Raw genomic sequence first — 56827 nt, 5'->3', positions numbered from 1 at the left:
CGGCTCGATCCTCGGTGACAAGACGCGGATGGCGCGCCTGTCGGCCGCGGATGACGCGTTCATCCGTCCCTCGCCGTCCTCGGGCACGCTCGGCGGCGTCGCCGCGAAAACGCGCGAGGCGATGCTGCTGTGCGAGGCGGCCGGCTTCGGCGTCGTGCTGGTGGAGACCGTCGGCATTGGCCAGTCCGAGACCGCGGTGTGCGACATGACCGATTTCTTCCTCGCGCTGATGCTGCCGGGCGGCGGCGACGAATTGCAGGGCATCAAGAAGGGCCTGGTCGAGCTCGCCGACATGATCGCGATCAACAAGGCCGACGGCGACAATCTCAAGCGCGCCAACATCACCGCGGCCGACTATCGCGGCGCGCTGCATATCTTGGCGCCGCGATCCGAGCATTGGCATCCGCCGGTCGAGACCTATTCGGCGCTGACCGGCGACGGCATCGCAAAGATCTGGCAGAAGGTTTTGGATCACCGCAAGGCGATGAACGCCTCCGGCGACTTCGCCGCACGGCGGCGCGAGCAGCAGGTAAAGTGGATGTGGTCAATGCTGGAGCAGCGGATGCTGGCGCGGCTGCGCAGCGAGGCATCGGTGCGGACCAAGGTCAGGAAGATCGAGGCCGAAGTCGCAGACGGCCATCTCACGCCGGCACTCGCCGCCGAGCAGATTCTGGAGTTGCTGCAATGAGCCAAAAGCTCCGCGTTCTCCTCACCGGCTTCGGACCGTTCCCCGGCGCGCCCTATAACCCGACGCAGCCACTGGTCGCGCGGCTGGCACGGCTGCGCCGACCGGCACTCGACGACGTCGAACTTGCGACCCACATTTTCCCCGTGACCTATGCCGCGGTCGACCGGCAATTGCCTGAGGTGCTCGCTGCGCAAAAGCCCGACGCGGTTCTGATGTTCGGCCTCGCCGCGCGCACGCCTTACCTGCGCGTCGAGACCCGCGCGCGCAACGCGGTCACCATGCTCTGGCCCGATGCCGCCAACACCCGCTCGAGCAAGCGCGGCATCGCCGGCCATGCGGATGCGATGCTGTTCGGCCCGCACACCGCAAGGCTGCTGCGCGCCGCACGCCTCACCGGCATCGACGCCCGCTCCTCGCGCGATGCCGGCGCCTATCTCTGCAATTACCTAAGCTGGCGCGCGATCGAGAACGTGAGGAACGGCGGGCCGCAGCTGGCGGCGTTCATCCATATTCCGCTGCTCGCGCGCAGCGGCGCCGTGCGACGGAAAGGCGCGCCGCGGATCACGCTGGAGGAGCTGGTGGATGCGGGGGAAGCGATGCTGATGGAGATGGTGCAGCTGGCAAGGAAAACACGCGTTTCGTAGGGTGGATTAGCGAAGCGTAATCCACCTCTTCTGCTTCAACGGGTTCCACACGCGCGGTGACATGGTGGGTTACGCCTGGCGGACTGCGCTTCGCGCAGCCGCAAGGCTAACCCACCCTGCGGCACCGTCTTTGCGGTAAACATTTAACCCTACCGCGAACAATCCTCACGCCCCAGTCCGCCCTGCGCTACCTAACCGCTGCGGACCCCCGCGTCCGCCGGAGGACGCATCCATGGACCTCAATCGCCGTCATCTCATCGGAGCTTCCACTGCGGGCATCGCCGGCGCGCTGGCCATGCCGGCCGATGCCGCGCGCGCGGCGCCGCTGACGTCGCTGCTTGGCCGCGATGCGACCCAATATGGCGTGCGCCCCGGCAGCAACGAGGACCAGACCCGCGCGCTCCAGCGCGCCATCGACGAGGCTGCACGGGCGCAGATGCCGCTCGCCTTGCCGCCCGGCATCTACCGCAGCGGGCTATTGCGGCTGCCGAACGGCGCACAACTGATCGGCGTGCGCGGCGCCACGAAATTCGTCTTCACCGGCGGACCGTCGGCGATCCAGAGCGACGGCTCCGATGCGATCGGCCTTTCCGGCATCACCTTCGACGGCTGCGGCATCCCGCTGCCGACGCGGCGCGGACTGATCCACGTCCTCGGCGGGCGCGACGTCCGCATCACCGATTGCGAGATCACCGGCTCCGGCGGCAGCGGCATCTGGCTCGAACAGGTCTCCGGCGACATCTCCGGCAACATCTTCACCAAGACCGCGGTGACGGCGGTGGTCTCGTTCGACGCCCGGGGGCTCAGCGTCGCCCGCAACACCATCATCGGCACCAACGACAACGGCATCGAGATCCTGCGCAGCGCGATCGGCGACGACGGTACGCTGGTTGCCGACAACCGCATCGAGGACATCAAGGCGGGCCCCGGCGGCTCCGGCCAGTACGGCAATGCCATCAACGCCTTCCGCGCCGGCAACGTGATCGTGCGCGGCAACCGCATCAGGAATTGCGACTACTCCGCGGTGCGCGGCAACTCCGCCTCCAACATCCACATATCAGGCAACAGCGTCAGCGACGTGCGCGAGGTCGCGCTCTATTCGGAGTTTGCGTTCGAGGCCGCCGTGATCGCCAACAATACGGTGGACGGCGCCGCCGTCGGCGTCTCCGTCTGCAATTTCAACGAAGGCGGCCGCATCGCGGTGGTCCAGGGCAACATCATTCGCAATCTGATCCCGAAGCGGCCGATCGGCACCGCGCCTGACGACGATGCCGGCGTCGGCATCTACATCGAGGCGGACACATCAGTGACCGGCAACGTGATCGAGAACGCGCCGTCCTATGGCATCGTCGCGGGCTGGGGCAAATACCTGCGCGACGTCGCGATCACGGGCAATGTGATCCGCAAGGCGCTGGCCGGCATCGGCGTCTCCGTGGTGCCGGGTGCCGGCACCGCGCTCGTCAACAACAACATGATCTCGGAGACCCCACGCGGCGCGGTGGTCGGGCTCGATCACGCACGCGCGGTGACGGCGGACCTGTCAGCCGACGGCGCACAGCGCTTTGCGCAGGTGGTGATCGGCGGGAATGCGGTGCGGCGCTAGGCCTACGGTTGGAAGGGCCATGCATCCTTCGAGGCTCGCCGCGTGGCGCGTTGCGCCGCGTGTCTCGCACCTCAGGATGACGGGGCTGGAGAAGACGCGGCTGCTCTCGAGCGATCCGCTAGAATGCGTTCCGCAGCAGCGGGTATTTCGCCTCGAGGCCGTCCAGGCTGAGGGTGAATTCGACGACGCGCTCGGGGGCTGCGACGATTTCGGCGGCCGGCGGGGCGAACTGCGGCAGCAGCGTTGCCATCGCGGCGGGCGTGGTCACTGGTGGCCTCACAGCAGGCGCGGTGGACGGGGCCATTGCAGAGGGCGCGGCGACCGGAGGCCTGACGGCAGGTGCGCCGAGCGGCGCCCGCGCAGCGGGTGCCTTGAGCGGTGCGACGGCAGCAGGCGCCGTGAACAATGCCACCGCAGCAGGCGTCGCAAGCGGTGCGGTCGGGGCCGCCGGCGCGAGCGGGACTTCGGTCACTTCGGCGAGCACGTTCGGCGTGGGGTCGAGCGCGACCGGCACGGCGGTTTCGGGCGCGATGTGCACGGCCTTTGGCTGCATCATCTTGGGCTGCACGGTCTGCGCCTGCTCGCGCGGAAACACCCGAGGCATCGTCGCCGGCGACCAGCCGAATGCGGAGGCGACGCTCGCGGCCGCCTCGGCGACGTCGCCACCGGTGGCGATGGCGCGCCAGGTCTGGACCGCGCGCTTGGCTTCCTGGATGTTTTCGAGGAATGCGAGTTCGGAGTGATAGCGGCGCCAGCGTCCCGTCTCGAACATTTCGGAGAGATGTTCCAGCCGTTGTTCGGCGAGAGCGCACCAACGTGCTGCAAGCTCGCGGCTACCAGCCGCGCTTTGGCGATGTGTCATGAACCAGCCCGTGAGGAGAAAAATACGGACGCGGGGACGCAACGCACACGAATCAATCTAGACGCGACATGAATATTTTGTGGAAAAGTTTTGACTTGTCCAGCAACGACACGGCGCGCGTCGTGAAACACCGTAGTCGTGCGGAGTTTTCAGGCATTTCCGAGTCAAGCTTCGCACAAGCATGACGGACTTGCGGTGCCCCCGAAGGACGCTCGCGATGAGCGCCGCCGCGCTAGCTCAACCGCAAGCTGATCTCAAGCATTGCTTCAAGGAATCGGATGCCCAAAAAGAAAAGACCCGTCCGGGGGGACAACCGGACGGGTCGAGCCATATGGGCGCTTGGGGTGGATGGGCGCTCGCGCCTGATATGACTGATGGGGAGGGATGACCGCTCCCACATAATTTGGTCGTGGCAGCCGGCTGAACGTTCAATGCGGCGTTCGATTATTTAACTTTCCGCTCGCGCGCAAAGTTGCCGCAGCGACTATCGCGTCGCCGGCCTATCCGCCTGAGAAATCGTGGATTTATCATCCGCGCTCGACAGCGAGGGCTGCTCGATCGCCCGGATGCCGGGCTGGTCGCGACGTGGCTGCCCATCTTCACGTTTTGTTGTACCGGACGCAGCCGCCACCGGCGTCGCGCTGTCGGCGGGAACGGCCATCACCGCGGCAAATGCATCGGCCTCGCCGTCGCCGAACAGATCATCACGGCCGGGTGAGCCGAGATCGCGCGCGGTCTTCGCAAGCGTCATGCGCAGCGCCTCCGGCTTCAGCGCGTAGTTGCGCTCGAGCAGCAACGCCGCGACGCCGGAGACATAGGCCGCCGAGAACGAGGTTCCCGACGTCATCTGATATTTGCCCTCGGGCGCCGGCAGGAAGATGTCGACGCCGGGCGCTGCCAGCGCGATGTGATTGCCGCGGTTGGAGGCGGTGAACAACTTGTCCTGCTGGTCGGTCGCGCTGACCGCAATCACATTGGGATTGGCGGCGGGATAGAGCGGCGGCGATTTCGCCCCCGCATTGCCGGCCGCCGCGATCAGCACGAGGCCGCGCGCGGCGGTGGCCGCGATGGCGCGCTCGATCACCGCATCCTTCGGTCCGGCAAAGCTCATATTGACGATCTGAGCGCCATGCTCGGCGGCGTAGTTGAGCGAGCGCAGGATGACGTAGGACGAGCTCTCGGCGCCGCCCGTGGTGCCACCAAAGGCGCGGATCGCGATGATGCGCGCCTCGGGCGCGCTGCCCATCAGCCGGTCATGCGCCACGATGGCGCCGGCGATGCCGGTGCCGTGAACATGCGGGCCCTCGGCGCTGCCGAGCGCGTCGAAATTGTCGGCGATGGAATTGGCAAGCTCGGGATGCTTGACGTCGATGCCGGAGTCGATCACGGCGACCGTCACATTGGCACCGTGCGCCAGCGTGTGCGCCTGCGGCAGGCGGAGCTTTGCCAGCACGTATTGCGCGGGGTCGCCCTCGGTCGGCACGGAGGATTTCTGGTCCTGGAGCACGTAGCGGAAGTTCGGCTGGACCGAGCGCACGCTGCCGTCGGCGGCGAACTCACGCCGCACCGTCTCCGCGGGACGGCCATCGGTGATACGGAACAGGCCGAACGTCGCCCCGATCAGCGGGAAATTCTCGGATGCGACGCGCGTCAGCCCATGGCGACGCGCGAGCGCGTCGGCGTCGGCAACCGACAGCGCGCCGTCGATCTCGGCGACGAATTCGCCTGCGAAGATGCGCTGGTTCAGCGCGACGGGAGCGTTGCTGCCGCGCCCCTTGCCCGCGCTCTTCTTGCCGGACTTGCCGGCGCCGTCACCGCCCGCATCTGGCTGCGCCAGGCATTCGCCGGCGGCGTCGCGGTAGGGTGCGGTGCAGGACGGGTAGAGGTTCGGCGAGTAGCGCGCATAAGGCAGCACCGGCGCCGGCCCCATCCGGGCCGAAGGGATCCGCGCGGTCGTCATCGTACGCGGGCCGCGGTCAATGTTCACCGCCCGCGCAGCGACGTTCGGAGAGATGGTCGGCGTGCGCGAGGGGACGCTGATCGTGGGCGTGCGCATGATCGCCTGCGCCTGGGCAACCTCGACGCCGAGACAGGCGGCGAGCAGCAGCGCAGCACCGACCGACGAAGCATAGGCTCCGGCTCGCAGCTTGCTCTCGGACTTGCGCGTCATGGGTTGAGCGGCGCCTTACGGCGCCGCAACGGCGAGGTTGACGAACTTCTCGCGCTGCATCCGGCCGAGCAGCGAGGCGAGTTCGTCCTGGCTCATCGCCTTGTCGAACTGGAGGCGGAACATGCCGCCCTTGGCATCGCCGATGATCGACGCCTGGTAGCTGTCGAGCAGCGCAGTGATGTCGGCGACGCGCGCCTCGGGCATGAAGCGGACCAGCGCGCGCGCCGGGGCAGCCGCAGCTCCGAGTTCCCGTGTGATCGGCGCGCCGGTGGAAAGCGAGGCGGTCTGGAAGGTCGCGGTCTGGGTCTTCATCAGCACCGCGCCGATGATGCCGGCCTGGAGCAGGAGAGCGACGGCGCCGAGGCTCGCCGACCAGGCCAGCGTGCGCGGCGACAGGCTCGCGAAGAAGGTCGAGATGCGCGCCGACAGCGGCAGCGCACCGGTTGCACGCACGGGCTCGCTGTCGATCGCGGCGAACAGCTTCTGCATCGCGCGCGCCGACGGAGCCCCCAGGCTCTCGTTCAGGTGAATGGTCTCTTCGTACTCGCCGCGGATCGCGGCATATTGCTTCGCGAGCTCGGGATCACGCGCCAGCGCCTCCTCGACGCGGCGGGCGTCGCGCGCGTTCAGCGTGCCGGCGGCGTGCCAGGGCAGCAGCAGTTCAATCTCACTGGGCTCTTGCTCCAGCATCTTCTTGCTCAAAGCCATCATGGCCAGCCTCGCTCAACGCCGGCTGCCTTCAGCAGTTCGGCCAGTTTCTTGCGCGCATAGAAGAGGCGCGTCTTCACGGTGTTCTCCGGAATGCCTACGATTTCGGCCACCTCTTCCACGGACTTCTCGTGGTAGTAGACGAGATCGACGATTTCCCGGTGTTCCGGCGAGAGGCCCGTCAGACACTCCCGCAACGCTTCACTGGTATCCTTCTTCTGCACCACCGTTTCCGGATCGTCGGACGTATCCTCGATCGCGTTCGCGGCGTCTTCGTCCAACTCAAAGTCCTTCCTGCGCCGGAGCGCAGAGAGGGCCTTGAATCGGGTGATTGCCAGCAGCCAGGTGGAGACTGCGGATCGGCCCTCGAACTTGCCGGCCTGACGCCAGACGTCCAGAAACACCTCGCTGATGAGGTCTTCCGCCGCCTGCTCGTCCCGCACGAGCCTGAGCCCGAACCTGTAAACCCTGACATGGTGCCGCCCGTACAGCACCTGCATGGCAAGCCGGTCACCCTGAGCGATCCTGGCGATGAGGACCTCGTCCGAAGCCGCCTGTGTCACGCTCAAAGGCCGTCTCGCAAGGTTGGTCGGGTCGATGCAGGGGACGGTTCGACGGGAGGTGCAAAATTGTTCAACTTACCGCAGTCATACGGGGGCCTGTGTGATCTACCACACATACGCGGATTTTTCCTGCCCCGCCCGTGCGGGTTGGCCGTTTCGATCCAAATCGGTAACATAATACTGCAATTTTCCCTGCGGGACGCCTGCCCGGGCACGGCGGGCCGACCAAGTTCGGTTCCATAGCAGTCCTGCACGACATATGTCTCACGAAGCCCTGCTTTGGCTCGATCGCATCGTGAACGATGCCTAATCACGGGCAAATTTCCGGCCGTCAGCCGACATCCCCTGTTCTGCACTGCACGGTTCGGATTCGATTTCAAAGGATACCAAACCTAAAGGCTTGCCACGTAGATTTTTGGCCTGACATCCACCAATTGGCGGGACCATGAACACGGCCGCGACGTCCTTTCCGGAGAGGAATGCCGCTGAGGTCGCGGATCTCGTCCTCACGCCGGAGGCAGCGGCGCCCCAAGTCCTGGCGCCCCAAGTCCTGGCGCCCCAAGTCCTGGCGCCCCAAGTCCTGGCGTCCCAAGTCCTGGAGCGCCGGGTCCGGCAGCGCCGCCAGATGTATATCGGCCAGGTGGTGAGCTACTCGCTCGGCGCCTCGGTCCTGCTGCTCTACGCCTATGACGGTGCGATCTCGATCGACGTTGCCTCGCTGTTCTGGTTCGGCGGCCTCCTGATCATCGGCACGTTCACCGTGCTGTCGGAAGCCGGCGTCGGTGACAGGTTCACCGACCACTATCTCACCGTCTTCCAGATCTCGGCGCACATGGCGCTGCAATTCGTATTCCTGCTGTCGGTCCCGACCGTCGGCGTCGCCTTCATCAGCGTGCTCTTCCTGATCTTCGCCTTTGGCACGCTGCGCATGACCTCGGCCCAGGCGATGCTGACCTGGACGCTCGCGACGAGCGGTCTCGCCGCCGTCTTCCTCGCCTCCGACCTGCCGATCGGAATGCCCGTTGCCACGCGGCTGCAGCGGACCGCCTCGATGCTGTGCTTCGTGCTGGTGATCGGCCAGTGCGCCTTTCTCGGCCTGTTCGGCGCCACGCTGCGCAAGATCCTGTACCGGCGCAGCATCGAGCTGAAGGCGGCCTATCAGCGCATCGAGGAACTGGCCGAGCTCGACGAGCTGACCGGCTCCTACAACCGCCGCTGCATCATGCGGCTGCTCGACGTCGAGATGGAAAAGTCGCGGCGGGCATCGACCCCCTGCGCGATCGCGCTGATCGATCTCGACTGGTTCAAGCGCATCAACGACGCCCACGGTCATCCCGTCGGCGACGAGGTGCTGCGCACCTTCGCGATCACCATTTTCGCCAATATCCGCCCGACCGACTGCTTCGGCCGCTACGGCGGCGAGGAATTCCTGCTGTTGCTGCCGGACACCGACGGCGAGGCGGCCACGCGCATGCTCGATCGCTTGCGCAGCATCGTCGCCGATCTCGACTGGAGCGCATTCTCCCCCGGCATGCGCGTGACGATTTCAGCCGGCGTCGTGACATTGCGCGACGTTGATACTGCCGACACGATTCTCGCGCGCGCCGACAGCGCGCTCTATTCCGCCAAGGCGCAAGGGCGCAACCGCATTGTGACGAGCTGACCAACCCATTTTCTCCGGCGCGCGAGAAGCCGCCGCCGGACCGAACGCTCCAGGACAGGGCAATGAGATCCAGATCCGCCAAACCATCCGAGAATCTGCTCGATGAATTGCAGGCTGCGCTCTCGCACGGCACCGTTGCGCGCCGGGTCGAGACGCTGCGCCGCGTCACCGATCTCTTCGTCGGCAATGCAGTGGATTACTCCGACGACCACATCCGCGTCTTCGACGACGTGTTCCAGTGCCTGGTCGAGCAGATCGAGACCTCGGCCAAGGCGCTGCTCGCCGACCGTCTCGCACCGATCGCGGCGGCGCCGCCGAAGATCATCCGCACGCTCGCGCTCGACGAGGTCATCGAGGTCGCAGGACCGGTGCTGTCGAAATCGGAGCGGCTGGACGAGGCGACCCTGATCGAGATCGCACGCACACGGGGCCAGGCGCATCTGAAGGCGATTTCGCTGCGGCGGGTGCTGTCGGAAGCACTGACCGACGTGCTGGTGACGCGCGGCAACGAGGAGGTCGTGCAATCGACCGTCAGCAATCCCGGCGCGCAGCTCTCCGAGGGAAGTCTCGCCGACCTCGTCACCCGCGCCGAGCGCGACGACGACCTCGCCGCCTGCATCGGCCTGCGGCCCGACCTGCCGCGCCATCACTATCTGAAGCTGGTTGCGAAGGCGTCCCTGAGCGTGCGCAGGAAGCTCGAGGCCGCGCATCCGGAGCTGGCGGACGAGGTGTCGAGCGCGGTTCAGGATGCGGCCCAGCGGGTCCGCGCCGCGGCCATGACCAGGCAGACCGAGATGGCGCGCGCGCTGGTGAGGTCACTCTACGACGACGGCCGTCTCACCGAGCTCCAGGTCACCGCCTTCGCAGAACAGGGCAAGTTCGACGAGACCAATGCGGGGCTCGCGGCGCTCGCGGGCGTCGCGGTCGAAACCGCCGAGAACATGATGATCGAGAGCCGCACCGAGGGCGTGATGATCCTCGCCAAGGTCGCGGGCATGTCGTGGCCGAGCGTACGCGCAATCATCGCCATGCGCGAAAAGCTCTCGGGCGGCGCGCGGACCGACATGCTGGCGCTGCGCGATACCTACGAGGCCCTGCGCTCGTCGACCGCGCAGCAGGTGCTGCGCTTCCACCGCATGCAGCAGGGCGCGACGCCGGCGGCCTGAGCAGACGCGCTGCCGCCGCCGTCAGGCGTCGGGCATGCGGTGCAACAGCTTGTCGAGCGTGATCGGGTAGTCGCGCACCCGTATGCCGGTCGCGTTGTAGATGGCGTTGGCGAGCGCCGCGGCGACGCCGCATAGACCGAGCTCGCCGATCCCCTTGGCCTTCATCGGCGACGACATCGGGTCCGTCTCGTCCAGGAAGATCGTATCCTGGTGCGGAATGTCGGCATGAACCGGAACCTCGTAGCCGGCAAGATCATGGTTGACGAAGAAGCCGGTGCGCTTGTCCACCGCCAGCTCCTCCATCAGCGCCGCACCGACGCCCATCGTCATGGCGCCGATCACCTGGCTGCGCGCGGTCGTCGGGTTGAGGACCCGGCCTGCGGCACAGACGGCGAGCATGCGGCGGACACGGATCTCGGCCGTCGCCACGTCGACGCCGAGCTCGACGAAATGGGCGCCGAACGTCGATTGCTGATGCGTCTTGGCGAGATCGCCATACTCGATCGAATCCTCCGCCGTGAGCTCGCGGTCCGATGCCGCCTGTCCCAGCGGGACGCTGCGGTTGCCCGAGGACACCTGTCCGTCCGAAAACGCGACCTCTGCGGAGTTGAAGCCGAGCTTCTGCGCCACCGCCTCGCGCAGCTTGACGCAGGCAGCATAGACGCCTGAGGTCGAATTGTTCGCGCCGAACTGCCCACCGGAGCCGGCGGATACGGGGAAGCTGGAATCGCCGAGACGGACCACGACCCTTTCGAGCGGCAGTCCCATCATCTCCGCCGCGGTCTGGGCGATGATGGTGTAGCTGCCCGTTCCGATGTCGGTCATGTCGGTCTCGACGGTCACGGTCCCGCTTCGATCGAGACGAACGCGCGCGCCCGACTTCATCAGGAGGTTGTTGCGGAACGCCGCCGCCATGCCCATGCCCACCAGCCAGCGGCCTTCCCGCCGCTTGCCGGGCTCGGCATGTCGCGCACTCCATCCGAAGCGTTCCGCGCCGGTCTTCATGCACGCGATGAGCTGCCGCTGCGAGAAAGGACGGGTCGGATGTTCGGGATCGACCTGGGTGTCGTTGCGCGCGCGGAATTCGATGGGATCGAGATTCAGCCGCTCCGCCATCTCGTCCATGGCGATTTCCAGCGCCATCATGCCGGGCGCCTCACCGGGCGCGCGCATGGCGTTGCCCTCGGGAAGGTCCAGCATGGCCAGACGCAACGCCGTCATCCGGTTCTCTCCGGCATAGAGCAGGCGGGTCTGCTGGACCGCCGTCTCCGGCCTGCCTTCCGGCAGATTGCCCGACCAGCTTTCGTGTCCGATCGCGGTGATCTTGCCGTCCCTGTTGGCGCCGATGCGAATCCGCTGGATCGTCGCCGGGCGATGCGTCGTGTTGTTGAACATCAGGGGCCGCTGCATGGCGACCTTGACCGGACGGTTGGCGGCGCGCGCGCCCAATGCCGCAAGCACCGCGTCCGAACGGAGAAACAGCTTTCCGCCAAAGCCCCCTCCGATGAAGGGTGAAATCAGGCGAACGTTTTCCTTGGGCAGACCGAGCGTCTTGGCGACGTCGCCGGTCGTCCAGGCAATCATCTGGTTGGAGGTCCAGAGCGTGAGCTTGTCGCCATCCCACGCCGCCATCGACGCATGCGGCTCCATCATGGCATGGGCCTGGTCCGGCGTAGTGTAGGTCGCATCGAGCTGCACCGGTGCGGCCGCGAAGGCACCGGCAAAATCGCCGACATTCGTGTCCGGCTGGTTGTCACCGCGACCGGGAGGCTTTGCGGCGCCGTCCCGTCCGGCTGCCAGGTCGAACGAGCCCTTCGCCGCGCTGTATTCGACCTGGACCAGCTGGGCCGCAGCGCGGGCCTGTTCGAAGGTTTCGGCAACGACGACCGCGACCGCCTGGTGGTAGTGGTCGATCTCGGGGCCGCCGAGCAGCTTCGCCGTATTGTAATTGCCCTTGCCGAGCTTGCCGGCCGTCTCGGCTGTGACGATCGAGATCACGCCCGGCGCGGCCTTGGCGCGCGACAGATCGATCGATGCGATCCGGCCCTTGGCGATGGCAGAACCGACGATGTAGCCATAGGCAGGGCGCGTGGCGAGGTCGTGCCATTCATAGGCGTAGGTCGCCCTCCCCGTCGTCTTGAGAGGGCCGTCGATCCGGCTGGTCGCGTGGCCGATGATCTTGAGCTGGTCGATCGGATTGGTCGTTGCGGGCGTATCGAACTTCATGGCTCAACCCTTCGCTTCGGTGAGCACGGCAGCGAGCGTGCGCTCGACCAACGCCAGCTTGAATGCGTTGTCCCGGGTCGGCTTCGCGCCGTCGAGCAGGCGTGCGGCAACGGCCTTGGCGCCGCGCGGCATCTCGGCTTCGGCCGCCTCGACCCGCCAAGGCATGTGCGCGATGCCTCCAACGGCGACCCTTCCCGTTCCGTCGCGCTGGACGATTGCCCCGACCGAGACCAATGCGAACGCATAGGAGGCGCGGTCACGCACTTTACGGTAGACATGGGTTCCGCCAACGGGCTTCGGAAGCGTCACGGAGGTGATCAATTCGCCGGCCGCGAGCGTCGTCTCGAGATGCGGGGTGTCTCCGGGCAGACGGTGCAGATCGGCGATCGGGACGTTTCGGGTCGTGCCATCGGGACGAACCGTCTGCACGGTCGCATCGAGCGCACGCATCGCGATCGCCATGTCGCTCGGGTGAGTTGCGATACAGGCCTCGCTGGAGCCGATCACCGCATGCTGGCGGCTTATGCCGCCGATGGCCGCGCAGCCGCTGCCGGGCTTGCGCTTGTTGCAGGGCTGGTTGGTGTCGTAGAAATACGGGCAGCGCGTCCGTTGCAGCAAATTACCGGCGGTGGTCGCCTTGTTGCGCAATTGCCCGGAGGCGCCGGCGAGCAGCGCGCGCGACAGCAGGCCGTAATCACGCCGCACCCGCTCGTCCGCAGCCAAGGCCGTGTTGCGCACGAGCGCGCCGATGCGCAAGCCGCCCTCGGGCGTTGCTTCGATCTTGTCGAAGCCGAGGCCATTGACGTCGATCAGATGGGACGGCGTCTCGATTTCAAGCTTCATCAGGTCGAGCAGATTGGTGCCGCCGGCGATGAATTTCGCGTTGCTGCTCTTGACGGCCGCTGAAGCCGCTGTCGCGGGCGAAGCCGCCTTCTCGTAGGTAAAGGACTTCATGCGGGCCTCCCGGCCACCTCGGTGATGGCCTCGGCGATGTTGGAATAGGCGCCGCAGCGACAGATGTTGCCGCTCATGCGCTCGCGCAGTTCGGCGTTGGTCAATTCGGGCGCGACATTCAGATCGCCCGTGACGTGACTCGGAATGCCGGCCTTGATCTCGTCGAGCACGGCCACCGCCGAGCAGATCTGTCCCGGCGTGCAATAGCCGCACTGGAATCCATCATGCTTGACGAAGGCGGTCTGCATCGGATGCATGCGCTCCGGCGTACCGAGCCCCTCGATCGTGGTGACGCTGTCGCCCTCATGCATGATCGCGAGCGTCAGGCAGGAATTGATGCGCTGCCCGCCGACGATCACGGTGCAGGCGCCGCACTGACCGTGATCGCAGCCCTTCTTGGTGCCGGTGAGATGGAGATGTTCGCGCAGCGCGTCCAGCAACGTCGTGCGGGTGTCCAGCTTCAAGGCACGGACCTCGCCATTGACGTTGAAGGACACCGTCGCCATCGCGGGCGCTTCCGCCGCAGTTGCAGCCGTCAGAGGCTGCGCGGCAGGATTCTGAGCCTCAGCGGCGCGTGACGCGGCGCCGACCGCGACCGACGTGGCGGTTCCGATCAGAAGGTTCCGCCGCGACATCTCGAATGCGCTGGGTTTTCGCATGGTTGGGCATATCCCTCGCTACAGCAGCGTCCATCGACGCTCCGGATAGAAGTCGTCCAACCGAAGTTAGTTTCTAGCCGCGAACGGGATTAGCCCTTCACAATGGCATGAACTTATCTCTGACATTCATGAATGCCGATGCGATCGGACAGATCGAAAGCGGAGCGTCGCGACCATATGACGCGACGTCAATTTGCGCGGAACGCCTCCAGTCGCACAGGACGTCAGTAGCGCAAGACTTTCGAGCCCACGAGCGCCCCGATCGCAGCCACCAACGCGGTCGCGAGCGTGTACCAGGTCGCGACGAACAGCGGCGAGTCGTCGGTACAGTGCGAGGCGTAGAGCGTCGCGGCAAGCCCGGCGGACACCAGGCCGGCGAGCGCGCCGGCGAGCGCGGGGTGCGATGGCGCGCCATGACGCAGGCCGAACAGCGCCCCCGCCAGCAGCGGCAGCGACATCGCGGGGATCGCCAGCAGGCAAACCCTGGAGTTCTTGCCCATCAGCCGCATCGTCACCGGCATGGCCGGCGCCATCATCGTCTCGCCGCCGATCGCGACCGCAAGAAGACCGACGGGTAGCAGCAGCAGCCAGCCCCAGCCGCGCAGCAGGGCTTCGGGCCGCGACAGGTGCAGGCTGACGATGATCGCGGGGATCGCGAGCGACAGCGTCACCGCGAACTTCATGTCGAAGAACGGGTTGTGCATCGCGCTCATCACGTCGGACCGCACGCCGAGGAACGTCGCGAAGATCAGGATCGACAGCGGCGCGGCCACCAGCAGCGCCATGGTCAGCGTGGCGCCGACGCGCGGGGCGCGATGGGAGTTGTCGGCGGCGAGCGAGCGAATGAGTTGGTCGGTGTCCATGACTAGTGGTCCCGCAGTTTGGCAGTCAAAGCCGCAAGTCCGCGATGCAGTGCGACCCGCACTGCGCCCTCGCTCATCGAAAATCTCGTCGCCGTGTCCTTGATCGACGCGCTCTCGACCGCGATCGACTGCAACACATCGCGCTGACGCTGCGGCAGGGTATTGAGCTGCGTTGCGACCTCGCCCGCCGAAGCCGTCTCCTCCTGCACTTCGCCCGGCAACGTTTCGGCGAAATCGTCGATGTTGACGAAGATCCGCCGGCCGCGCCGCCGCAGCGCATCGATCAGCTTGTTGCGGGCGATCGCAAACAGCCAGGGTGCGAAGGGAGCTTCGCTGTCCCAGGTATGCCGCTTCAGATGCACCGCCAACAGAATTTCCTGCACGATATCCTCGGCCTGATCAGGAGGCTGCCCGGCCCGCGCCAGACCCCGCCTCGCGGCAGCGCGCAGCACCGGCGTGACCGCCTTCAACAGGCGATGATACGCCGCATCATCGCCTGCCATGGCCGACCGCATCAGGCCGGTCCATTCGTCCTCACGTCCGCGCACGCGCGCCCTCACCATGCAATTCGGCCGCACTTTCAATTTGTTACGCCGGCGCCCCGCGATCACGAATTCGTGATCTTTGGTCCACCGGCTGTCCACGCGGCCGTGGAAATCCGCGACGGCTCATAACACCGATCGGTCCCGTCCGCATCCGGCGGGGGCTGCGAAGGGGTGGCTTGCCCCGTTTTTGCCCCGTGTAGCCCGAAGATTCCCATATTCTGCCCCGCTGTCGTCACGCCGCGGCGTCTCTGTTCGATCCCGGGATGGGTGGATTGGGGAGATCGTCAACATGATGAAAGCCAGCGGGCGCGCTGCCCTGATTGTTCTGGCCGGGCTTTTCGTGCTGTTCGGAGGTGCTGCACAGGCGGCGCCGAGTTCGGCTGCGAGCAGCAAGTCGGACAGCGCAAGCAAACAGGCCGATGCGGTCCAGCCGAGCAAGCACCGGCGCCACTCGGCTCGCCGCACCAGCAGCAAGACGGCGCAGAAGCCCTCCGACGACAAGGCCGGCAAGACGGACGCGGCGGCAAAGACCGACGAGGCCAAAGCCGACAACAAGACCGATGGCAACGTGCCGGCCTCGAACCAGATACCGCCGGAGGTCGCCAACGCCCATGCGCAGCTCGCCGCCGCAGACACGCCGCCCGCGGCTGCGGCCTCCGCGATGACGGACCGCGCCAACGACAACGTCCAGGCAGCGGCCGACAATACCGCCGCCCCGAACGCCGAGAGCCAGGTGGTGGCGCCCGACCAGCTCAACGATCTCGACCGCGCCCTGCAACAGGACACGCCGCCGGCGCAGAAAGCGGTGATTGCCGCGACCGACGCGCAGCCGCGGCCCGCGCCGGTGATGGCCAGCAGCCAGCAGAGCTCGGCCTGGGACCAGAGCTCCCTGATCGGCAAGATCTTCATCGCCGTCGGCACCTTGCTGACGCTGGCCTCCGCCGCGCGGATGTTCATGGCCTGATTTCCTGGCCTGATTTCACGGCCAGTTTCTTGGCCAGTTCTTTGGCCCGACGGAGTTCGCCCGAAACGCGCGGAATGCCGCGCGTTCCGGTGGCTCTTGGCCCCTTGAAGCCCACCGCGCCAGCAGGCACATTGCCTGCTCAATCAAAAGCGTGGGTGGAGCATGAGCACGTTCGAACACATCATCGTCGAAAGCATCGGTGCGGTCGGCATCATCAAGCTGAACCGGCCGAAGATGCTCAATGCGCTCTCCTTCGGCGTCTTCCGCGAGATCGCGGCCGCCGTCGATGATCTCGAGGGCGATGACACCATCGGCTGCATCGTCGTGACCGGCAGCGAGAAGGCCTTTGCCGCCGGCGCCGACATCAAGGAGATGCAGCCGAAGGGCTTCATCGACATGTTCTCCGAGGATTTCGCCGCGATCGGCGGCGACCGCATCGCGCGCTGCCGCAAGCCGACCATCGCCGCGGTCGCGGGCTACGCGCTCGGCGGCGGCTGCGAGCTCGCCATGATGTGCGATTTCATCATCGCCGCCGACACCGCCAAGTTCGGCCAGCCCGAGATCACGCTCGGCACCATTCCCGGCATCGGCGGCACCCAGCGCCTGACCCGCGCGATCGGCAAGTCCAAGGCGATGGACCTCTGCCTCACCGGCCGCATGATGGACGCGGCGGAAGCCGAGCGCTCCGGTCTCGTCAGCCGCCTTGTACCCGCCGACAAGCTCATGGACGAGGTGATGGCGGCGGCGGAGAAGATCGCGTCGATGTCGCGGCCCGCCGTCGCCATGGCCAAGGAGGCGGTGAACCGCGCCTTCGAGACCACGCTCGCCGAGGGCATGAGCGTCGAGCGCAACCTGTTCCACTCCACCTTCGCGCTCGAAGACCGCTCCGAGGGCATGGCGGCGTTCATCGAGAAGCGCAAGCCGGTGAACAAGAACCGGTAGCGCCGGCGAACGGTAAGGCTGGTGTAAGGCTCCGCCGCTTCCCGGCAGAACCCCTGTGACGCGCCTGCAACAAGCACGGAATACATGGGGGTTTTGCCCGCGGCAGTTTGCCTGCGGGACCCCGGCTGGTTAAACAGCTAAGAGGCCACCGTCGGCGGGGGCGGACAGCCGGGGTTTAGCGGGATTACATGATTGGGCGTGCCGCCAGAGCTGGTCGCGTGATGACGCGACATCGATCGGGCGTGGGTCCTGTGCTTGCGACATGGACCACGCTGGCGCTGTGTTGCGCCCTACCCTCCGCTGCATGGGCCGAAGCCATGCCGGAGGCGCTCGCCAAGGCTTACCAGACCAATCCGCAGCTCAATGCCGAGCGCGCACGGCAGCGCGCGACCGACGAGAACGTGCCGCAGGCGCTGGCCGGCTACCGGCCGCAGATCGTGGCGAGCCTCAGCGCCGGCCTGCAATCGGTGCGCAACCTTTTGCCTGATAACACCATCCAGACCGCCAACCTGAAGCCGTGGGTCATCGGCGTCACCGTGACGCAGACCCTGTTCAACGGGTTCCGCACCGCCAACAGCGTGCGCGCCGCCGAACTCCAGGTCCAGTCCGGCCGCGAGGCGCTGCGCAATGTCGGCCAGGGCGTGCTGCTCGACGCGGTCACCGCTTACACCAACGTGCTGGCGAACCAGTCGCTGGTCGAGGCGCAGCGCTCCAACGTCGCCTTCCTGCGCGAGACGCTGTCCGTCACCCAGCGCCGCCTCAACGCCGGCGACGTCACGCCGACCGACAGCGCCCAGGCCGAAGCCCGTCTCAACCGCGGCCTTGCCGATCTTAACGCCGCCGAAGTCGCGCTGGCGGTGAGCCAGGCGATCTACGCGCAGGTGATCGGCAATGCGCCGTCGCAGCTTCGCCCCGCCGAGGTCGTCGACCGCTATCTGCCGAAGAGCCGCGAAGATGCGATGACGATGGCGATCCGCCAGCATCCGGCGGTGATGGCTGCAAGCTTCGACGTCGATGTCGCCTCCACCAACATCCGCGTCGCCGAAGGCGCGCTGCTGCCCAGCGCCAGCATCCAGGGCAGCGCGAGCCGCAGCCGTGACAGCGACCTGACGCTCGGCACCCGCGCCGAGGACCAGGCCTCGATCGTCGCCAACGTCACCGCCCCGATCTATGACGGCGGCCAGGCCGCCGCGCAGACCCGACAGGCCAAGGAAATCACGGCGCAGAGCCGGCTCGTGCTCGACCAGGTGCGCAATCAGGCCCGCACCGCGGCAGTCAGCGCCTGGGTTGCCAATGAAGGCGCCAAGATCACGGTCTCGGCCTCGGAGTCCGAAGTCAAGGCGGCAACCGTCGCGCTCCAGGGCGTGCAACGCGAGGCCGCCGGCGGACAGCGCACGACGGTGGACGTGTTGAACTCGCAGGCCGATCTGATCCAGGCCAAGGCCCGCCTGATCGGCGCACTGCGCGACCGCGTGATCGCCTCCTACACGCTGCTCAGCGCCGTCGGCCATCTCGACGTCAAGACCTTGAGCCTGAACACCCCGGACTATCTGCCCGAAGTGCACTACCAGCAGGTCCGCGACGCCTGGCACGGCCTGCGCACGCCGTCGGGGCAGTAGCCGTCCGCGACAAATCGCCTCCAAGCTCCCTGCATCGCCCGCGGTCCCGACGCACCGCGTGCAGCGCGGAGCGCAGATCGTGATCCTGCTATGTGGCGGAGACAAGCGCACGCAGCGACAAGACATCAAGCTAGCCCAGCAACTAGCGGAGACATTGTGATGCCAAAGGCAGCAAAAACGACGACCAAAACGGTATCCAAGACGACGCGCTTCGACGCCACCGACTATCTCAATACAGAAGAACGTCAGGCCGCCTATATTGCGGCCGCACTAGAGACCGGCGATGCCGATTTCGTGCGTGACGCCCTTGGCCTTGTCGCGCGTGCGCGCGGCATGAGCGCGATCGCGAAGAGAGCCGGCTTGAACCGCGAGAGCCTTTACAAGACCCTCGGTGAGACCGGAAATCCCGAGTTCGGCACGGTCATGCGCATTGTCGGAGCGTTGGGCCTGACATTGTCGGCCCAACCCGCGACAGGCGGACGGATGTCAAAGCGCCGCCGCGCCGCGTAAGGGAGCGCCCCGCGATCCCGGCCCTGAACGTTGTGATCGCCATCGACCGCCAAACCGACTCGGGCAGTCTCAGGAAGAGAATATGAAAAGCCGCCGCATCCATCTGATGGGAGCTTCGGGCTCCGGCGTGACCACGCTCGGCCGCGCGCTCGCGGGCCGGCTCGCGCTGCCGCATCACGACAGCGACGACTATTTCTGGCTGCCGACCGCACCGCCCTACCAGACGACGCGCCCTGCCGCAGATCGACTGCGCCTGATGCGCGAGCTGTTCCTGCCGCGGCTGGATTGGGTGCTCAGCGGATCCGTCACCGGCTGGGGCGACGAGCTTATTCCCTTGTTCGATCTGGTCGTGTACGTGACCACGCCGCGCGAAATCCGGATGGAACGATTGCGCGCCCGCGAGGCCACCCATTTTGGCGCTGACGCCGTCGCACCAGGTGGCTGGCGCCACGAGGAGACCGAATCTTTTGTCGATTGGGCCTCGCATTACGAAGCCGGCGACCGCGAGGGCCGCAGTCTTGCCAAGCACGAAGCGTGGCTCGCGGGCCTGCCCTGCCCGGTCGTGCGCGTCGACGGCTCGCGCCCCCTTGCGGACCTTGTCGAGCAGCTATGCAGCGAAGCGGAGCGGTCGCCGGGCTGATGTGATACTCTCCCGGCACCACTGCCAAATAACAAAATCAGGGGGAGAAACCATGCTCAATCGACGCAGCGTTCTGCTTGCCTCTCTCGCCGCCGGAGTAGCCATGACCAGCAAAGCCCACGCCCGCGCGGCGCAGCCCGCGACGCCGGTGAATTTCGACGTCCCGGCGCATGCCTGCGACTGCCATACGCACATTCACGGCGACGTCGAAAAGTTTCCGTTCTTCGCCGGACGCGTCTATACGCCGGAGCCGGCGAGCCCCGAGGAAATGGCCGCGCTGCACAAGGCGCTGCATATCGAGCGCGTGGTGATCGTGACGCCGAGCGTCTACGGCACCGACAATTCCTCGACGTTGTTCGGCATGAAGGCGCGTGGCGGAAACGCGCGCGGGGTTGCCGTGATCGACGACAAGACGACCGAGGCGCAGCTCGATACGATGCAGCAGGACGGCTTCCGCGGCATGCGCCTCAATCTTGCGACCGGCGGCGTCAGCGACCCCAACGTCGGCCGGCCGCGCTTCACCGCCGCGGTCGAGCGCATGAAGGCACGCGGCTGGCACGTTCAGCTCTACACCACGCTTGCCATGATCTCGGCCATCAAGGACCTCGTCGAAAACGCGCCGGTCCCCGTCGTATTCGACCATTTCGGCGGGCTCGAGGCATCGCGGGGCCTGGAGCAACCCGGCTTCTCCGATCTCGTCGCACTGGTGAAATCCGGCAAGGCCTATGTGAAGATCTCGGGCGCCTATCGCTCGTCGAATCTCGCGCCTGATTATCAGGACATGGTTCCCTACGCGCGCGCGCTGATCGCGGCGAACCCGGACCGCATCGTCTGGGGCACGGATTGGCCGCATCCGGATTCGAGCCGCGTCGAGGGACGCAAAGCCACCGACATCGCGCCGCTCTACCAGATCGACGATGGTCGTCTGCTCAACCAGCTTCCGGTGTGGGCGCCGGATGCGGATGTGCGCAAGAAGATCCTGGTCGACAATCCGGCGCGACTTTACGGCTTCTGAGTCGCGACAGATGCAATGAGGTTCAAACAGGACGCGATTTCTTTCCATGTCGCGCAGTGGAACCGTTGTAACGAGAGCACACCGTTGTCGCGAGAGCACAGCGCGGCATCGTTTCACACGAACGTGTTTGCGCTCTCGTTCGCTTCTCACCCGTATGGCTGAGGCGACGATTCATTTTCGCCGCTACGCACGAACACAGATTTCATCTGTTCGTGCGGTCGCATGCCTTTATCGCATTATCTTGCCGCTCTTTTCTCCGGCATTGGAATTGGTTTCACCGTCGCCGCTCCCATCGGGCCCATGGGCATGCTGTGCATTCAGCGCACATTGGCATCGGGCATGGCTACCGGCCTCGCGACCGGCTTCGGCGCTGCGACCGTGCATCTTGCCTACAGCGCCTTTGCGGTTCTGGGCCTCGGCTCGCTTGCGCAGCCGTGGGTCGAGGCGAATGCCGCAGGCTTCGGCATCGTCTCTGCTCTGACGCTGCTGTGGTTCGCGATGCGGACGCATCGCGGTTCCATCGCGTTTCGAGAGACGGACGAGATCGACAAGGTCCGCCTGACGCGCGCCTATCTCAGCGCCATTGCGCTCGGGTTCACCAATCCGCTCACGGTCATCCTGTTCCTGGCGGCGCTGCATGCCTTCTCGACGCAGTCCGCGGCGCCGCCGCTGATCGCAGGCGTCTTCGTCGGCTCGGCGATCTGGTGGACGGTGCTGAGCACGATGGTCGCAACGGCGCGCTCGCGGCTGACGCCACGCATGCTGTCGTTGAGCAGCCGGTTCGCGAGCCTGATGCTGCTCGGGCTCGGCACCACCATGCTGATCAGGATCGCGCAGCGGATGTTGTGACGGAGCCTGATCCGGAAAAGCGTGCAGCGGTTTTCCGGAAGATCATGCTCAAAAAGACGACTATTAGCGCGCGCGGCGGGAGAAGAAGGAGATCAGCACCGGCAGCGTCACCAGGATCACGACCGGCGCCAGCATCATGCCGGTGACGACGACGACCGCGAGCGGCTTCTGCACCTGCGAGCCGATGCCTTCGGACAGCGCCGCGGGCAACAGGCCGACGCCGGCGACGACGCACGTCATCAGCACGGGCCGAAGCTGAAGCTCGCCGGTGCGGATCACCGCACTCATGCGGTCCATGCCTTCCTCGATGAGCTGGTTGAACTGCGACAGGATGATGATGCCGTCCATCACGGCGATGCCGAACAGCGCGATGAAGCCGATCGCCGCGGAGACGCTGAATGCGGTGCCGGAAATCAGCAGGCCCAGCACGCCGCCGAAGATCGCCATCGGGATCACGCTCATCGCGAGCAGCGTGTCTGTCATCGAGCCGAAATTGAACCAGAGCAGGACGCCGATCAGCGCCAGCGAGATCGGCACCACGATCGACAGGCGCCGGATCGCATCCTGGAGGTTGCCGAACTCGCCGACCCAATCCATGTGCGAGCCCGGCGGCAGCTGCACCTGAGCGGCGATCTTCTGTTGCGCCTCGCGGATCGCGCTGCCGAGATCGCGCTCGCGCACCGAGAACTTGATCGGCAAATAGCGCTCCTGCTGCTCGCGATAGATATAGGCGGCGCCGGAGACGAGGCTGATGGTGGCAACTTCGCTGAGCGGAATCTGCGTGACGGTGCCGTTCGGCCCGGGCGCGCCGATGCGCAGGTTCTGGATCGCCTCCGCGCTTCTGCGGTATTCCGGCGCAAGCCGGACGATGATCGGGAAATGGCGGTCGCTTCCCGGCTCGTAGAGGTCGCCCGCGGTGTCGCCGCCGATCGCGACCTTGATGGTGGCGTTGATGTCGCCCGGCGCAAGGCCGTAGCGCGCGGCCTTGGCACGGTCGATGTCGATCTGGACGGTCGGCTGCCCGAGCGAGGTGAACACCGCAAGGTCGGTGACGCCCTGCACGGTCGACAGCACCTGCTTGATCTTGTTGGCGGTGTCGGTGAGCGCCTGGAGATCGCTGCCATAGAGCTTGATCGAGTTCTCGCCCTTCACGCCGGACACGGCTTCTGAGACGTTGTCCTGGAGATATTGCGAGAAGTTGAACTCGACGCCGGGGAAGCGGTCGTCGAGCTGCTTGAGCAGTTGCGCGGTCAGCTCTTCCTTGTCGTGCGTTCCCGGCCATTGGCTCGCGGGCTTCAGCGGCGCGAAGAACTCGGCGTTGAAGAAGCCCGCGGCGTCGGTGCCGTCGTCGGGGCGGCCGTGCTGCGACACCACGGATTCCACCTCGGGCCGGGCCCGGATCAGCTTGCGCATCTCGTTGACGTAGCTGTTGCCTTCCTGGAGCGAGATGGTCGGCGGCAGCGTGGCGCGGATCCAGAGATTGCCCTCTTCCAGCTTGGGCAGGAATTCGAGGCCGAGCAGCCGGCTGAGCGCCACCGTCATCAGCACGAGGCCGACCGCACCACCGAGCATGATGCCGCGGTTGGCCACGGCCCAACGCAGCACAGGCATGTAGATCCGGTGCAGGATCAGCATGATCCTCGTTTCGGTCTCCTCGACATGCGCGGGCAGGATGATCGCGGACAGCGCCGGAGTGACGGTAAAGGTCGCAAGGAGGCCGCCGGCAAGCGCATAGGCATAGGTGCGCGCCATCGGCCCGAAGATGTTGCCTTCGACACCGGAGAGCGTGAACAGCGGCAGGAAGGCCGCGATGATGATGGCGGCGGCGAAGAAGATCGAGCGCGACACGTCGGCCGCCGCGCTGAGGATGGCGTGGCTCTTCATGCCGAACAGCGTCTCGGACGACATATGATCGGATTCGGACACCGGTGTCGTCTGCGTCAGGCGGCGGAAGATCGCTTCCACCATGATGACGGTGGCATCGACGATCAGGCCGAAGTCGATCGCGCCGACCGACAGCAGGTTGGCCGATTCGCCGCGCAGCACCAGGATGATGACCGCGAAGAACAGCGCGAACGGAATGGTGGCGCCGACGATCAGCGCGCTGCGGAGGTCGCCGAGGAATATCCACTGCAACAGCACGATCAGCAGGATGCCGATCACCATGTTGTGCAGCACGGTGTGGGTGGTGAGATCGATCAGGTCGCCGCGGTCGTAGATGCGCTCGATGCGCACGCCGGGCGGCAGGATGCTGGACTCGTTGATGGTCTGAACGAGCTGGTGGACGCGCTTGATGGTCGGCGAGCTCTGCTCGCCGCGGCGCATCAGGACGATGCCCTGCACGATGTCGTCGGCATCGTCGATACCGGCGATGCCGAGACGGGGCCTCTGCCCCACGGTGACGGTGGCGACGTCCTTGACCAGCACCGGATTGCCGTTGGTCTGCGAGACCATGGTGTTGGCGAGGTCGTCGATGGAACGGATCAGGCCGACGCCGCGCACCACGGCCGATTGCTGGCCGATATTGACGGTGTTGCCGCCGACATTGACGTTCGCATTGCCGACCGCCTGGAGCAGCTGCGGCAGCGTCAGGCCGTTGGCGACCAGCTTGTTGAAATCGACCTGGAGCTCGTAGGTCTTGCTCTTGCCGCCCCACCCGGTGACGTCGATGACGCCGGGCACGGCGCGGAAGCGGCGCTGGAGAATCCAGTCCTGGATGGTCTTGAGGTCGAGCACGCTGTAGTTCGGCGGGCCGACCAGGCGGTAGCGGAAGATTTCGCCGATCGGACTGAGCGGTGAAATCTGCGGCTGCACGTTGCCGGGCAGCGGCGCGAGCTGCGCCAGGCGGTTCAAGACCTGCTGCAACGCCTCGTCATAGGTGTAGGCGAAGGAAAACTGGAGCTTGATGTCGGAGAGGCCGTAGAGCGAGATGGTGCGGATGGTCGTGAGGTTCTTCAGACCCGCGACCTGGGTCTCGATCGGGATCGTGATGTAACGCTCGATTTCCTCGGCCGACAGGCCCGGGCTCTGCGTCACGATGTCGACCATCGGCGGGGTCGGATCGGGATAGGCCTCGATGTTGAGCCGGTTGAAGGCGATCAGGCCGCCGATCAGCACGGCGACGAACATGCCCACCATCAGGAAGCGCCGGTTGACGGCAAGGGCGACGAGACGATCCATTCAGGTCTTCAGTTTGTTTTCAGTTTTTTGGGTCGTCGATCAGCTGCCGGACGCCGCGCGGTCGATGAACAGGCTGCCTTTGGTGACGATCTGCTCGCCGGGTTTCAGATTGCTCGTGACTTCGACGAGGTTGCCATTGATGAGGCCGATCTTGATCTGGCGCAGCTCGACCGACTTGTCCTCGCGCGCGACCCAGATGCGAACCTGGTCGGCTTCGTAGATCAGCGCCTGCTTCGGCACCGCGGGCGCGGCACGGTCACCGGCCGAATAGATCGTGACGTTGGCGAACATTTCCGGCTTGAGCAGGCCGTCCTTGTTGTCGATGGTGGCGCGGACCAGCAGGCGACGGGTGCTGGGATCGATCGCTGCGGCGACGTAGTTGATCTTGGCGGTGAGCGGGCGGCCCGGCAGCGCCATCACGTTGACGGTGATGTCCTGCCCGATGCACACCGCGGCCGCGTCGCTCTCGCGCACGAAGGCGGTGAGCCAGACCGTGGAGAGGTCGCCGATCACGAAGACCGGATCGCTTGCGCCGGAATTGACGTACTGGCCCGGACCGATCTTGCGCTGCACGACCGTGCCGGAGATCGGCGAGTAGATCGTGACCTCCGGATTGATCGCGCCCTTGTCCTGGAACGCCTTGATGGTCTCGTCGGTGAAGCCGAGGATGCGCAGCTTGTTGCGCGCAGCTTCCAGCGCCGTCGCCGAGGAGCGCATGTCGTTCTGCGCCTGGACCTGGGTCGCTTCGGCCTGCTGATAGTCCTTCAGCGGAATGGCGTGGCCCTCATAGAGATCCTTGGCCCGCTTGAACTGGATGTCGGCAAGATCGATCGCCGACTTCGCCTTGTTCTGCGAAGTCATCGCCGCAATGAAATCGTTCTGGGCCTGCACGGTGTCGGCGGCCTCGATTGTAAACAGCGGTTGACCTTGCTTCAGCATCTCGCCCGGCTTGGCGAGCAGCTTGGTGACCCGGCCGGCATAGGGCGAGAACACCGGCGTCGAGCGGTCCTCGTCGACCGCGACCTTGCCCTCGGTGACATATTCGGCCCGGAAGGTCTTGGCCTTGACCGGCTCGATCCTCAACGTCGCCCATTCGGACGGCGTCGGCGTGAAGTTCTGCGCATTCCTGCGCGACTGGCTGGAGATTTCGGAGTGCTTCTTCTCTTTGGCTCCCGCATAGAGGAAGCCGTAGGCCCCGGCACCGGCAAGAGCTAGTAAAACTACGGATGCGATCACCCGCCGTTTTGTAAGCACCTGCAATCGCTTGGTATTTTCAGCTACCATGGGGCCCGGTCTTGTCTGCGACGATCTCGGCAAACGACTGCCTCATCGGTCGCGCTAATAGTGCCGAATTCCGATTTCAAACAACCTAAAAAACGCTCGGCACCTTTCGTTCTGCGTTAAAATTTTACGACGCGTCAGCTTCACGTCAGCTTCGCACCGGCCACTGTGGCGGATGACTGCCGAGCGGCATCGCCGGACGGCTCCATCGTGCCGGCGTCTTCGACAGCAGCGCCGAATGCTGCACCGCTTTCAGCATGCCGAAGCCAGATGGCATGGCCTCGATGAATGCAGCATGTACGGCCTCACCCGTAAGATCCGGGGTGTTCAGTCCGCCGTCGAGCCGGCCGAGAGTCCACAGCCAGCGCCCGGTCTGGGCCAGCGACACGCGCACGTGCCAGCTGCCGCCTTCACGAGCCTGGCGCGCTTTGGCCATCATCGCGCCGAACGCCATGAGATAGCCGGTGGCGTGATCGAGTATCTGTGCCGGCAATTCCTTGGGACCGTCGACGCCGGCGGCCTGCCCCTCGGCATGGTTGAATCCGGTGGTGGTCTGCACCAGCGAATCGAAACCGCGCCGCTCGGCCCAGGGACCGGCGTGGCCGTAAGCCGACAGCGTCACGTAGACGATGCCGGGGTTGATGTTCGCGACCTGCTCGGGCGCAAAGCCGAGGGCGGCCAACGCACGCGGGCGATAGCCTTGCGAGACGATGTCGGCGTCCTTCAGCAGCTCGCGCAATTGCGCCCTGCCTGCCTCGCTCTTCAGCTCGACGAACGTGGTGAGCTTGCCGCGGCCGGTGTCGATGGTGAGCCAGGGAATGGCGGGCAACTCCGGCCCCGAGACCAGGAGCACATCCGCACCGTGTGCGGCGAGCGTGCGCCCGGCAACCGGCCCTGCAATGACGCGGGAGAGATCAAGCACGCGGAGACCGGCGAGCGGACGATCGCCTTCAGGCCACGGCTTTGGCGGGGCCTCGCCGATCTTCTCGATCGAGATCAGCGGCAGTCCGGCGAGCGCACGCGCCTGCGGCAGTGCGGACCATTCGTCGTAGCTGCGCATCAGGGCAACGACGCCGCCGGCGGCGTAAGCCGCAGTTTCGAAATCCTCGCCCTTCCACTGCATCAGCGCGGCCTGGACCTTCTCGCGCTCGGGCGCGCAGGCGAGCACCTTGCAGACGGCGTCGCGGTGATGCGGAAAATTGGTGTGGCAGCGGACGAAGCGGCCATCGCCAGTCCCGTAAACGCCGGCGATGGCATCCCAGGCCGGAGGCGGTGGCTTGTCGTCGAGGCGCAAATAGCGTTCGGAGCGGCATTCGACGACGGCATGGCGCATGTCGACATGGACGTCCTGCGCCTCGCCGCTGCGCAGCCGCCAGATTTCGGCGGCGGCGAGGCCGGCGGCGGCGATCGCCGTCTGTCCGGCGATTGCGACGCGAAACGAGGACGGAATCTGCGGCTCCTCGCCGGTCAGCCGCACGCGTTCGAGCGCGGCAGCATCGCCGCCGGCGGAGGTCCAGATATCGCTGAGAATCCCGGCGGGGCTTTGCATGTCCGCTTCTCTCCCTTTCAGGCTATTGTTTGAGCATGATCTTTTCGGAAAACCGCTGCGCACTTTTCCGGATCATGCTGTAGCTTTGCGAGCTTCCATTAGCACACAAAGGAACGCAATGGCCGCTATCGATCCCCTCACCGCCGGCGCCGTGTTCATCGCAACGGCGGCCACCGACGCGGTTTATGTCATGTTCACCTCGGCCGTGATCGCGCGCAAGCGCGTGCCGGCGGCGAACTGGAGTGCGGTCTGGTACCTGCTCTCCTCCTACGCGGTGATCAGCTATACCGAGAACGCCTTCTATGTCGCTTTCGCGGCGATCGGCTCATGGGCCGGCGCTTATGCCTCGCTGACCTTCCTGCACCGCCCGCCCGGCGGCCCGCCGGTGGGAGCGGCGCCGGAGTGAGGCGGCCGCTCCTCTCTCCACGTCATTGCGAGGAGCCCGCGACAAAATTGCGTAGCAATTTTGCGCTGGCGACGAAGCAATCCAGACTATTTCCGCGGATACATTCCTGGATTGCTTCGCTACGCTCGCAATGACGAATTGGAGAGTTCAGCATATCCACCGAAACGGCTACACTCTCACGCGATCAACAAAAAGGAGCCAAACAATGGATCTCGGTCTCAAAGGAAAGAACGCCATCGTGCTCGGCGGCACGCGCGGCATCGGGCGGGCGATTGCGGCGACACTGGCCGGCGAAGGTGCCAATGTCGCGGTGTGCGCGCGCAACGCGGATCAGGTTGCGGCCACCGTCACCGAGTTGAAGGCGAGTGGAATCCGCGCCACCGGCAGCCCGGTCGACGTCACCGACGGCGCGGCGCTGAAATCCTGGGTCGAGGCCGCTGCAAAAGAGCTCGGCGGCATCGACATGCTGTTCTCCAATGCCGGCGCGATGGCGCAAGGCGGCGATGCCGCGTCCTGGGAGCAGAACTTCCGGCTCGACGTGCTCGGCGCCGTGCATGCATTCGATGCCGCGCGACCGTACCTCGAAGCCAGCGGCGAGAGCAGCGGCGACGCCGCCTTCGTGATCATCTCGTCGATCTCCGCGGCGCAAGCGGACACGGCGAGCTCCTACGGCCCGATCAAGGCCGCGCTGATCCACATGGCCAAGGGACTGGCGCGGCAATACGCGAAGAAGAAGATCCGCGTGAATGTCGTGTCGCCCGGCACCGTCTATTTCAAGGGCGGCGTCTGGGAGATGATCGAGCACAACATGCCCGAGCGCTACAAGGACGCGATGAAGCGCAATCCGACGGGCCGCATGGCGACGCCGCAGGAAATCGCAAGCGCAGCGGTGTTTCTGGCAAGCCCGGTGTCGGGATTCACCACGGGCTCCAATCTCGTCGTCGACGGAGCGATCTCGAACCGGGTGAATTTTTGAGGGGGCGCTGTCATCGCCCGGCTTGACCGGGCGATCCAGTATTCCGAGACGACGCGGCTAGAACCGAGAAGCCGCGGCGTACTGGATACCCCGCTTTCGCGGGGTATGACGACTGAGAGTGAGGTGCGCGATCGCCTCAGCAAATTCGTCATTGCGAGCGCAGCGAAGCAATCCACAATCTTTCCGCAGAGACACTCTGGATTGCTTCGCTGTGCTCGCAATGACGGTGTGGCGGCATCCCGTGCATAACCTCAATGGAAATCCCGCGACGGCGGCAGGATGCGGACGTTGCGGGGATGGCGGATTTTTTGCGCCGGAGCATCCAAATGGTCGCGGCGATCGTCGTTGAGCGGTTCGACCACGGTGGCACCTGACGGCACCGGATGCTTGTGGGTCAAGGCATCGTTGGCAAGGCCGACCAGATCGTGCGAGCGGTCGACCATGCGCTGGGCGATCAGATGCGTCACCTTCTCGGGGCTGCTCTGGATATAGCCCTCGACCAGAATGAGGCGCGCGCCCATCACCTCTTTGCGGTACTGCTCCATGATCTTGGGCCACACCACGACATTGGCGATGCCGGTTTCGTCCTCCAGCGTCATGAACACGACGCCGCTGGCGCTGCCCGGCCGCTGCCGCACCAGGACCACGCCGGCGCAGCGGACGCGGCGCCGCTCGTTCGCGTGGCTGATGTCCTTGCAGGCCACCACACGCTCGCGCGAAAACATCTCGCGCAGGAATTCCATCGGGTGGCCCTTCAGCGACAGCCGGATGGTCTGGTAGTCCGCGACGACCTGTTCGGGGCACGGCATCAACGGCAATGGCCTGGCGTGCTCGTCGGGCTGCTCACGCGCGGTGGCCGCCTCGAACAGCGGCAGCGGCACGTCGTCGGGCAGCCGCCGCACCTGCCACAGCGCCTCGCGGCGGTCGAGCCCGAGCGAGCGGAAGGCGTCGGCATCCGCAAGCAGGATCAGTGCGCGCTTGGGCAGGCCGGTGTCGCGGGCGAAGTCTTCGAGCGAGGTAAAGGGCCGGCGGTCGCGGGCGGCGACAATGCGATCGGCCCAGTCTTCCTGACCGACATATTCCTTGCCTTGCCGCCTTGCCTGCTCCGTCTTGAGCCTCGCCTCGTCTTGATCGAGCCAGTGGAAACCGTCGACCTGGCGAAAGCCGAGGCGCACCGCGCAGTATTTGCCGCCAGTCTTCTCCAGCGTGTTCTGCGCAAAGCTGTAGGACACGTCGATGTCGCGCACCTCGACGCCGTTCTTGCGGGCATCGCCGACGATCTGCGCCGGCGCGTAGAAGCCCATGGGCTGCGAGTTCAAGAGGCCGCAGCAGAACGCATCAGGATGATGATATTTCAGCCATGACGAGATGTAGACGAGCTGGGCGAAGCTCGCGGCGTGACTCTCCGGAAAGCCGTAGCTGCCAAAGCCCTTGATCTGGTCGAAGCAGCTTCTGGCAAAATTGGGATCGTAGCCGCGCGCGACCATGTTGCCGATCAGCTTGTCCTCGTATTTGCCGATGGTGCCGACATTGCGAAACGTCGCCATCGAGCGGCGCAGGCCGTTGGCTTCCTCGGAGGTGAATTTTGCCGCCTCGATCGCGATCCGCATTGCCTGCTCCTGGAACAGCGGTACGCCCTTCGTCTTGTGCAGCACCTTGTACAGTTCGTCCGCGGGGCCATGCTCGGGCGATGGCGAGGGATAGCTCACCTTTTCCAGACCATTCCGCCGCCGCAAGTAAGGATGCACCATGTCGCCCTGGATCGGCCCCGGCCGCACGATCGCGACTTCGATGACGAGGTCGTAGAAGGTCCGCGGCTTCAGGCGTGGCAGCATGTTCATTTGCGCACGGCTCTCGACCTGGAACACGCCGAGCGACTCCCCGTCACACAGCATGTCGTAGACCTTGGCATCGTCCTGCGGAACGCTCGCCAGAACCCAGCGCTCACCCTTGTGGTCCGCGATCAGATCAAAACATTTGCGGATGCAGGTCAGCATGCCCAGTGCGAGCACGTCGACCTTCATCATGTTGAGCGCGTCGACGTCGTCCTTGTCCCATTCGATGAAGGTGCGATCGTCCATCGCCGCGTTGCCGATCGGCACATAGGTATCGAGCCGATCCTGGGTGAGCACATAACCGCCGACATGCTGGGACAGATGGCGCGGGAATTCGATCAATTCGGTCGCAAGCTCGACCGCGAGATTGATCATGGGATTTTTGGGATCGAGCCCGGCCTGCCTGACCTGCATGTCGTTGAGGCCGCTCCCCCAGCTTCCCCAGACGGTGTCGGCAAGCGCCGCGGTGACGTCCTCGGTCAGGCCGAGCGCCTTGCCGACGTCGCGGATGGCGCTGCGTGGACGGTAATGAATGACGGTGGCGATGATCGCGGCACGGTGGCGGCCATAACGGCGATAGACATATTGCATCACCTCCTCCCGCCGCGAATGCTCGAAATCGACGTCGATGTCCGGCGGCTCCAGCCGCTCCTTGGAGATGAAGCGTTCGAACAGAAGATCCACCTTGGTCGGGTCGACCGAGGTGATGCCGAGCACGTAGCACACGGCCGAATTCGCCGCCGATCCGCGCCCCTGGCACAGGATGTTCTGGCTACGCGCGTAGTGCACGATGTCGTGCACGGTGAGGAAATAGTGCGCGTATTTCAGCTCGGCGATCAGCGCGAGCTCCTTGTTGAGCGTCGCGCGCAACGTTGGCGTAATGTCCCCGCCAAAATATTTTTGCACGCCCTCCCAGGTCAGATCCTCCAGATGCCCTTGCGCGGTCTTGCCCGGCGGCACCGGCTCGTCCGGATACTGATATTTGAGCTGGTCGAGCGAGAAGTCGATCTTGTCCGCAAAGCGCATGGTCTCCGCGATCGCGTCAGGGAAATCGCGAAACAGCCGCGACATTTCCCGCTGTGTCTTCAAGAATCGTTCGGCGTTGGCCTCGAGCTTCCGCCCGACCGCCTCGATCGTGGTCTTTTCCCGGATGCAGGTCAGCACGTCCTGGAGGGGACGGCGGCCGGGATCGTGATAGAGCACCTCGTTGGTCGCAAGCAGCGGCACTTTTGCTTTTCCCGCGAGGTCGTCGAGCCGCGCCAGGCGGCGTCTGTCGTCGCCGCGATAAACCAGGCTTGCCGCCAGCCACACCCCCTCGGCTCGGCTGTCCTTGAGCCTTGCAAGAACATCCAGCGCCTGCGCCGGCTCGAAGCGATGCGGCAGCGTCAGGACCAGGAGCTGGCCTTCCGAAAACGCGAGGAGATCGGCGAAGGTGAGACGACACTCGCCCTTTTCGATCCGTATGATGTCGTCGCCGCGCTTGCCCCGGGTGAGGAGCTGGCACAGCCGGCCATAGGCCGCGCGGTCGCGCGGATAGACAAAAATGTCGGGCGTGCCGTCGATGAAGACGATGCGCGCGCCGATCAGCAGCTTCGGCTTGTGCAGCACCTTGTCATTGTCGAGCTCCTTGTAGGCCCGCACCACGCCGGCGAGCGTGTTGTGGTCGGCAATGCCGATCACGGGAATGCCGAGCCTGCTGGCCTGATGCACATAGTCGCGCGGATCCGAGCCGCCGCGCAGGAAGGAGAAATTGGTGGTGATACCGATCTCGGCGTAAGCGGGCGTATTCATGCGAAGAGACCGTGCACGTACCAGCCGGGAGACGCGGGCTTGCCGTCGCCGTCGAACACCTCTCCCTCGTAGAGACCGTCGCGAAAGATCCAGAAGCGCAGGCCTTCGGCATCCTCGATGCGGAAATAGTCCCGCGTCAGCTGCTTGCCGTCCTGCCGCCACCATTCCATGGCGATGCGCTCTGGCCCCTCCACCCGCACCACCGCATGCAGCGCGCGGCGCCAGGTGAATTGATGCGGCGGACCATCAGGCACGGTTGCGAACGGCACCTTGATCGGCTCCGGCTTGTCGAACAGCCTGAGCGGGCGCAGCGGCGGCTCGCTCTCGGAGCGAGCCGGCCATTCGGCCTGCATGGCGGCGGCGAGATGATGCTGCGCCGGCGCAGCCATCACCGCACTTTCGGGAATATGCGTGTCCTGCGGCAGGTGCACGACGACACGGTTTCCGCCGATCCGCGCGGCGATGCGGTCGATCAGCGCGGCAAGCTCGTCATTGTCGTGGACATGGGCGTCGAGATCGCGCTGCTCCTGCACCACGATCTCGGTGCGGCTTGCCGACAGCCGCACCATGTCGAATCCGAAGCCGGGATCGAGAGGATCGGCGAGCGCGTCGAGCCGCTCGCGGAACAGGCGGTCGATCACGGCGCTTCGCGTCACCGGCCGTCCGGTCTCGACCATGATCGCACGCACCACGCCGTCGGTGCGGAAGAAGGCGGCCTCCAGCCGCCGCGCGCCCTTGCCCTGCTTCTCCATGGACGCGATCAACGTGTCCGCCAGACGCGACAGCGTCATCGCAATCATGGTGTCGGTCGCGATCGGCTCGGCAAAGCGTTTCTCCACGATGTAATCGGGCAGCGGCTTGCGCGGATTGATCGGCGCATCGCCTTGCCCCAGCGCGTGCGCGAGCAGCGTGGAGAACCGCGCGCCGAACCGCGCCGTGATCTCGTGCGGCGCGCGGGAGGCAACATCGCCGATCGTCTTCAGGCCGGCACGGCGCAGGCCGGTGGTGATGGCCTCGCCGGCGCCGAGTGCGGACACCGGCAGCCGGCTGATCGCCTCCGCCTCCCCGCCATCGGCGACGATGGTGCCGGAGACCTGGCGCGTCAGCGTGCGCGCGCAGACCGAGGTGCCGGCAATCGCCGCACTGACGGCAAAGCCTTGTCGGCCGAGCGCGCGAACGAGCGTCTGCAACAGCGCGGCTTCGCCGCCGAACAGATGCGCGCAGCCGGTGATGTCGAGGAACAGCCCGTGCGGCGGATCGAGCGCAACCAGCGGGGTGAAACGGTCGCACCAGTCGGCGATGTCGCCGAGCGTCTTCGCATCGGCCACGACATCGGCATCGAACACCCGCAAGTCCGGGCACATCGCCCGCGCATTGGCCAAGGGCTGACCAATATGCAGCCCGAGACGCGACGCCGCATCGTCAAGCGCATGGATCACCAGCGCATTGTTCTCCTTGATGACGACGATGCTCGGTTCATCCTTTCTTGACGCGTTTTCTTCACGCGAACCGGCGTCCACTTCGCTTGAAAACGCTTTACCCTGCGCGGCGCTGCCAAGGAATCGCTGGATCCGGTCGATCGGCAGGCGCGGCAGCCACAGGCTGAGGATACGACGACGGTTCAGAGAACTGGCACTCATCACATTTCCATTCCATGATCCACCGGCCACACGGGCCATGACGATTGCGCAACAGCTCGGCATCGAAGCGCGGCGCGCCCCAGGCACTCCATGCTGCGCCGGGCGGCGACTGCGCCGCGCGCAGCATCCATCGTGTCTCCGCGGTCGACGGCAGCGGCTGCGCGGCCATTCGCAGCAGCAGGCCGGTGACGCCGGAGCCTTGCGCGGCCAGCGTCAGCTTGCGGCTTGCGACAAGATCGAACTGCCGCGTCTCGCCCCAGAGCTCGAGCACGACCGCGCCGAGCGCATCACAGGCGAGCGCATCGGCCGAGCTACGCAGCGCGCTCTCCACATCGGCCGCACGCACCATCACCACGCAGCGCGGATCGAGGCCGAGCTCGGCGAGCCCGCTCATCGACAGCGCGCCTGTTTCAATGTCCGAAAAATCCTGTCGCACCCACAGCAGCGGCCGGCGCGCCGAGACGCGCCCCGCAAGCCCCATGACGAAACCCGTCGCGGCCGCGCCTTGGCGCCCCTCGCAAAACACCTCGTGGATCGCCGCGCGCGCGAGCCCGCCCTTCAGCACGGCGTCGACCTCGCTATGACCGAGCGCGACGCGGTCATGATGATGCACGACCTCCGCCGTCTCGATGCGCTCGATCTGGCCGCGCAAGGTCGCGAGCGCGCTGATGCGTGCGCCGCTCATATCCGCCGCTCCTTCAGAGGTGATTGCCGAGGTTCTCAAAAAGAGAACCTGCGGCTGGCTCATTTGTTCATGATATGTTCTAATATAAAGCTAACGGCGCCCTGGGAGTCAATCGAATTGGCGCGCCCATGGATTCATGAGCGGAATCAAGAGGATTCGAGTGCCATGTACCTCATCACCCTGGACAGCGAGACCGATTTCGACGGCTGGCGTAAAGCCGCACGCGCATTCGCGCTGCATCACATCGCCCCGGCGGACGTGGCGTGGCACGTGCAAGGCCAAACGAACGATCAGGTGCCGCCCGGCCTGTCCGAAGCGCCGAGCCTTCCCCCGATCGAGACCGAGAGCACGTTCACCGTGCCGGCCAATTTCATCGAGCTCGCCCGCGTCGCGATCCTGCATCGCGACGGCGAACGTTTTGCGCTGCTCTATCGCCTGCTCTGGCGGTTGAAGGCCGATCACGACCTGCTCGCGACAATGAGCGATCCCGACGTGGCGCAGGCAACCGCGATGGCTGGCAGCGTGCAGCGCGATGCGCAGCGAATGCGCGATCTCGTCCGCTTCCGCGAGATCGGGCGCGAGCAGAAAGCGCATTACGCCGCCTGGTTCGAGCCGGAGCATCACATCGTCGCATTCGCCGCGCCGTTCTTCGCGCGTCGTTTTGCCGACATGCCCTGGTCGATCCTCACGCCTGACGTCTGTGCCCATTGGAACGGCCACGCGATCTCCTTCACGCCTGGGATCAGCCGGGCGGAGTGGCCGGCCCCAGGTCGCCTGGAGGAAACCTGGCGGCGCCATTTCCAGCCCGACCGGCTGACGACGACTGACGCGCCGGTGAAGCGCCGGAGGAACCTCCAGGACGCATCGATACTTGAATCGAGACTTGGATCGATACTTGGACCCCTGCTTGCCGATGCCGAACGCTGGACCGGCGGACGGATCTCCCCACGTCCGGAAGCCATCATGGGACACAAAGCAGCCGCCAACGATCTCGAAGCGCTCCGCGAGGAAGCCGCGCATTGCCGCGCCTGTCCGCTCTACAAGGACGCGACGCAAACCGTGTTCGGCGAAGGCCCGAAGAACGCCACCATCATGCTGGTCGGCGAGCAGCCCGGCGACAAGGAAGACCTCGCCGGCCATCCCTTCGTCGGCCCGGCCGGCCAGATGCTCGACCGCGCGCTGGAGGAGGCCGGCGTCGACCGCAAGAAGGTCTATGTCACCAACGCGGTCAAACATTTCAAATTCGTGCCGCGCGGAAAGATCCGCCTGCACCAGAAGCCGGCCACGCCGGAAATCCGGGCATGCCGGCAATGGTATGAGCGGGAACTGGCGGCCGTTCAGCCCGATCTCGTCGTGGCGATGGGCGCCACCGCCGCGCAAAGCGTGTTCGGCAAGATCACTCCGATCGGCAAGACCCGCGGCCGGCTGATCGACCTTCCCGACGGCCGCAAGGCGCTGGTGACGGTGCACCCGTCCTATCTGTTGCGGCTGCCCGATCCGGAGACCAAGGTGCTGGAATATCGGCGCTTTGTCGAAGATCTGAAGATCGCGGCCAACTTGCAGAACAAATCTGCGCGCGCCGCCTAAATAGCGGCGGGAAAACACCTTTCAACCGCCGCTTGTCATCCAGCCTTCAAATCCATCGCGGACAATACCCTTACCTGAAAGTTAAGGGGCGTCCTGACATGACCGATGTAGCATTCGACCGCGCGGTAGCCGATCCCGCGCCGATCCAGCCGGCCTCGCGGCCAAATCTCGACAAGGGCTTCAATCCGCTGACGATGATCCTGTTCTTCGGCATCCTCGCCGCGGGCCTGCTGTTCGTCGCCTACAGCATCTATGCCGACGTCAACGCGACCGGCACGCGGGTGACGACCTACCTGCCCTACATCCTGCTGTTCGTCGCGCTGCTGATCGCGCTCGGCTTCGAATTCGTCAACGGCTTCCACGACACCGCCAATGCGGTGGCGACCGTGATCTACACCCATTCGCTGCCGGCCGAAGTCGCCGTGATGTGGTCGGGCTTCTTCAACTTCCTCGGCGTGCTCCTGTCCTCCGGCGCGGTCGCCTTCGGCATCGTCTCGCTGCTGCCGGTCGAACTGATCCTTCAGGTCGGCTCCAGCGCCGGTTTCGCCATGGTGTTCGCGCTGCTGATCGCCGCGATCATGTGGAATCTCGGCACCTGGTTCTTCGGCCTGCCCGCTTCCTCCTCGCACACGCTGATCGGCTCGATCATCGGCGTCGGCATCGCCAATGCCGTCATGCGCGGCCGCGACGGCACCTCGGGCGTGGACTGGAGCAAGGCGACCGAGATCGGTTATGCGCTGCTGCTGTCGCCGCTGTTCGGCTTCATCTGCGCCGCCGTGCTGCTGCTGCTCCTCAAATTCGTCGTGCGCAACCCGGCCCTGTATTCTGCGCCTGAAGGCAACAAGGCCCCGCCGCTGTGGATCCGCGGCCTCTTGATCGCGACCTGCACGGGCGTCAGCTTCGCGCACGGATCGAATGACGGCCAGAAGGGCATGGGCCTGATCATGCTGATCCTGATCGGCACCGTGCCGACCGCCTACGCGCTCAACCGCGCGCTGCCGGAATCCCAGGTCGCCCAGTTCCAGAAGACCTCGGAAGCTGCTTCAAAGGTGATCGCGGCCAAGGGTGCCGGCCACAGCATCATCGGCGATCCCCGTCCGGCGGTGACGCAGTACATCGCGCTGCACAAGCTCAACGAGGGCACCTATCCCTCGCTCGCCGTGCTCGTGAAGGACGTCGGTGACCAGGTCGCCAAATACGGCACCCTGAACAAGGTGCCGGCGGAGGCCGTCGGCAACACCCGCAACGACATGTACCTGACCTCGGAAGCGATCCGCTTCCTGATGAAGGACAAGGAGAACGATCTCAGCAAGGACGAGGTCGCGACCCTCAACGCCTACAAGGGCTCGCTCGATGCCGCCACGAAGTTCATCCCGAACTGGGTGAAGATCGCGGTCGCCATCGCGCTCGGCCTCGGCACCATGATCGGCTGGAAGCGCATCGTGATCACGGTCGGCGAGAAAATCGGCAAGACCCATCTCACCTACGCGCAAGGCGCCTCCGCCGAGCTCGTCGCCGCCGCCACGATCGGTGCCGCCGACGTGTTCGGCCTGCCGGTCTCGACCACCCACGTGCTGTCGTCGGGCGTCGCCGGCACCATGGCGGCCAACGGCTCTGGCCTGCAAATGGCGACCATCCGCAACCTGCTGATGGCCTGGGTGCTGACGCTGCCCTGCGCGATCATGCTGTCGGCCACGCTCTACGTGATCTTCTCGCGGATCTTCTGAGCGATCACGTCTCTGAAAGACAAAGGGCCCGTGCGATGCACGGGCCCTTTTCGTCCGTGCTTCGAACTCGGCCTTACGACGCCGCGAGCTGCTCCTCGACCAGCTTGACCCAGTAGGACGTGCCGAACACGATCGCTTCGTCGTTGAAATTGTAGGCGGGGTGATGCAGGCCGGCGCTGTCGCCGTTGCCGCAGAAGATGAAGGCGCCGGGGCGCGCCTCGAGCATGTAGGCGAAATCCTCGCCGCCCATCAGCGGCGGCATCTCGTGCACATTGGCTTCGCCCGCGACCTGCCTTGCGATACGCCGCGCAATCTCGGTCTCCGCGGCGTGGTTGTTCACGACGGGATAGTTGCGCTTGTAGTGCAGGTCGATCTTGGCGCCGGTGATCTGCGCCACGCCCGCCACCACCTCGTGCACGCGCTTCTCGACCAGCTTGCGCACCTCCGGCGACAGCGTGCGGATGGTGCCCCTCAGCGTCGCGGTCTGCGGAATGACGTTGCGGGCGTTGCCGGCGTGGAATTCGCAGATCGAGATCACCGCCGATTCCAGCGGATCGACGCTTCGCGCCACGATCGACTGCAACGCCGTGATCACCTGTGCGCCGACCAGCACGGAATCCACGCACTTGTGCGGGCGCGCGGCATGGCCGCCGAGGCCCTCGATCATGATGTCGACCTCGTCGGTCGCCGCCATGATCGGGCCGGGCCGGATCGCGAACGAGCCGACCGGGATGCCCGGCCCGTTGTGCATGCCGTAGACCTGCTCGATGCCGAAGCGCTCCATCATGCCGTCCTTGACCATGGCCGCGCCGCCGGCACCACCCTCCTCGGCCGGCTGGAAGATCACGATCGCATCGCCGGCAAAGTTGCGGGTCTCGGCGAGGTAACGCGCAGCCCCAAGCAGCATCGCGGTGTGGCCGTCATGGCCGCAGGCGTGCATCTTGCCTGGATTCTTCGAGGCGTAAGGCAGGTTGGTCTGCTCCTCGACCGGCAGCGCGTCCATGTCGGCGCGCAGTCCGATCACCTTGAGCCCCTCGCCGGCCGGCTTGCTGCCCTTGATCACGCCGACCACGCCGGTCTGGCCGATCCCGGTCACGACTTCATCGCATCCGAACTCGCGCAGGCGGTCCGCAACGAATGCTGCGGTGCGGTGGACGTCGTACAGCAGCTCGGGGTGCTGGTGGATGTCCCGGCGCCAGGCCTGAATATCGGATTGGAGGTCGGCGACGCGGTTCACGATGGGCATGGAGGATCTCAAGCTTTGTTGGGAATACAGGACTGTCTACCATGCAAGGCGCAGTCCACCTAACCATCGTGAATCGGGGGTAGCCCTGCCCTCCCGTCATGGCCGGGCTTGTCCCAATCCACCGCGTCTGCCTATTAGGACGGAACGTCACGTGACCATCCGGGTGGAAGCAGAATGCCAAGGCGGCTCGAAGGTGAGTTCGACTACATTATCGTCGGGGCCGGCACGGCGGGCTGCATTCTCGCCAACCGCCTCTCGGCCGATCCGAAAAACCGCGTCCTCATCCTCGAAGCCGGCGGCGACGACAACTGGATCTGGTTCCACATTCCGGTCGGCTACCTCTTCGCGATCGGCAATCCGCGCTCGGACTGGATGTTCAAGACCGAGGCCGAGCCGGGCCTGAACGGCCGCGCGCTCGCCTATCCCCGCGGCAAGGTGATCGGCGGCTGCTCGGCGATCAACGCCATGATCTCGATGCGCGGACAGGCCGCCGATTACGACCATTGGCGCCAGCTCGGCATGACCGGCTGGGGCTATGACGACGTGCTGCCGCTGTTCAAGCGGCTGGAGGACCACTTCCTGGGCGCAAGCGAGCATCACGGCGCCGGCGGCGGCTGGCGCATCGAGGCGCCGCGGCTGTCGTGGGACGTCCTCGATGCCGTCGGTGACGCTGCCGAGGAGATGGGCATCAAGCGCATCCCGGATTTCAACACCGGCGACAACGAAGGCACCAGCTATTTCCACGTCAACCAGAAGCGCGGCCGGCGCTGGTCGTCGGCACGCGGCTTCCTCAAGCCCGCGCTGAACCGCTCCAACCTGCGGCTCGAGAAGAATGTGCTGGTCGACCGCCTCATCATCGAGCAGGGCCGCGCCGCCGGTGTGCGCTTCATCCAGAACGGCGAGATCATCGAGGCGCGCGCCAAACGCGAGGTGATCCTCTCGGCAGGCGCGATCGGCTCGGTTCAGGTGCTGCATCGCTCCGGCATCGGCCCCGCCGACTGGCTGTCGCCGCTCGGCATCGACATCGTGATGGACAAGCCCGGTGTCGGACGCAATCTCCAGGACCACCTGCAGCAGCGCGCGATCTACAAGGTCGAGGGCGTGCGCACGCTGAACGAGACCTATTACAATCTGTTCCGCCGCGGATTGATGGGGCTCGACTACGCCTTCCGCCGACGCGGGCCGCTGACCATGGCGCCGTCGCAGCTCGGCATCTTCACGCGCTCGGATGCGACGCGCGCCCGCGCCAACATCCAGTTCCACGTGCAGCCGCTGTCGCTCGACAAGTTCGGCGATCCCCTGCACCGCTTCCCCGCCATCACCGTGAGCGCCTGCAATCTCCAGCCGACCTCGCGCGGCACGGTGCGTTTGCGTTCGGCGACGCCCGACGAGAAGCCGATCATCGCGCCGAATTACCTTTCGACCGACGACGACCGTCAGGTCGGCGCCGACGCCATCCGCACCACGCGACGCCTGATGCAGCAGAAGGCGCTGGCAAAGTATCGCCCGAGCGAATATTTGCCCGGCCCCACCGTCGGCGACGACGATGCCTCGCTCGCGAAGGCCGCCGGCGACATCGGCACCACCATCTTCCATCCCGTCGGCACGGCGAAGATGGGCGCGGTGAGCGACCCGATGGCGGTGGTCGACGAGCGCCTGCGCTTCTACGGCCTCAGCGGCCTTCGCATCGTCGATGCCTCGATCATGCCGACGATCACCTCCGGCAACACCAACACGCCGACCGCGATGATTGCCGAAAAGGGTGCGACGATGATTTTGGAGGATGCGAAGTAGCATCCCGTCAGCATGATCAACTCGCACCGCTTTTCAATCGGCCCGGCCGGCGCGGAGATCGCCATGTTGCAATGGGGTGCGAGCGGAAAACCGCCGGCGCTCCTCGTGCACGGCACCGGTTTTGTCGCCGACGTCTGGGAGGAGGCCGCGCGCGAGCTTGCGTCGACCTACACCGTCTATGCGCTCGACCGCCGCGGCCACGGCGCGAGCCACAAGCCCGGCGCCTATCATTTCCTTGATTATGCCGAGGACGTCTGCCAGGTGATCGATGCGCTCGACCTGCGCGACGTCTACGGCATCGGCCACAGCGCGGGCGCGACCGATCTTCTGCTGGCCGCGAAACTGCTGCCGGGACGTTTCATCCGCCTGTTCGTGATGGAGCCAACGGTGATGGACCCGCGCGCGGCCCGCGCCGAAGGATTGAACGACGAATCCCTCGCCCGCGTGCAAAGCACGCTGCGCCGACGCGCCGAGTTCGACAGCGCCGACGCCGTGTTCGAGCGCTACCGCACGGCGCCGGCATTTGCGGATTGGACTGAGACGTCGCTGAGGGCCTATGTGCGCCACGGCTTCACGCCGCTGGAGAATGGCCGTGTTCGGCTCTGCTGCACGCCCGAGATCGAATCTGCCATCCTGCGTCCGATTTACGAGGCGATGGAGCAGGTCTACGTTGGCGATGCCCGTGGCAACCCATTTGCCGGGCTCGCCGAGATCGACTGCCCCGTCCGCGTCACGACCGCCGTGAAGTCGGGTCCGATCTACAAGGAGATGGCGTCGCGCGCCGTGTCGCTGATTCCGCGCGTCAGTACACTGGTCTTCGAGAACGCCGGGCACTGCGTGGCGCAGGAAGTGCCGGCGCGCGTGGTGGAAGCCGTGCGAGAATTTGCAAAGTAGGCCTCGTGCCCCGGACACGAGACCACCTCCTCACGAAATCGTCATCGCATCCGGGAATAAACCCGCCCCTCCCCCGATCACCTCCCCGAAGCCCAATTCCGGGCGAAGTGGAGATGCGCGATGAGCGGACACGATCACGGGGACGACGGCGTCAGCCGCCGCAAGGTGCTGGAATGCATGACCTGGGCCGGCACCGGGGTGCTCTGGACCATCACCGGCGGCGTGCCGCGCTCGCTCGGCATCATCGATTCCGCACAAGCCGCAACCGCGCCGGGCATGAGCTTCCTCCAGATCAGCGACAGCCATGTCGGCTTCGACAAGCCGGCCAATCCGAACGCGCTGGGCACGCTGGAGGAAGCCGTGAGCAAGATCAACGCGATGCCGGCCAAGCCGTCGTTCATGATCCATACCGGCGACATCACCCATCTGTCGAAAGCCGCCGAGTTCGACAATGCCGATCGCATCATCTCGCAGGCCAAGCTGGACGTGCACTACGTCCCCGGCGAGCATGATTTCCTCGACGAGGAGGTGAAGCTCTATCGCGAGCGCTACGGCCGCGGCACCAAGGGCCAGGGCTGGTATTCGTTCGACGCCGGCGGCGTGCACTTCATCGGCGTCGTCAACGTCGTCGATCTCAAGGCCGGCGGGCTCGGCAATCTCGGCGCCGAGCAGCTCGCCTGGCTGCAGGATGATCTGCGCGGCAAGTCGAAATCGACGCCCATTGTCTTGTTCGCACATATTCCACTCTGGACCGTCTATCCCGAATGGGGCTGGGGCACCGAGGACGGCGGCCGCGCACTGGAATACGTCAAGGGTTTCGGCTCGGTCACCGTGCTGAACGGCCACATCCACCAGGTGATGCAGAAGGTCGAGGGCAACGTCACCTTCCACACCGCGCGCTCGACCGCCTTCCCGCAGCCGGCGCCCGGCGCCGCCCCCTCGCCCGGACCGATGAAGGTCGAGGACGCAAGGCTGCGCTCCATGCTCGGCGTCGCCAGCATCAATTTCAAGCAGAACGAGCAGCGGCTCGCGATCATCGACACGCCGCTGCAAGGCTGAACGAAAACGGCTGAACGGAAGCTGACAATGAAGACACTCAATCGCCGCGACTTCGGTCTCGCTTTGGCCGCGGCCATCCTGTTGCCCGCAACAACTGCCCGAGCCGACGACATGGAGGTCCATATCGACAATTTCGTTTTCCAGCCGGCCGAACTCACGGTCAAGATCGGCACCACCGTGACCTGGACCAACCGGGACGACATCCCCCACACGGTGGTGTCGGCCGGCAAGTTCAGGTCCAGGACCCTGGACACCGACGACAAGTTCTCGTTCACCTTCACCAATGCGGGCGACTACAAATATTTTTGTTCGCTGCACCCGCACATGACGGGGATGATCAAGGTTGAGTAACATCTTGAACCAAGGCATCTCTGTCCTGCCCGGCCGGTGGTCCCACGCCGGCCGGGCTCACGCATCCTCGGTCACGCATAGGGACGAGACGAAGCAACAAGAGCAAGAGGCAAAGCGAGAGGCGATGCCCGTCACCGACGATGTGCAGAAGGCGCAGCGCTTCCGCGAGGCGGCGTTGCCCTATCTCGACGACGTCTACACCCTCGCGCGCTATCTGCTGCGCGATGCCTCCGACGCCGAGGACGCGGTGCAGGAGTGCTATCTGCGCGCGCTGAAGCACTTCGACAGCTATCGCGGGCCGACGATGAAGCCCTGGCTGTTCGCGATCCTGCGCAACGTCTGCAACGCCGAATATGCACGTCGCGCGCATTCGCACGCCGCGATCGAAGACGCACCCGGTGCCGCCGAGCAGACGCCGCTATGGCAGGAGACCGAAGCGAGCCCCGAGACCGAAGTGCTGCGCAGCCGCGATGCCGGCGCGATCCGCAGACTGATCGACGCGCTCGCCGAGCCGTTCAAGGAAACATTCGTGCTGCGCGAGATCAACAACCTGTCCTATCGTGAAATCGCCGAGGCCGTCGGCGCACCCGTCGGCACCGTGATGTCCCGCCTCGCCCGTGCCCGCGCCATGCTGCGCGCGGCCTGGACGGCGGAAGAGGAGCACTCCAGATGACCTGCGACGAAGCAAAAATCCTGCTTCACGCGCTGATCGACAACGAGCTCGATGCCGGCCATGCGCGCGAGGTCGAAGCCCACATCGCCGGCTGCCCGGCCTGCGCCGGCGAGCTTGCGGCACAGCGCGAGATGCGGCGCGTGCTCACTGAGACCAATCTGCGCTACACCGCGCCGGCAAGCCTGCGCAGCCGGATCGAGGCCTCGCTGCCGCAGCCACAGCGCCAGCAACCGACCCGCCGCTCCGTGCTGCGCGGCTTTGCGATGGGCTCGGCCGTCTCCGCGCTCGCCGCCTCCGGCGTCGTCGCCTTGGTGCTGCGCCAGGACGACCAGCAGCGCATCCTGTCGGAGGTCGTCTCCGCGCATCTGCGCTCGCTCCAGGCCGGCCATCTCACCGACGTGATCTCGACCGACCAGCACACCGTCAAACCCTGGTTCAACGGCAAGCTCGACGTCGCCCCGCCCGTGATCGACCTCACCGCCCAAGGCTTCACACTGGTCGGCGGCCGGCTCGACTATATCGACGCCCGCGCCATCGGCGCGGTCGTCTACAAGCGCCGGCAGCACGTGATCAATTTATTCGTGTCGCAGACCGCGAGCACCGAACACCGGCCGCCGAAGACCCAGACCATGCAGGGCTTCAACTGCCGCCGCTGGGGCGAGCGCGGCCTGAACTTCTGGGCCGTCAGCGACATCGGCAACGACGAGCTCGCCGAGTTCGTCGACAAGTTCGAGGCGGCGATGAAAGCGAATGTGGAGGGGTAGATTATTTCTGCGGTCAAACTCGATCGAGAAATCGTTGCAGGTCAAATGCTCTCACTGCCACGACAAATAGTCCCATGACGATCCATGTCGCGGCGGCGACCAGCGCTGCAATCTTGAAGCTCTTAAGGTGTGCCAAGCACTCTTGGGACACGTCGGGATCATCCGGATCGTGCATCGCACGCATGGAGACACGTATAGTCGTAAGCGGCCCGGATACGAGGGGTTTAGGCATCAGCTCTCTGTAGCTGTTGTAGCTGAGCCATGCACGAGCGCCGGACAGTACAGACGTCAGAAACAGCAGGAGCGAAACAAGAACAATTGCCGATCGCATGACGATATCTCACGCCTCGACAGCAAATACGTGGCCGACGCTACGGAGCGCTCTTAGGCCGACCTTCGCACCGCGTTGTCCACCAGCGTCTTGCCGAGCGACCAGATCGCGCCGGGGACCTTGTGGCTGCCGGCGATGACGTCGTCGAACGCCTTCTCGATCCAGCTGCAGTCTTCCTCGGTGATCGTGAGCGGCGGCAGCAGCTTGATGGTGTGGCTGCCGTGGCCGGCCACCTGCGTGAGGATCTTGTGGTCCTTGAACAGCGGCACGGTGATGAGCTGGCAGAACAGGCCCTTGTTGGCGGTCTCCAGCACGTTCCACGAGGCGCGCAGGCGCAACGACTTCGGTGGGCCGAACTCGACACCGATCATCAGGCCCTTGCCGCGCACTTCCTTCATCAGCTCGTAGCCGGGCACCATGCGCGTCAGCGCGAGGCGCAGCTCGGCGCCGCGCTTGGCGGCGGACTCGATCAGCTTCTCGGATTCCATGACGTCGAGCGTGGCGATGCCCGCGGCCATCGCCAGATCGTTCTTGGAGAAGGTCGACCCGTGCACCACCGCACGGTCCATCTGGTTGAAGATCTTGTCGAAGATGCCCTTGCGCGTCAGCACCGCGCCGACCGGCACGTGGCCGCCCGACAGCGATTTCGACAGCAGCACCATGTCGGGCTCGACGTTCCAGTGCTCGACCGCGAGGAAGCGGCCGGTGCGGCCCATGCCGGTCTGGATCTCGTCGGCGACGAACAGCGTGCCGTATTTCTTGCAGAGCGCGGCAGCACCCGGCAGGAACTCGTCCGTGGGCATGTTGACGCCCTTGCCCTGGATCGGCTCGACGACGAAGGCCGCGACCTCGCGCGAGGCCAGCGCCTTTTCGAGCGCGGCCAGATCGTTGAACGGGACCGGGGTGCAGCCCGGCAGCAACGGCTCGAAGCCGGTGCGGAAGTTCGAATCTCCGGTCAGCGACAGCGCGCCATAGGTCAGGCCGTGATAGCCGTGGGCGCAATAGACGATGCCCGGACGACCGGTGGCGCCGCGCGCGAACTTGATCGCGGCTTCGACACATTCCGCCCCGGAATTGGCGAAGAACACCTTGTCGAGATAGGGGACGTACTTCAGGAGCCGCTCGGCGAGCACGCCGGCGAGCGTCGAGACGTCGAACTGGACGAGATTGGGCAGGTCGGCATCGAGCACGCTCTTGAGCGCCTCGCGCATGACCGGATGGTTGCGCCCGATCGCAAACACGCCAAAGCCGGACAACAGGTCGAGATAGCGCGCGCCGTCGCGGTCGTAGAGGTACTGCCCCTGCCCCTTCTGGAAGCCGACATCGTAGCCGATGGTCTTCAGAACCCGGACGAACTGCTCGTTCAGATACCGATTATGCAGGGCACTGCGCTGGGCCTGACGGTCCGCGAACAGTTGAGACATGTCTGGATTTGGGCTGTGCATCCGCTACATACTTCGGTTGAGGGCCGTCTCGTCAACTGAAAACGGACCGTTCCTGAAAACGGTCTGTGCGGCCTTTTGCCCTTTTTCGGACCATCTTCGCAAGCACAGCTTTAAACCATGTTGCACTGCCGAGGAACACTCATGCGTTTGACACTTTACACCGGAATAATACTGACTTGCGGTTACGCCTGCCTGACACCCGCGCTCGCGGCGGATCCGACCGGCGACTGGCGGGTCGCCGACGGCGTCGCCAATGTCCGCGTCGCCCAATGCAATGGCAGCATGTGGGGCGCGGTTTCCTGGGAAAAACAGTCCGGCGGCCGCGACGAGAACAACCCGGATGTCTCAAAAAAGAGCAGGCCGACGCTGGGTATGGCGATCCTCATCGACATGAAGAAGAAGGCTGGCGCCGAGCAATGGGAAGGCCAAGTCTACAACGCCAAGGATGGCCAGCTCTACAGCGCGACCATCACGCCTGCGGGCACCGACCAGCTTGAAATCAAGGGTTGCGTGATGGGCTTCCTCTGCGGTGGCGAGACCTGGACCCGGGTCGGCCCACCGATTCCCTTGAGCACCGCCAACGCCATGGCCAAGGGCGCGCCGAAGCCCGCCGGCGCGGCGCCGAAAGCCCAAGGAGCACAACAAGGGGCACCAGGCACGACGGGCGCCACAGCGCCTGCACCCGCGCCGGCCCCGAAGACCGCCACCTCAGCCACCAAGCCCGGTCAGAAGGGCGCCGCCGACCCTGTCGGCGACATCTGCCTACTCCCTGAGATTGCGGGGTTTGCCCATTAAGGCCGGCTGGAACAGCAGCACGGCTGCCAGCGTCGTCACCAGCGAGAGCGCGAGCAGCTTGCCCATGCTGGACGTGCCGGGATGACTCGACAGCCACAGGCTGCCGAACGCGGTCGCCGTCGTCAGCGCGCTGAAAAAGATCGCGCGTGTCAGGCTGGTCTGAAGCAGGTTTGTTCTGCCCGAGCGCCAGGCTACGACATAATAGATCTTGAAGGCGACGCCGACGCCGAGCAGCAGCGGGAACGCAACGATATTGGCGAAGTTGAGCGGCAGGCCGATCAGCACGCAGATCTCGAGCGTGACCGCGCCGGCAACCAGAAGCGGCACCAGCGTCATCAGCACGTCCACGAACCGGCGCAGCGTGATCCACAGCAGAAGGCCGATCACCAGCAGCGCATAGACGCCGGCGTGAATGAACGCCTTCACCACGGTGTCGCCGGATTTCAGGATCGAGACCGGCCCGCCGATCGCGGTCGGCTCGGCAACGAGCACCGCCGCCGCAAATTTGCGCAGCGTGTCGTTGTCGTTGGGATCGCCCTTGGGCAGCGCCTCGACGCGGATGATGCCGTCCTTGCTCTTCCAGGCGCTGACGAGGTCGGGCGGCAGTGATTTCAGGGTGACCGGCTCGGCCTGCATTGCGTTCCTGAGCTGGTCGAACACGATCTTCATCGGCGTGACGAACACGTCCTGCGCCTTGTTGCGCGTGGCCTCGTCGCCGTTGGCGAGCTTCTCCAGCGCATCCGCAAGGCGGCGCGAGGCGACCGCACCCGGGCCCTTCGCATCGCCCGCGGTCCGGCGCAGATTGTCGACCGAGGACTTCAACGAATCGACGTTCTCCTTGTCCGACGGTGCGGCATCGATCTGGTCGGGATTGAGGGCGGGATTGAGCACCTTGGCGCCCTGCGCGAGCAGCTTCAGCTTCGGCGGCTGGTCTTCGGGCACGAAGCTGTTGAGCGACATCACGCGCAGCACCTCCGGAACCTTCTCCAGCTTCGCCTCGACCTGCTTCGCCTGCTCCTCCGACGTGGTCATCACGTTGATGGCATTGGCGCCGGTGTTCGGATCCTTGCGCAGATCGAGGAAGGTCGCGATCGACTCGGCCTTCGGGTTGCGCAGGTTCATCGGGTTGAAGTCGAACTTCATGAAGTAGAGCAGCGGCAGGCCGGCGAGCGCGAGCAGCAGCGTGCCGCCAACGACCAGCACGCGGTGCTTCTCCAGAAAGTGATCGAGCGGCGCGAGGAAGGCGTAGCCGACCGGCTCCTTCTCGCCGGGCGGATTCAACAGCTTGAGCAGCGCCGGCAAGACGGTGATCGAGGACAGGAACGCCACCAGCATGCCGACGCCGGCGATCTGGCCGAGCTCGGAGATGCCCTTGTAATCGGTCGGCATGAAGCAGAGGAAGCCGGCGGCGGTCGCCATCGCCGCCAGCGACAGCGGCACCGCCGAGCGCTTGGCTGCCAGCACCAGCGCGCCGGCAAGATCGTTGTGCTTGTAGCGCTCGGAGCGGTAGCGGACACTGTACTGAATGCCGAAATCGACGCCGAGACCGACGAACAGCACGGCGAACGCGATCGACAGCAAATTGAGCGAGCCGACCATCATCAGACCGGCAGCGGTCGTAAGCGCAAGCCCGACGAACAGATTGACGAACACCGCGAAGATGATCTTCGCCGAATGCAGCGCCAGCCAAAGGATCAGCAGCACGACGAGGACAGTGCCGACGCCGTTGACGACGGCGCCTTCCTGGACGGTGGCGTATTCCTCGTTCGCGATCGGCACCGGACCGGTCAGCCGTACCCGCGCCTGGTACTTGGTCGCGAAATCCAGATCCACGGCGGCCTTGCGGATCGCGTCGGTGGCGCCCTTGCCGGGCTCCAGCGCGTTGTAGTCGAGGATCGGCTTGAACTCGATGAAGGCGCGCTTGTCGGAATCCGACAGCGGCTCGTCGCTGACGAGCTCACGCCACGAGAAGCTCGCATTGCCCTTGTTGAGCACGCTCTCGACCGTCTGCGCGATCAGGTTGAAGGGCCGCGCGGTGTTGTCGAGCTTGACCTGGCCGCGCTTGACGCCGGCAAGTCCCGTCTCCAGCGCGCCGGTCAGGCCGCGGATCGAGGGATCGCCCGCCATGATCTCGATCAGCGGAGCCGCGGCTTCGAACTGTCCGGTGATCTTGCCGACCTCCTCGGTCGGCAGGAACAGCAGGCCGTTCTTCTCGAAGAACTCGCCGGTGCCGAGCTGCTGCATCGACTGGAAATTGGTCTTGTCGTCCTTCAGCTTCGCAAAGAGCGCGTCCGCCGCAGCGGTCGCCATCTCCGGCGTCCTGGCCTCGACGACCGCCGTGATCGTCGCATCGCGGTCGAAGGCACGGTCGAACTGCTGGTCGCGCTGGCGCCAGTCCAGATTCTGGGCAATCAGCGAATTGATGTCGGTGTTGATGGCGAAGTGCTGGGACGTGTAATAGCCGGCCCCCACCGAAAGCAGGATCCCGAGAAAGACGACGAGGGAGGCAAACCGGGTGCAGGCCCTGACGATGGCAACGACGACGCTTTGCAGCACTTCTTTTCTTTCTGCTGTTAACAGCTTGCCGGAAACGCCCGCTGTTTATCGGAGTTCCCAGGCGAAACCTATTGCTGTTTTGAGTGGGTCTCGCCGCCAAAAGGTTCGAGGTAAACGACGGGAGACCGCGGCAAAATCATGCGGGGCGGTCGGTATAGCCGGGGAGTTGAGGCGGGAAAGTGACGAAGGGGTGGGCACAGATGTCGCCATTTTGCTCACGACCATGGCCATACTATAATACCAAAGAATTGAACCGGCAGGGAACCTATAAGTCCGTTCGACCTTTCCTTTCTGCCGATTTTTTGACACAAAGTATTGCGCCTCCATGCGCCGGAGCCCCAACGAGGTGGGTGGCTACCACGTGCGCGAACCCAATGGTGCGGATATTGCAACTCATTGGTCAGTATCGGGGGTGCCGCCGGGGACTTTGAAGCGGATGAGTGCAACTTGCGTGATGGGCGTCCTATGGAAGTTTATCTAGCGCAACCGCGCGGTTTCTGCGCGGGCGTGGTGCGTGCGATCGAGATCGTGGAACGGGCGCTGGAGAAGTATGGCCCGCCCGTCTACGTGCGCCACGAGATCGTGCACAACAAATACGTGGTCGAGAGCCTGAAGAACAAAGGGGCGATCTTCGTCGAGGAGCTGTCCGAGGTTCCGCCCAAGGCGGTGACCGTTTTCAGCGCCCATGGGGTCGCCCGCAGCGTCGAGGAAGAGGCCGCCGCGCGCGACCTGCCGGTGCTCAATGCCACCTGCCCCCTGGTCACGAAGGTTCACAATCAGGGGAAGCGCTACATCACCAAGGGCCGTACGTTGATCCTGATCGGCCATGCCGGCCACCCCGAGGTCGAGGGCACGATGGGCCAGGTTCCAGGCCCGGTGCTGCTTGTTCAAAGCGTTGAAGAGGTTAACGCCCTTGGACTGCCGGCGGATACGCCAATGGCCTACATCACCCAGACCACCCTGTCGGTCGACGACACCAGGGACATCATTTCGGCCCTCCAGGCCCGCTTTACAGATATTCAAGGCCCGGATATCCGGGATATCTGCTATGCGACACAGAACCGCCAATCTGCGGTAAGGGACTTGAGCAAGCTGGTCGACGTGATCTTGGTGGTGGGCGCTGCCAACAGCTCGAACTCGAACCGGCTCCGCGAAATCGGCACTGAGGCCGGCGTCGCGAGTTATTTGATTGCCGACGGCAGCGAGCTCAATCCGGAGTGGTTGAAGAATGCCAGGACCGTCGGCGTCACGGCCGGCGCCTCGGCGCCCGAGGTACTCGTGGATGACGTGATCGAAGCGATGCGGCGGATCGGACCAGTCAGGGTCTCGGTGCTGCCGGGCCGCGAGGAAAACATCGAATTCCGGCTTCCGGCCCAACTGGCTGCGAGCTGACCCACCCGAATTTCAAGCCCAGAAAGAAACGTGTAATGGCTATCCCCTTCTTCAAGGAAATGCGTATCGGCGGCTATTTGCTCAAGCAGAAACTGCTTGGCCGCAAACGCTATCCGCTCGTGCTGATGCTGGAGCCGCTGTTCCGCTGCAACCTCGCCTGCGTCGGCTGCGGCAAGATCGACTATCCGGATGCGATCCTCAACCGCCGCATGACCGCACAGGAGTGCTGGGACGCGGCCGACGAGTGCGGCGCGCCGATGGTCGCCATTCCCGGCGGCGAGCCGCTGATCCACAAGGAGATCGGCGAGATCGTGCGCGGCCTCGTTGCGCGCAAGAAGTTCGTCTCGCTCTGCACCAACGCGCTGCTGCTCGAGAAGAAGCTCGACCTGTTCGAGCCCTCGCCCTACCTGTTCTTCTCCGTGCATCTGGACGGCCTGAAGGACCATCACGACAAGGCGGTGTCGCAGAAGGGCGTGTTCGACCGCGCCGTCTCCGCGATCAAGGCGGCCAAGGCGCGCGGCTTCACAGTCAACGTCAACGCCACCATCTTCGACGGCCACCCGGCCGAGGAGATCGCAAAATTCCTCGACCTCACCGTCGAGCTCGGTGTCGGCGTCTCGATGTCGCCCGGCTACGCCTATGAGCGTGCGCCGGACCAGGAGCACTTCCTCAACCGCACCAAGACCAAGAAGCTGTTCCGCGACGTCTTCGCGATGGGCAAGGGCAAGAAGTGGAATTTCATGCATTCCGGCCTGTTCCTGGACTTCCTCGCCGGCAACCAGGAATACGAGTGCACGCCTTGGGGCATGCCCGCGCGCAACATTTTCGGCTGGCAGAAGCCCTGCTACCTGCTCGGTGAAGGCTACGCCAAGACCTTCAAGGAGCTGATGGACACCACCGACTGGGAGACCTACGGCACCGGCAAGTACGAGAAGTGCGCCGACTGTATGGCCCATTGCGGCTACGAGCCGACGGCGGCGACCGCTGCCCTCAACAACCCGATCAAGGCGATGTGGGTGTCGCTGCGCGGCATCAGGACCACCGGCCCGATGGCGCCGGAGATCGACATGAGCAAGCAGCGTCCGGCGCAGTACATCTTCTCGGCGGAGGTGCAGAAGCGCCTGTCGGAGATCCGCAAGGACGAGGCGGCCGCCGCGCAGGAGAAGGCGGCACGGAAGGCTTCGACCGCGGCGTAAGCGCGCAAACGGCTACTGACGAAAAGGCCCGATCGCACGATGCGACCGGGCCTTTTCCTTTATTCGTTCAGCTCAAGCGCCCAGGAGGGAGAGGATTCGATACACAGACTGCGTGACTGCTAAAGAAATTCTCGTGTCTCACTTGAGGGGTGCAGTCCAGCACTGGAGCTAGTGCCACCAATTCGTATTGGTTCGTTTGAATTGCCACTGCTCGATTGGAAATGATTCGGCAGCCGCCGTACCGTCAATTGTCAGGACCAATGCGCCCGCCCCACACTCGCCGTCCGGCGCCGAAAGGGTGAACCGTACACCCGGCTTCGCATACCTTTGGATGATCACGCTCTGCCACATTGCGGGGAGCGGCAGCATGAAGGTGATGCGATCGAGACTGAGTTCCTTGCCCAGCACCCGAAGCCTGGCCGGCATGTAGTCGGCCCCGAAGAGGGCCACCCAGATCTTATCTCGACCAATCGAGAGCCGCTGAATGGGTTGGAATGGACTGTCGCAGTGTGCAACGCACGCCGGATATTCGGTCCCCACCGTTATCCTTTTTCGGGGTAGCAGAGGATCTTCTTCAACCAGCCACCACTTGCCGTCAGATTTCGTCAGATTTGCACGGAGACGAGCCGCGCTGCATTTTTGCTCGCCTGCATGGACAGCGGCGCCATAGAGAAACATCAATAGCAAGAAAAGAAATCCAATCGGATTCATGGCGTGTGCACTCATTTCAGCTTCCACTCCGCAGGATGAGTTGAGCCCTTCGCGAAACCCATCGCGCTTGTTTCGTGGTAACGTTGCGCCATGACCGCATAGCTTGCGGGACCTTGAATCGCTTGACAAGCGGTGTAGATCTATCTTCCGCAATGCGTCCTCTTGTTTGGGGGGAGACCTTGCATCGGAAAATATTCGTCAGTTACACGGCACACGATCGTGCCTGGGCGCACTGGATCGGCGTTATCCTGCGAGATCAGCGTCATACGCCGTTCGTTCATGAGTGGGAGGTCGGGGCCGGCGAGAACCTCGCACGCTGGATGGATGAGAGTCTGCGGGCTTCGGACTGTCTGATCGCCATTTACAGTGATGCTTACATTGACGCGTTATATTCGAGTTCAGAACGCTGGGCTGCCTATTGGGGGGACCCTGTGGGCCGCAATGGATTTCTCATCCCAATCGAGGTCGAGCCGGTTGCAGATTGGCCGCCGCTGACGCGCCCCCTGAAGCGACTTTCGCTGCTAGGCTTGACGGAAACCGAGGCGGAAACCGCACTGCTGGCGTTTTTGGCGTCCCCCGTTCCTCCGAGAAGGCGCCCGCCATTTCCAAGCAGGATTGAGATACCCGAACGCGCGACAACGGTCGTCGACAAGCCCGTAGGGCGGATTAGCGTCAGCGTAATCCGCCGTGACTACAACATCGCCGGCTCCTGCGCTATCGTAGCCACCATGCCCAATTATCGTCGCGCCTTCGTTCCCGGCGGCTCGTGGTTCTTTACAGTCAATCTGCTTGAACGCCGCCAGACACTGCTCGTCGACCATATCGACGACCTGCGCGATGCGGTCGGCCACACGCGGCAAGGCCGTCCCTTCACCATGGACGCGTTCGTCGTGCTGCCCGATCACCTGCACGCGGTCTGGACCCTGCCGCCGGGCGATGCGGACTTCTCGACCCGCTGGCGGCTCATCAAGAGCCGCTTTGCCCGTGCGCTGCCGAAACAGGAGCGCCTCAGCTCCGTCAGGATCGAACGCCACGAACGCGGCATCTGGCAGCGACGCTTCTGGGAACACCTGATCCGCGACGACGCCGACTACGCCCGTCATGTCGAATATTGCTACATCAATCCGGTCAAGCACGGCCTGGTCAATCGCGTCCGCGATTGGGCGCACTCGTCATTTCATCGCGACGTCCGCGCCGGGATGTTTCCGCCGGATTGGGCGGGAGATTCCGGATCTGACGGCAAGTTCGGCGAGCGGGAAGAGACCGCTGCGCGCGGGTCGGGCGATGTGGCCGCCGGGCAAAGAACGAAGCGGTGATCTGCCATCGCGCAGGTGATGCTCGCGGAGCGAATGGCGGATTACGCTGGCGCTAATCCGCCCTACGCACTGGGCGCCATCCTCGTTTCATCGTCACGCGGAGCTTGGCAACTATCCAGCCGATTGGGCGGGCGATCAGTCGGATGATGGCCGCGATTATGGAGAGCAATGATCGGGAAGCGATGGGTTTTGCAAGCGCTCAACCCATCCTACGGCCGCAGATTCTAGGCTTGCTGAGAAGCCCCAAACGATGCGGCGACAACGTCGAATAGCTCGATGTAAGCCCGGATTCCGAGAATAGATTCGTCGGGATCGACAGATGCCCAATACAACCGGCTTCCGTAAATGAGCCGATCAAACGCTTCATTGCCTCCCATTTCAAAAACACATTCCGGATCACTTTCAAGGAATATCCGAAAGACGAGGGGAGCTCCCACCCGCTGGGGGTCGCCGCCGAGATCCAGGCCAACTTCGAAGATAAGGCCGCATCCTAGCTTCTTATGCCAACGGTTACGGCGGCGCTTGAATGCGAGCGCAGCACAGAACTCGTCAACAAAAGGAATGACACCTCGTTTTTTCCTGGTCCACCCTGTCGTCTGGATTCCCAGACGCGTGCACTCGCGCTTCTGTAGATCTCTGCGAAATCCGATATCTTTTTCGCGAAATTCCTGATCGCTCCATGCTCGTTTGAAATGATCGAGCAAGCCTTTGATGAGAGGCCCATTCGGAACAGCCGGGTCGGCGAAATCCTTCCGAGCAAACAGATCATCCAGAAAGGCAGATCGATATCGCGGCTCAATGAGGAATCTCCTGAGGTCCGAATGCACCTTTCCGATAGATCGCATCGTCTCCATCGCTACCTCATCCCAATAACGATTGAGCAAATCCGCCTGGCTCGCTCCGCAGAACTCGATCATCCTGTTCTGCCAAGCAGCTGGGATCAGGAAGCCACGTGCCTCGAAGGCCCGCTGGGTCGCAACCCGGCCTGGCCATCTTGCTAAGACATCAAAAATGGGATGATTGTCCATTCGTGTGATCCCATGGAAATACAAGCGACACAAAGGCGGCGCCACTCCGCCCCTTGCTTGGTAGAAAATCGAATTCCAGCTCGTAGGATGGGTCGAGCCCTTGCGAAACCCATCACACTTGTTTCACCAAACGTCCGTCAAGCCAGTCAACTGGGCACCATCCTCGTTTCATCGTCACGTGGAGTCGGGCGATGGCTGCGATTACGGAGAGCGGAGATAGAGAAGCGATGGGTTTCGCAAGGGCTCAACCCATCCTACGAAGTGAGGCATGAAAACCAAAAAGGCCCGATCGCTGATAGCGACCGGGCCCTCTCTTTAGTGAGCTCTCTGATCCCGCTCAGGCGGCCTTCGACACCAGCGTCTCGCTCTCCACCAGCTCCGTCCCGATCAGATAATCCCGGCAGCCGCGAAGTGAGCGCAGCGCGCGGTTGAAGTCGATGCCGGTCGAGACCAGCGCATGCAGCGTGGTCGGGTTGCGGACGATGCCGCGCAGCACGGCGGCGAGGTCGATCTGGCCGTTCGGTTTGATGGCGGCGCGGGCGAGCGCCGGCAGCGCGCGATGGGCGGGATCGCTAATGACGCGGACTGCGGCGAACGGTAAGCCGGCCTCGGCGGCGTAGGCGGCCGCGATGTGGCTTTCCATGTCGACGGCCGAGGCGCCGGTCTCCGAATGCAGCGCCGCCTTGCAGGAGCGCCCGGTGACCACTTCCTCGGCACCGGCGAGGCTGCCGCGCACCACGCGGCGGCGGCCCGATGTCAGGCGGTC

The 56827-nt window shown here is 64.9% G+C and carries 48 protein-coding genes and 1 pseudogene (2 of these 49 running past the window's edge); 27 read left to right on the top strand and 22 right to left on the bottom strand.

Annotated elements, in window-relative coordinates; genetic code table 11:
- The 3 genes from meaB to AC1RUR_RS05095 form a co-directional block, all read left to right on the top strand.
- Positions 1–688, top strand: partial view of a methylmalonyl Co-A mutase-associated GTPase MeaB gene (meaB, locus tag AC1RUR_RS05105; RefSeq protein ID WP_492841970.1) — the 3' portion only. The gene continues 302 nt to the left of window position 1, outside the view; only the last 688 of its 990 coding nucleotides appear in the window; its start codon lies beyond the left edge, outside the window; it ends in the stop codon at positions 686–688.
- The gene (locus AC1RUR_RS05100; RefSeq protein WP_492841968.1) at positions 685–1332 is read left to right on the top strand and encodes a pyroglutamyl-peptidase I; all 648 of its coding nucleotides are present in this window, start codon (positions 685–687) and stop codon (positions 1330–1332) included. The genes meaB and AC1RUR_RS05100 overlap by 4 nt, the downstream gene beginning before the upstream one ends.
- Positions 1333–1564: 232 nt before the next feature.
- The gene (locus tag AC1RUR_RS05095; RefSeq protein ID WP_492841966.1) at positions 1565–2935 is read left to right on the top strand and encodes a TIGR03808 family TAT-translocated repetitive protein; all 1371 of its coding nucleotides are present in this window, start codon (positions 1565–1567) and stop codon (positions 2933–2935) included.
- Between the two features lie 118 nt (positions 2936–3053).
- Here AC1RUR_RS05095 and AC1RUR_RS05090 read toward each other — a convergent pair whose 3' ends face one another.
- The 4 genes from AC1RUR_RS05090 to AC1RUR_RS05075 form a co-directional block, all read right to left on the bottom strand.
- On the bottom strand, positions 3054–3797 hold the full coding sequence (locus AC1RUR_RS05090) for a TIGR03809 family protein (protein ID WP_492841964.1): 744 nt from the start codon (positions 3795–3797) through the stop codon (positions 3054–3056).
- 484 nt (positions 3798–4281) lie between these two features.
- Positions 4282–5967 carry a S8 family serine peptidase gene (locus AC1RUR_RS05085; protein ID WP_492841962.1) on the bottom strand — a complete coding sequence of 562 codons (1686 nt, stop codon included), beginning with the start codon at positions 5965–5967 and terminating at the stop codon, positions 4282–4284.
- Between the two features lie 15 nt (positions 5968–5982).
- Entirely contained in the window at positions 5983–6678 is a 696-nt protein-coding gene (locus AC1RUR_RS05080) for a hypothetical protein (protein ID WP_492841960.1), read from the bottom strand.
- Entirely contained in the window at positions 6675–7244 is a 570-nt protein-coding gene (locus AC1RUR_RS05075; RefSeq protein ID WP_157328961.1) for a sigma-70 family RNA polymerase sigma factor, read from the bottom strand. The genes AC1RUR_RS05080 and AC1RUR_RS05075 overlap by 4 nt, the downstream gene beginning before the upstream one ends.
- 439 nt (positions 7245–7683) lie before the next feature.
- Here AC1RUR_RS05075 and AC1RUR_RS05070 point away from each other — a divergent pair, with 439 nt between their 5' ends.
- Complete coding sequence (locus AC1RUR_RS05070; RefSeq protein ID WP_492841958.1) at positions 7684–8901, top strand: GGDEF domain-containing protein; 1218 nt, start codon at positions 7684–7686, stop codon at positions 8899–8901.
- Between the two features lie 62 nt (positions 8902–8963).
- On the top strand, positions 8964–10067 hold the full coding sequence (locus AC1RUR_RS05065) for a DUF2336 domain-containing protein (protein WP_492841956.1): 1104 nt from the start codon (positions 8964–8966) through the stop codon (positions 10065–10067).
- A 21-nt stretch (positions 10068–10088) separates the two neighbouring features.
- On the opposite strand, the gene paoC is transcribed toward AC1RUR_RS05065, so the two are convergent.
- The 5 genes from paoC to AC1RUR_RS05040 form a co-directional block, all read right to left on the bottom strand.
- Positions 10089–12293 carry an aldehyde oxidoreductase molybdenum-binding subunit PaoC gene (gene paoC, locus AC1RUR_RS05060; RefSeq protein ID WP_492841955.1) on the bottom strand — a complete coding sequence of 735 codons (2205 nt, stop codon included), beginning with the start codon at positions 12291–12293 and terminating at the stop codon, positions 10089–10091.
- Positions 12294–12296: 3 nt separating this feature from the next.
- Entirely contained in the window at positions 12297–13247 is a 951-nt protein-coding gene (locus tag AC1RUR_RS05055; RefSeq protein WP_492841953.1) for an FAD binding domain-containing protein, read from the bottom strand.
- Positions 13244–13906 carry an aldehyde dehydrogenase iron-sulfur subunit PaoA gene (gene paoA / locus AC1RUR_RS05050; RefSeq protein WP_492841951.1) on the bottom strand — a complete coding sequence of 221 codons (663 nt, stop codon included), beginning with the start codon at positions 13904–13906 and terminating at the stop codon, positions 13244–13246. The genes AC1RUR_RS05055 and paoA overlap by 4 nt, the downstream gene beginning before the upstream one ends.
- 224 nt (positions 13907–14130) lie before the next feature.
- Positions 14131–14769 (bottom strand): NrsF family protein, encoded by a 639-nt coding sequence (locus AC1RUR_RS05045; RefSeq protein ID WP_492841949.1) that lies wholly within the window; start codon positions 14767–14769, stop codon positions 14131–14133.
- Positions 14770–14771: 2 nt separating this feature from the next.
- Positions 14772–15317, bottom strand: coding sequence for a sigma-70 family RNA polymerase sigma factor (locus AC1RUR_RS05040; RefSeq protein ID WP_492841947.1), 546 nt, complete (start codon positions 15315–15317; stop codon positions 14772–14774).
- Between the two features lie 286 nt (positions 15318–15603).
- Between AC1RUR_RS05040 and AC1RUR_RS05035 the strand changes: the two genes are divergently transcribed.
- The 7 genes from AC1RUR_RS05035 (at position 15604) to AC1RUR_RS05005 (ending at position 21853) form a co-directional block, all read left to right on the top strand.
- Positions 15604–16278 carry a hypothetical protein gene (locus tag AC1RUR_RS05035; RefSeq protein ID WP_492841946.1) on the top strand — a complete coding sequence of 225 codons (675 nt, stop codon included), beginning with the start codon at positions 15604–15606 and terminating at the stop codon, positions 16276–16278.
- Between the two features lie 162 nt (positions 16279–16440).
- Entirely contained in the window at positions 16441–17220 is a 780-nt protein-coding gene (locus AC1RUR_RS05030) for an enoyl-CoA hydratase (protein ID WP_492841944.1), read from the top strand.
- A 188-nt stretch (positions 17221–17408) separates the two neighbouring features.
- Positions 17409–18839, top strand: a complete 1431-nt coding sequence (locus AC1RUR_RS05025) for a TolC family outer membrane protein (RefSeq protein WP_492841942.1) — start codon at positions 17409–17411, stop codon at positions 18837–18839.
- Positions 18840–18998: 159 nt separating this feature from the next.
- Positions 18999–19349, top strand: coding sequence for an addiction module antidote protein (locus tag AC1RUR_RS05020; protein ID WP_492841940.1), 351 nt, complete (start codon positions 18999–19001; stop codon positions 19347–19349).
- Between the two features lie 82 nt (positions 19350–19431).
- Entirely contained in the window at positions 19432–19989 is a 558-nt protein-coding gene (locus AC1RUR_RS05015; protein WP_492841938.1) for a P-loop NTPase family protein, read from the top strand.
- A 52-nt stretch (positions 19990–20041) separates the two neighbouring features.
- Complete coding sequence (locus AC1RUR_RS05010; RefSeq protein WP_492841936.1) at positions 20042–21004, top strand: amidohydrolase family protein; 963 nt, start codon at positions 20042–20044, stop codon at positions 21002–21004.
- A gap of 222 nt (positions 21005–21226) precedes the next feature.
- Positions 21227–21853, top strand: coding sequence for a LysE family translocator (locus AC1RUR_RS05005; RefSeq protein ID WP_492841934.1), 627 nt, complete (start codon positions 21227–21229; stop codon positions 21851–21853).
- Positions 21854–21916: 63 nt separating this feature from the next.
- Here the strand turns inward: AC1RUR_RS05005 and AC1RUR_RS05000 are convergent, their stop codons facing one another.
- The 3 genes from AC1RUR_RS05000 to AC1RUR_RS04990 form a co-directional block, all read right to left on the bottom strand.
- The gene (locus AC1RUR_RS05000; RefSeq protein WP_492841932.1) at positions 21917–25033 is read right to left on the bottom strand and encodes an efflux RND transporter permease subunit; all 3117 of its coding nucleotides are present in this window, start codon (positions 25031–25033) and stop codon (positions 21917–21919) included.
- A 39-nt stretch (positions 25034–25072) separates the two neighbouring features.
- The gene (locus AC1RUR_RS04995) at positions 25073–26317 is read right to left on the bottom strand and encodes an efflux RND transporter periplasmic adaptor subunit (protein WP_492841930.1); all 1245 of its coding nucleotides are present in this window, start codon (positions 26315–26317) and stop codon (positions 25073–25075) included.
- Between the two features lie 145 nt (positions 26318–26462).
- A complete protein-coding gene (locus tag AC1RUR_RS04990; RefSeq protein ID WP_492841928.1) occupies positions 26463–27863 on the bottom strand; it encodes a CoA transferase in 1401 nt (466 codons plus the stop codon).
- Between the two features lie 118 nt (positions 27864–27981).
- On the opposite strand from AC1RUR_RS04990, the gene AC1RUR_RS04985 reads away from it, so the two are divergent.
- Together AC1RUR_RS04985 and AC1RUR_RS04980 are read left to right on the top strand one after the other, a co-directional pair.
- Positions 27982–28269, top strand: a complete 288-nt coding sequence (locus AC1RUR_RS04985; RefSeq protein WP_008136644.1) for a hypothetical protein — start codon at positions 27982–27984, stop codon at positions 28267–28269.
- A 205-nt stretch (positions 28270–28474) separates the two neighbouring features.
- Positions 28475–29245: an SDR family NAD(P)-dependent oxidoreductase gene (locus AC1RUR_RS04980; protein ID WP_492841925.1), complete on the top strand. Its 771-nt coding sequence runs from the start codon at positions 28475–28477 to the stop codon at positions 29243–29245.
- A gap of 251 nt (positions 29246–29496) precedes the next feature.
- Here AC1RUR_RS04980 and AC1RUR_RS04975 read toward each other — a convergent pair whose 3' ends face one another.
- The 3 genes from AC1RUR_RS04975 to AC1RUR_RS04965 are packed head-to-tail and all read right to left on the bottom strand — an operon-like array spanning position 29497 to position 35196.
- Positions 29497–32871, bottom strand: a complete 3375-nt coding sequence (locus tag AC1RUR_RS04975; RefSeq protein ID WP_492841923.1) for an error-prone DNA polymerase — start codon at positions 32869–32871, stop codon at positions 29497–29499.
- Positions 32868–34511: a Y-family DNA polymerase gene (locus AC1RUR_RS04970; RefSeq protein WP_492841921.1), complete on the bottom strand. Its 1644-nt coding sequence runs from the start codon at positions 34509–34511 to the stop codon at positions 32868–32870. The genes AC1RUR_RS04975 and AC1RUR_RS04970 overlap by 4 nt, the downstream gene beginning before the upstream one ends.
- Positions 34408–35196, bottom strand: a complete 789-nt coding sequence (locus AC1RUR_RS04965) for an ImuA family protein (RefSeq protein ID WP_492841919.1) — start codon at positions 35194–35196, stop codon at positions 34408–34410. The genes AC1RUR_RS04970 and AC1RUR_RS04965 overlap by 104 nt, the downstream gene beginning before the upstream one ends.
- Positions 35197–35361: 165 nt before the next feature.
- Here AC1RUR_RS04965 and AC1RUR_RS04960 point away from each other — a divergent pair, with 165 nt between their 5' ends.
- Together AC1RUR_RS04960 and AC1RUR_RS04955 are read left to right on the top strand one after the other, a co-directional pair.
- Positions 35362–36783: a UdgX family uracil-DNA binding protein gene (locus tag AC1RUR_RS04960; protein WP_492841917.1), complete on the top strand. Its 1422-nt coding sequence runs from the start codon at positions 35362–35364 to the stop codon at positions 36781–36783.
- A 98-nt stretch (positions 36784–36881) separates the two neighbouring features.
- Entirely contained in the window at positions 36882–38510 is a 1629-nt protein-coding gene (locus tag AC1RUR_RS04955; protein ID WP_492841915.1) for an inorganic phosphate transporter, read from the top strand.
- Between the two features lie 73 nt (positions 38511–38583).
- Here the strand turns inward: AC1RUR_RS04955 and AC1RUR_RS04950 are convergent, their stop codons facing one another.
- Entirely contained in the window at positions 38584–39756 is a 1173-nt protein-coding gene (locus tag AC1RUR_RS04950) for a M20 aminoacylase family protein (protein WP_492841913.1), read from the bottom strand.
- Positions 39757–39930: 174 nt separating this feature from the next.
- Between AC1RUR_RS04950 and AC1RUR_RS04945 the strand changes: the two genes are divergently transcribed.
- From AC1RUR_RS04945 to AC1RUR_RS04920, 6 genes are all read left to right on the top strand, one after another.
- Positions 39931–41550, top strand: coding sequence for a GMC family oxidoreductase (locus tag AC1RUR_RS04945; protein WP_492841911.1), 1620 nt, complete (start codon positions 39931–39933; stop codon positions 41548–41550).
- A gap of 12 nt (positions 41551–41562) precedes the next feature.
- The gene (locus AC1RUR_RS04940; RefSeq protein ID WP_492841910.1) at positions 41563–42444 is read left to right on the top strand and encodes an alpha/beta fold hydrolase; all 882 of its coding nucleotides are present in this window, start codon (positions 41563–41565) and stop codon (positions 42442–42444) included.
- A 120-nt stretch (positions 42445–42564) separates the two neighbouring features.
- Positions 42565–43503: a metallophosphoesterase family protein gene (locus tag AC1RUR_RS04935; protein WP_492841909.1), complete on the top strand. Its 939-nt coding sequence runs from the start codon at positions 42565–42567 to the stop codon at positions 43501–43503.
- A 27-nt stretch (positions 43504–43530) separates the two neighbouring features.
- The gene (locus AC1RUR_RS04930; protein ID WP_492841907.1) at positions 43531–43854 is read left to right on the top strand and encodes a cupredoxin domain-containing protein; all 324 of its coding nucleotides are present in this window, start codon (positions 43531–43533) and stop codon (positions 43852–43854) included.
- A 124-nt stretch (positions 43855–43978) separates the two neighbouring features.
- On the top strand, positions 43979–44527 hold the full coding sequence (locus AC1RUR_RS04925; protein ID WP_492841905.1) for a sigma-70 family RNA polymerase sigma factor: 549 nt from the start codon (positions 43979–43981) through the stop codon (positions 44525–44527).
- Complete coding sequence (locus tag AC1RUR_RS04920; RefSeq protein ID WP_492841903.1) at positions 44524–45291, top strand: anti-sigma factor family protein; 768 nt, start codon at positions 44524–44526, stop codon at positions 45289–45291. The genes AC1RUR_RS04925 and AC1RUR_RS04920 overlap by 4 nt, the downstream gene beginning before the upstream one ends.
- 13 nt (positions 45292–45304) lie before the next feature.
- On the opposite strand, the gene AC1RUR_RS04915 is transcribed toward AC1RUR_RS04920, so the two are convergent.
- Complete coding sequence (locus tag AC1RUR_RS04915) at positions 45305–45622, bottom strand: hypothetical protein (protein WP_492841901.1); 318 nt, start codon at positions 45620–45622, stop codon at positions 45305–45307.
- Positions 45623–45675: 53 nt separating this feature from the next.
- Positions 45676–47067, bottom strand: coding sequence for an aminobacteriohopanetriol synthase HpnO (hpnO, locus tag AC1RUR_RS04910; RefSeq protein ID WP_492841899.1), 1392 nt, complete (start codon positions 47065–47067; stop codon positions 45676–45678).
- Positions 47068–47208: 141 nt separating this feature from the next.
- Here hpnO and AC1RUR_RS04905 point away from each other — a divergent pair, with 141 nt between their 5' ends.
- Positions 47209–47862, top strand: a complete 654-nt coding sequence (locus AC1RUR_RS04905; protein ID WP_492841897.1) for a DUF2147 domain-containing protein — start codon at positions 47209–47211, stop codon at positions 47860–47862.
- Here the strand turns inward: AC1RUR_RS04905 and hpnN are convergent.
- Complete coding sequence (gene hpnN, locus AC1RUR_RS04900; protein ID WP_492841895.1) at positions 47830–50418, bottom strand: hopanoid transporter HpnN; 2589 nt, start codon at positions 50416–50418, stop codon at positions 47830–47832. The two genes, AC1RUR_RS04905 and hpnN, sit on opposite strands and share 33 nt — an antisense overlap.
- Positions 50419–50883: 465 nt before the next feature.
- On the opposite strand from hpnN, the gene ispH reads away from it, so the two are divergent.
- Positions 50884–51810, top strand: coding sequence for a 4-hydroxy-3-methylbut-2-enyl diphosphate reductase (gene ispH, locus AC1RUR_RS04895; RefSeq protein ID WP_492841893.1), 927 nt, complete (start codon positions 50884–50886; stop codon positions 51808–51810).
- Between the two features lie 35 nt (positions 51811–51845).
- Entirely contained in the window at positions 51846–53006 is a 1161-nt protein-coding gene (gene hpnH, locus AC1RUR_RS04890) for an adenosyl-hopene transferase HpnH (RefSeq protein WP_334536634.1), read from the top strand.
- 168 nt (positions 53007–53174) lie between these two features.
- On the opposite strand, the gene AC1RUR_RS04885 is transcribed toward hpnH, so the two are convergent.
- The gene (locus AC1RUR_RS04885; RefSeq protein ID WP_492841891.1) at positions 53175–53732 is read right to left on the bottom strand and encodes a hypothetical protein; all 558 of its coding nucleotides are present in this window, start codon (positions 53730–53732) and stop codon (positions 53175–53177) included.
- A 137-nt stretch (positions 53733–53869) separates the two neighbouring features.
- Between AC1RUR_RS04885 and AC1RUR_RS04880 the strand changes: the two are divergent.
- Together AC1RUR_RS04880 and AC1RUR_RS04875 are read left to right on the top strand one after the other, a co-directional pair.
- A pseudogene (locus AC1RUR_RS04880) lies at positions 53870–54235 on the top strand (toll/interleukin-1 receptor domain-containing protein); the annotation flags it as partial.
- Between the two features lie 210 nt (positions 54236–54445).
- Positions 54446–55033, top strand: a complete 588-nt coding sequence (locus AC1RUR_RS04875; RefSeq protein WP_492842395.1) for an REP-associated tyrosine transposase — start codon at positions 54446–54448, stop codon at positions 55031–55033.
- Between the two features lie 224 nt (positions 55034–55257).
- Here the strand turns inward: AC1RUR_RS04875 and AC1RUR_RS04870 are convergent, their stop codons facing one another.
- Together AC1RUR_RS04870 and AC1RUR_RS04865 are read right to left on the bottom strand one after the other, a co-directional pair.
- Positions 55258–56061: a hypothetical protein gene (locus AC1RUR_RS04870; protein ID WP_492841889.1), complete on the bottom strand. Its 804-nt coding sequence runs from the start codon at positions 56059–56061 to the stop codon at positions 55258–55260.
- A 337-nt stretch (positions 56062–56398) separates the two neighbouring features.
- A protein-coding gene (locus tag AC1RUR_RS04865) for a phosphorylase (protein ID WP_492841887.1) crosses the window boundary here: on the bottom strand, positions 56399–56827 show its 3' portion. 321 nt of this gene lie beyond the right edge of the window; the window shows 429 of its 750 coding nt (coding positions 322–750); the start codon falls outside the window, past its right edge — the gene reads right to left on this strand; the stop codon is at positions 56399–56401.

This window comes from Bradyrhizobium sp. GW821-FHT12B03 (assembly GCF_058807535.1).
The sequence above is the reverse complement of the archived record's forward strand: the minus strand, read 5'-3'. Positions and strand labels throughout refer to the sequence as shown.

Bases quoted from the DNA above. Each gene is read 5' to 3' on its own strand.
- AC1RUR_RS05100 (WP_492841968.1), top strand. From the start codon at position 685: ATGAGCCAAAAGCTCCGCGTTCTCCTCACCGGCTTCGGACCGTTCCCC.
- AC1RUR_RS05095 (WP_492841966.1), top strand. From the start codon at position 1,565: ATGGACCTCAATCGCCGTCATCTCATCGGAGCTTCCACTGCGGGCATC.
- AC1RUR_RS05090 (WP_492841964.1), bottom strand. From the start codon at position 3,797: ATGACACATCGCCAAAGCGCGGCTGGTAGCCGCGAGCTTGCAGCACGT.
- AC1RUR_RS05085 (WP_492841962.1), bottom strand. From the start codon at position 5,967: ATGACGCGCAAGTCCGAGAGCAAGCTGCGAGCCGGAGCCTATGCTTCG.
- AC1RUR_RS05080 (WP_492841960.1), bottom strand. From the start codon at position 6,678: ATGATGGCTTTGAGCAAGAAGATGCTGGAGCAAGAGCCCAGTGAGATT.
- AC1RUR_RS05070 (WP_492841958.1), top strand. From the start codon at position 7,684: ATGAACACGGCCGCGACGTCCTTTCCGGAGAGGAATGCCGCTGAGGTC.
- AC1RUR_RS05065 (WP_492841956.1), top strand. From the start codon at position 8,964: ATGAGATCCAGATCCGCCAAACCATCCGAGAATCTGCTCGATGAATTG.
- paoC (WP_492841955.1), bottom strand. From the start codon at position 12,293: ATGAAGTTCGATACGCCCGCAACGACCAATCCGATCGACCAGCTCAAG.
- AC1RUR_RS05055 (WP_492841953.1), bottom strand. From the start codon at position 13,247: ATGAAGTCCTTTACCTACGAGAAGGCGGCTTCGCCCGCGACAGCGGCT.
- paoA (WP_492841951.1), bottom strand. From the start codon at position 13,906: ATGCGAAAACCCAGCGCATTCGAGATGTCGCGGCGGAACCTTCTGATC.
- AC1RUR_RS05045 (WP_492841949.1), bottom strand. From the start codon at position 14,769: ATGGACACCGACCAACTCATTCGCTCGCTCGCCGCCGACAACTCCCAT.
- AC1RUR_RS05035 (WP_492841946.1), top strand. From the start codon at position 15,604: ATGATGAAAGCCAGCGGGCGCGCTGCCCTGATTGTTCTGGCCGGGCTT.
- AC1RUR_RS05030 (WP_492841944.1), top strand. From the start codon at position 16,441: ATGAGCACGTTCGAACACATCATCGTCGAAAGCATCGGTGCGGTCGGC.
- AC1RUR_RS05025 (WP_492841942.1), top strand. From the start codon at position 17,409: ATGATTGGGCGTGCCGCCAGAGCTGGTCGCGTGATGACGCGACATCGA.
- AC1RUR_RS05020 (WP_492841940.1), top strand. From the start codon at position 18,999: ATGCCAAAGGCAGCAAAAACGACGACCAAAACGGTATCCAAGACGACG.
- AC1RUR_RS05015 (WP_492841938.1), top strand. From the start codon at position 19,432: ATGAAAAGCCGCCGCATCCATCTGATGGGAGCTTCGGGCTCCGGCGTG.
- AC1RUR_RS05010 (WP_492841936.1), top strand. From the start codon at position 20,042: ATGCTCAATCGACGCAGCGTTCTGCTTGCCTCTCTCGCCGCCGGAGTA.
- AC1RUR_RS05005 (WP_492841934.1), top strand. From the start codon at position 21,227: ATGCCTTTATCGCATTATCTTGCCGCTCTTTTCTCCGGCATTGGAATT.
- AC1RUR_RS05000 (WP_492841932.1), bottom strand. From the start codon at position 25,033: ATGGATCGTCTCGTCGCCCTTGCCGTCAACCGGCGCTTCCTGATGGTG.
- AC1RUR_RS04995 (WP_492841930.1), bottom strand. From the start codon at position 26,317: ATGGTAGCTGAAAATACCAAGCGATTGCAGGTGCTTACAAAACGGCGG.
- AC1RUR_RS04990 (WP_492841928.1), bottom strand. From the start codon at position 27,863: ATGCAAAGCCCCGCCGGGATTCTCAGCGATATCTGGACCTCCGCCGGC.
- AC1RUR_RS04985 (WP_008136644.1), top strand. From the start codon at position 27,982: ATGGCCGCTATCGATCCCCTCACCGCCGGCGCCGTGTTCATCGCAACG.
- AC1RUR_RS04980 (WP_492841925.1), top strand. From the start codon at position 28,475: ATGGATCTCGGTCTCAAAGGAAAGAACGCCATCGTGCTCGGCGGCACG.
- AC1RUR_RS04975 (WP_492841923.1), bottom strand. From the start codon at position 32,871: ATGAATACGCCCGCTTACGCCGAGATCGGTATCACCACCAATTTCTCC.
- AC1RUR_RS04970 (WP_492841921.1), bottom strand. From the start codon at position 34,511: ATGAGTGCCAGTTCTCTGAACCGTCGTCGTATCCTCAGCCTGTGGCTG.
- AC1RUR_RS04965 (WP_492841919.1), bottom strand. From the start codon at position 35,196: ATGAGCGGCGCACGCATCAGCGCGCTCGCGACCTTGCGCGGCCAGATC.
- AC1RUR_RS04960 (WP_492841917.1), top strand. From the start codon at position 35,362: ATGTACCTCATCACCCTGGACAGCGAGACCGATTTCGACGGCTGGCGT.
- AC1RUR_RS04955 (WP_492841915.1), top strand. From the start codon at position 36,882: ATGACCGATGTAGCATTCGACCGCGCGGTAGCCGATCCCGCGCCGATC.
- AC1RUR_RS04950 (WP_492841913.1), bottom strand. From the start codon at position 39,756: ATGCCCATCGTGAACCGCGTCGCCGACCTCCAATCCGATATTCAGGCC.
- AC1RUR_RS04945 (WP_492841911.1), top strand. From the start codon at position 39,931: ATGCCAAGGCGGCTCGAAGGTGAGTTCGACTACATTATCGTCGGGGCC.
- AC1RUR_RS04940 (WP_492841910.1), top strand. From the start codon at position 41,563: ATGATCAACTCGCACCGCTTTTCAATCGGCCCGGCCGGCGCGGAGATC.
- AC1RUR_RS04935 (WP_492841909.1), top strand. From the start codon at position 42,565: ATGAGCGGACACGATCACGGGGACGACGGCGTCAGCCGCCGCAAGGTG.
- AC1RUR_RS04930 (WP_492841907.1), top strand. From the start codon at position 43,531: ATGAAGACACTCAATCGCCGCGACTTCGGTCTCGCTTTGGCCGCGGCC.
- AC1RUR_RS04925 (WP_492841905.1), top strand. From the start codon at position 43,979: ATGCCCGTCACCGACGATGTGCAGAAGGCGCAGCGCTTCCGCGAGGCG.
- AC1RUR_RS04920 (WP_492841903.1), top strand. From the start codon at position 44,524: ATGACCTGCGACGAAGCAAAAATCCTGCTTCACGCGCTGATCGACAAC.
- AC1RUR_RS04915 (WP_492841901.1), bottom strand. From the start codon at position 45,622: ATGCGATCGGCAATTGTTCTTGTTTCGCTCCTGCTGTTTCTGACGTCT.
- hpnO (WP_492841899.1), bottom strand. From the start codon at position 47,067: ATGCACAGCCCAAATCCAGACATGTCTCAACTGTTCGCGGACCGTCAG.
- AC1RUR_RS04905 (WP_492841897.1), top strand. From the start codon at position 47,209: ATGCGTTTGACACTTTACACCGGAATAATACTGACTTGCGGTTACGCC.
- ispH (WP_492841893.1), top strand. From the start codon at position 50,884: ATGGAAGTTTATCTAGCGCAACCGCGCGGTTTCTGCGCGGGCGTGGTG.
- hpnH (WP_334536634.1), top strand. From the start codon at position 51,846: ATGGCTATCCCCTTCTTCAAGGAAATGCGTATCGGCGGCTATTTGCTC.
- AC1RUR_RS04885 (WP_492841891.1), bottom strand. From the start codon at position 53,732: ATGAGTGCACACGCCATGAATCCGATTGGATTTCTTTTCTTGCTATTG.
- AC1RUR_RS04875 (WP_492842395.1), top strand. From the start codon at position 54,446: ATGCCCAATTATCGTCGCGCCTTCGTTCCCGGCGGCTCGTGGTTCTTT.
- AC1RUR_RS04870 (WP_492841889.1), bottom strand. From the start codon at position 56,061: ATGGACAATCATCCCATTTTTGATGTCTTAGCAAGATGGCCAGGCCGG.